The organism is Mycobacterium sp. IS-3022, from assembly GCF_001500065.1.
Classification (GTDB): Bacteria; Actinomycetota; Actinomycetes; order Mycobacteriales; family Mycobacteriaceae; genus Mycobacterium.
Genome location: NZ_LQIN01000012.1, coordinates 284,549 through 342,219, shown reverse-complemented (window position 1 = coordinate 342,219; position 57,671 = coordinate 284,549). Strand labels below are relative to the sequence as shown.

The 57,671-nt window shown below is 65.1% G+C and carries 44 protein-coding genes, 2 tRNA genes and 6 pseudogenes (1 of these 52 cut by a window edge); 10 read left to right on the top strand and 42 right to left on the bottom strand.

Translation table 11 applies throughout. The features are described 5' to 3' along the window. Positions 1-184 precede the first annotated feature (184 nt). Positions 185-2,214 (bottom strand): annotated as a pseudogene (locus AU188_RS10950) (S9 family peptidase). 74 nt (positions 2,215-2,288) lie between these two features. Between AU188_RS10950 and AU188_RS10945 the strand changes: the two are divergent. Further along, positions 2,289-3,455, top strand: a complete 1,167-nt coding sequence (locus AU188_RS10945; RefSeq protein ID WP_059163704.1) for an FAD-dependent oxidoreductase — start codon at positions 2,289-2,291, stop codon at positions 3,453-3,455. A 174-nt stretch (positions 3,456-3,629) separates the two neighbouring features. Here AU188_RS10945 and AU188_RS25745 read toward each other — a convergent pair. The 6 genes and pseudogenes from AU188_RS25745 to AU188_RS25285 all read right to left on the bottom strand — a co-directional run. Further along, positions 3,630-3,860 (bottom strand): annotated as a pseudogene (locus AU188_RS25745) (transglycosylase family protein); the annotation flags it as partial. A 324-nt stretch (positions 3,861-4,184) separates the two neighbouring features. Continuing rightward, a pseudogene (locus AU188_RS10935) lies at positions 4,185-4,409 on the bottom strand (transglycosylase family protein); the annotation flags it as partial. 1,106 nt (positions 4,410-5,515) lie between these two features. Continuing rightward, a complete protein-coding gene (gene mobA, locus AU188_RS10930) occupies positions 5,516-6,106 on the bottom strand; it encodes a molybdenum cofactor guanylyltransferase (protein ID WP_082686580.1) in 591 nt (196 codons plus the stop codon). 10 nt (positions 6,107-6,116) lie between these two features. Continuing rightward, positions 6,117-7,187: a 2-oxoacid:ferredoxin oxidoreductase subunit beta gene (locus AU188_RS10925; RefSeq protein WP_059163702.1), complete on the bottom strand. Its 1,071-nt coding sequence runs from the start codon at positions 7,185-7,187 to the stop codon at positions 6,117-6,119. Next, positions 7,184-9,169 (bottom strand): 2-oxoacid:acceptor oxidoreductase subunit alpha, encoded by a 1,986-nt coding sequence (locus tag AU188_RS10920; RefSeq protein WP_502687606.1) that lies wholly within the window; start codon positions 9,167-9,169, stop codon positions 7,184-7,186. The genes AU188_RS10925 and AU188_RS10920 overlap by 4 nt, the downstream gene beginning before the upstream one ends. 271 nt (positions 9,170-9,440) lie before the next feature. After that, positions 9,441-9,590 (bottom strand): hypothetical protein, encoded by a 150-nt coding sequence (locus tag AU188_RS25285; RefSeq protein WP_156426631.1) that lies wholly within the window; start codon positions 9,588-9,590, stop codon positions 9,441-9,443. 108 nt (positions 9,591-9,698) lie between these two features. On the opposite strand from AU188_RS25285, the gene fdhD reads away from it, so the two are divergent. After that, positions 9,699-10,523, top strand: coding sequence for a formate dehydrogenase accessory sulfurtransferase FdhD (gene fdhD / locus AU188_RS10915; protein WP_059163700.1), 825 nt, complete (start codon positions 9,699-9,701; stop codon positions 10,521-10,523). 306 nt (positions 10,524-10,829) lie between these two features. Here fdhD and AU188_RS10910 read toward each other — a convergent pair. The 13 genes and pseudogenes from AU188_RS10910 to AU188_RS10850 all read right to left on the bottom strand — a co-directional run bounded on the left by AU188_RS10910 (position 10,830) and on the right by AU188_RS10850 (position 24,386). Continuing rightward, positions 10,830-11,606, bottom strand: a pseudogene (locus tag AU188_RS10910) (mammalian cell entry protein). Continuing rightward, positions 11,573-12,124, bottom strand: a complete 552-nt coding sequence (locus tag AU188_RS10905) for an Rv1363c family protein (RefSeq protein ID WP_059163699.1) — start codon at positions 12,122-12,124, stop codon at positions 11,573-11,575. The pseudogene AU188_RS10910 and the gene AU188_RS10905 overlap by 34 nt, the downstream one beginning before the upstream one ends. Then, positions 12,121-13,093: pseudogene (locus AU188_RS26045) on the bottom strand (RDD family protein). The gene AU188_RS10905 and the pseudogene AU188_RS26045 overlap by 4 nt, the downstream one beginning before the upstream one ends. Further along, a complete protein-coding gene (locus AU188_RS25955; protein WP_353612114.1) occupies positions 13,090-13,269 on the bottom strand; it encodes a hypothetical protein in 180 nt (59 codons plus the stop codon). Before AU188_RS25955 ends, AU188_RS26045 begins: the two are co-directional and overlap by 4 nt. Positions 13,270-13,650: 381 nt before the next feature. Continuing rightward, positions 13,651-15,177, bottom strand: a complete 1,527-nt coding sequence (locus tag AU188_RS10890) for an MCE family protein (RefSeq protein ID WP_059163846.1) — start codon at positions 15,175-15,177, stop codon at positions 13,651-13,653. A 27-nt stretch (positions 15,178-15,204) separates the two neighbouring features. Further along, on the bottom strand, positions 15,205-16,293 hold the full coding sequence (locus tag AU188_RS10885; RefSeq protein WP_286137407.1) for a virulence factor Mce family protein: 1,089 nt from the start codon (positions 16,291-16,293) through the stop codon (positions 15,205-15,207). Positions 16,294-16,373: 80 nt separating this feature from the next. Then, entirely contained in the window at positions 16,374-17,996 is a 1,623-nt protein-coding gene (locus tag AU188_RS10880) for a virulence factor Mce family protein (protein WP_059163697.1), read from the bottom strand. 8 nt (positions 17,997-18,004) lie between these two features. After that, positions 18,005-19,486, bottom strand: a complete 1,482-nt coding sequence (locus AU188_RS10875; protein WP_059163696.1) for an MCE family protein — start codon at positions 19,484-19,486, stop codon at positions 18,005-18,007. After that, positions 19,483-20,514, bottom strand: coding sequence for an MCE family protein (locus AU188_RS10870; protein WP_059163695.1), 1,032 nt, complete (start codon positions 20,512-20,514; stop codon positions 19,483-19,485). The genes AU188_RS10875 and AU188_RS10870 overlap by 4 nt, the downstream gene beginning before the upstream one ends. Continuing rightward, positions 20,511-21,728 (bottom strand): MCE family protein, encoded by a 1,218-nt coding sequence (locus AU188_RS10865; protein ID WP_059163694.1) that lies wholly within the window; start codon positions 21,726-21,728, stop codon positions 20,511-20,513. Before AU188_RS10865 ends, AU188_RS10870 begins: the two co-directional genes overlap by 4 nt. A gap of 5 nt (positions 21,729-21,733) precedes the next feature. Beyond that, on the bottom strand, positions 21,734-22,603 hold the full coding sequence (locus AU188_RS10860; RefSeq protein ID WP_059163693.1) for an ABC transporter permease: 870 nt from the start codon (positions 22,601-22,603) through the stop codon (positions 21,734-21,736). Between the two features lies 1 nt (position 22,604). Beyond that, on the bottom strand, positions 22,605-23,444 hold the full coding sequence (locus AU188_RS10855; protein ID WP_156426646.1) for an MlaE family ABC transporter permease: 840 nt from the start codon (positions 23,442-23,444) through the stop codon (positions 22,605-22,607). Positions 23,445-23,702: 258 nt separating this feature from the next. Then, positions 23,703-24,386, bottom strand: coding sequence for a TetR/AcrR family transcriptional regulator (locus tag AU188_RS10850; RefSeq protein WP_286137386.1), 684 nt, complete (start codon positions 24,384-24,386; stop codon positions 23,703-23,705). Between the two features lie 202 nt (positions 24,387-24,588). Here AU188_RS10850 and AU188_RS25280 point away from each other — a divergent pair, with 202 nt between their 5' ends. Further along, positions 24,589-24,987 (top strand): hypothetical protein, encoded by a 399-nt coding sequence (locus AU188_RS25280; RefSeq protein WP_156426630.1) that lies wholly within the window; start codon positions 24,589-24,591, stop codon positions 24,985-24,987. Beyond that, positions 24,971-26,470 carry an aldehyde dehydrogenase gene (locus AU188_RS10845; RefSeq protein WP_059163691.1) on the top strand — a complete coding sequence of 500 codons (1,500 nt, stop codon included), beginning with the start codon at positions 24,971-24,973 and terminating at the stop codon, positions 26,468-26,470. Before AU188_RS25280 ends, AU188_RS10845 begins: the two co-directional genes overlap by 17 nt. 383 nt (positions 26,471-26,853) lie before the next feature. Here the strand turns inward: AU188_RS10845 and AU188_RS10840 are convergent. The 9 genes and pseudogenes from AU188_RS10840 to AU188_RS10800 form a co-directional block, all read right to left on the bottom strand. Further along, positions 26,854-27,611: pseudogene (locus AU188_RS10840) on the bottom strand (SCO6745 family protein). Positions 27,612-27,794: 183 nt separating this feature from the next. Further along, complete coding sequence (locus tag AU188_RS10835; protein WP_059163690.1) at positions 27,795-29,141, bottom strand: carotenoid oxygenase family protein; 1,347 nt, start codon at positions 29,139-29,141, stop codon at positions 27,795-27,797. Positions 29,142-29,307: 166 nt separating this feature from the next. Further along, the gene (locus AU188_RS10830) at positions 29,308-30,975 is read right to left on the bottom strand and encodes a flavin-containing monooxygenase (RefSeq protein WP_156426629.1); all 1,668 of its coding nucleotides are present in this window, start codon (positions 30,973-30,975) and stop codon (positions 29,308-29,310) included. Positions 30,976-31,131: 156 nt separating this feature from the next. After that, positions 31,132-32,706, bottom strand: coding sequence for a class I adenylate-forming enzyme family protein (locus tag AU188_RS10825; RefSeq protein ID WP_156426628.1), 1,575 nt, complete (start codon positions 32,704-32,706; stop codon positions 31,132-31,134). After that, positions 32,703-33,671, bottom strand: a complete 969-nt coding sequence (locus AU188_RS10820) for an amidohydrolase family protein (protein ID WP_156426627.1) — start codon at positions 33,669-33,671, stop codon at positions 32,703-32,705. Before AU188_RS10820 ends, AU188_RS10825 begins: the two co-directional genes overlap by 4 nt. Positions 33,672-33,680: 9 nt before the next feature. After that, positions 33,681-34,835, bottom strand: a complete 1,155-nt coding sequence (locus AU188_RS10815) for a thiolase family protein (protein WP_059163687.1) — start codon at positions 34,833-34,835, stop codon at positions 33,681-33,683. A 39-nt stretch (positions 34,836-34,874) separates the two neighbouring features. Then, the gene (locus AU188_RS10810; RefSeq protein WP_082686579.1) at positions 34,875-35,678 is read right to left on the bottom strand and encodes an SDR family NAD(P)-dependent oxidoreductase; all 804 of its coding nucleotides are present in this window, start codon (positions 35,676-35,678) and stop codon (positions 34,875-34,877) included. A 1-nt stretch (position 35,679) separates the two neighbouring features. After that, the gene (locus tag AU188_RS10805; protein WP_059163685.1) at positions 35,680-36,849 is read right to left on the bottom strand and encodes an acyl-CoA dehydrogenase family protein; all 1,170 of its coding nucleotides are present in this window, start codon (positions 36,847-36,849) and stop codon (positions 35,680-35,682) included. Between the two features lie 377 nt (positions 36,850-37,226). Then, entirely contained in the window at positions 37,227-38,219 is a 993-nt protein-coding gene (locus AU188_RS10800) for an SDR family NAD(P)-dependent oxidoreductase (protein WP_156426626.1), read from the bottom strand. Positions 38,220-38,457: 238 nt separating this feature from the next. On the opposite strand from AU188_RS10800, the gene AU188_RS10795 reads away from it, so the two are divergent. Continuing rightward, on the top strand, positions 38,458-38,946 hold the full coding sequence (locus AU188_RS10795) for a MaoC family dehydratase (RefSeq protein ID WP_059163683.1): 489 nt from the start codon (positions 38,458-38,460) through the stop codon (positions 38,944-38,946). A gap of 68 nt (positions 38,947-39,014) precedes the next feature. On the opposite strand, the gene AU188_RS10790 is transcribed toward AU188_RS10795, so the two are convergent. The 4 genes from AU188_RS10790 to AU188_RS10775 form a co-directional block, all read right to left on the bottom strand. After that, entirely contained in the window at positions 39,015-40,100 is a 1,086-nt protein-coding gene (locus AU188_RS10790) for an acyl-CoA dehydrogenase family protein (RefSeq protein ID WP_059163682.1), read from the bottom strand. Positions 40,101-40,158: 58 nt separating this feature from the next. Further along, on the bottom strand, positions 40,159-40,797 hold the full coding sequence (locus AU188_RS10785; protein ID WP_082686578.1) for a TetR/AcrR family transcriptional regulator: 639 nt from the start codon (positions 40,795-40,797) through the stop codon (positions 40,159-40,161). A gap of 67 nt (positions 40,798-40,864) precedes the next feature. Next, positions 40,865-42,058, bottom strand: a complete 1,194-nt coding sequence (locus AU188_RS10780; RefSeq protein WP_059163680.1) for an acetyl-CoA acetyltransferase — start codon at positions 42,056-42,058, stop codon at positions 40,865-40,867. After that, positions 42,058-43,443, bottom strand: coding sequence for a hydroxymethylglutaryl-CoA synthase family protein (locus AU188_RS10775; protein WP_059163679.1), 1,386 nt, complete (start codon positions 43,441-43,443; stop codon positions 42,058-42,060). The genes AU188_RS10780 and AU188_RS10775 overlap by 1 nt, the downstream gene beginning before the upstream one ends. Before the next feature lie 146 nt (positions 43,444-43,589). Here AU188_RS10775 and AU188_RS10770 point away from each other — a divergent pair, with 146 nt between their 5' ends. From AU188_RS10770 to AU188_RS10760, 3 genes are all read left to right on the top strand, one after another. Then, positions 43,590-44,795 carry an acyl-CoA dehydrogenase family protein gene (locus tag AU188_RS10770; protein ID WP_059163678.1) on the top strand — a complete coding sequence of 402 codons (1,206 nt, stop codon included), beginning with the start codon at positions 43,590-43,592 and terminating at the stop codon, positions 44,793-44,795. Next, positions 44,792-45,820 (top strand): TIGR03617 family F420-dependent LLM class oxidoreductase, encoded by a 1,029-nt coding sequence (locus tag AU188_RS10765; protein WP_172799455.1) that lies wholly within the window; start codon positions 44,792-44,794, stop codon positions 45,818-45,820. The genes AU188_RS10770 and AU188_RS10765 overlap by 4 nt, the downstream gene beginning before the upstream one ends. 62 nt (positions 45,821-45,882) lie before the next feature. Further along, the gene (locus AU188_RS10760; RefSeq protein WP_059163676.1) at positions 45,883-47,457 is read left to right on the top strand and encodes a long-chain-fatty-acid--CoA ligase; all 1,575 of its coding nucleotides are present in this window, start codon (positions 45,883-45,885) and stop codon (positions 47,455-47,457) included. 241 nt (positions 47,458-47,698) lie between these two features. Here AU188_RS10760 and AU188_RS24940 read toward each other — a convergent pair whose 3' ends face one another. From AU188_RS24940 to AU188_RS10725, 7 genes are all read right to left on the bottom strand, one after another. After that, positions 47,699-48,001, bottom strand: coding sequence for a hypothetical protein (locus AU188_RS24940; protein ID WP_082686591.1), 303 nt, complete (start codon positions 47,999-48,001; stop codon positions 47,699-47,701). A gap of 313 nt (positions 48,002-48,314) precedes the next feature. Further along, entirely contained in the window at positions 48,315-49,670 is a 1,356-nt protein-coding gene (locus AU188_RS10750; protein WP_059163674.1) for a carotenoid oxygenase family protein, read from the bottom strand. Positions 49,671-50,065: 395 nt separating this feature from the next. Then, positions 50,066-51,346 carry an ATP-dependent Clp protease ATP-binding subunit ClpX gene (gene clpX, locus AU188_RS10745; protein WP_059102370.1) on the bottom strand — a complete coding sequence of 427 codons (1,281 nt, stop codon included), beginning with the start codon at positions 51,344-51,346 and terminating at the stop codon, positions 50,066-50,068. Between the two features lie 277 nt (positions 51,347-51,623). After that, entirely contained in the window at positions 51,624-52,271 is a 648-nt protein-coding gene (locus AU188_RS10740) for an ATP-dependent Clp protease proteolytic subunit (RefSeq protein ID WP_059102369.1), read from the bottom strand. Then, positions 52,268-52,930, bottom strand: coding sequence for an ATP-dependent Clp protease proteolytic subunit (locus tag AU188_RS10735; protein WP_082683763.1), 663 nt, complete (start codon positions 52,928-52,930; stop codon positions 52,268-52,270). The genes AU188_RS10740 and AU188_RS10735 overlap by 4 nt, the downstream gene beginning before the upstream one ends. Positions 52,931-52,977: 47 nt before the next feature. Next, on the bottom strand, positions 52,978-54,387 hold the full coding sequence (gene tig / locus AU188_RS10730) for a trigger factor (RefSeq protein WP_059163673.1): 1,410 nt from the start codon (positions 54,385-54,387) through the stop codon (positions 52,978-52,980). 41 nt (positions 54,388-54,428) lie between these two features. Continuing rightward, positions 54,429-54,502: transfer RNA gene (locus AU188_RS10725), tRNA-Pro, on the bottom strand. Positions 54,503-54,623: 121 nt separating this feature from the next. Here AU188_RS10725 and AU188_RS10720 point away from each other — a divergent pair. Further along, positions 54,624-54,697: transfer RNA gene (locus AU188_RS10720), tRNA-Gly, on the top strand. Positions 54,698-54,718: 21 nt separating this feature from the next. On the opposite strand, the gene AU188_RS10715 is transcribed toward AU188_RS10720, so the two are convergent. Continuing rightward, entirely contained in the window at positions 54,719-56,611 is a 1,893-nt protein-coding gene (locus AU188_RS10715; RefSeq protein ID WP_059163672.1) for an acyl-CoA dehydrogenase family protein, read from the bottom strand. Positions 56,612-56,814: 203 nt separating this feature from the next. Between AU188_RS10715 and AU188_RS25740 the strand changes: the two genes are divergently transcribed. Continuing rightward, positions 56,815-57,579 carry a hypothetical protein gene (locus tag AU188_RS25740; RefSeq protein WP_059163843.1) on the top strand — a complete coding sequence of 255 codons (765 nt, stop codon included), beginning with the start codon at positions 56,815-56,817 and terminating at the stop codon, positions 57,577-57,579. 8 nt (positions 57,580-57,587) lie between these two features. On the opposite strand, the gene AU188_RS10705 is transcribed toward AU188_RS25740, so the two are convergent. Further along, positions 57,588-57,671, bottom strand: partial view of an Fpg/Nei family DNA glycosylase gene (locus AU188_RS10705; protein ID WP_059163671.1) — the final stretch only. It continues 711 nt past the right edge of the window; 84 of the gene's 795 nt are visible here — the last part of the coding sequence; the start codon falls outside the window, past its right edge; its stop codon occupies positions 57,588-57,590.

Below are 57,671 nucleotides of genomic sequence, written 5' to 3'. Positions count from 1 at the left end.
TGCGGTGCTGCTCGGTAACGACGTAGTGGAACGACGGCGTACCGCTACAGTGCACAGATCGGCCCGAAGTGTCATCTTTGCAGGTCGAACCCGTTGCGCAAGCACAATATTGACGCGCGGACAGCCGCAACTCGTTGCCAACCACGATCTTCGGGCTGGACAGAAAACGAACCTCGAAGACGGGCTATCCGAGTGTCTCGGGCACCTCAACGTCCTCACCCAGCACATGGCGGGCCAGGAACCCGGTCACCACCTGATACCAGATCTTGGCGTGTTGCGGGCTGAGCACCCAGTGGTTCTCCGACGGGAAGTACAGGAATCGGTGCGGGCTGTCGCCGTCGTCGTCGGCCGGCAGCGCGGAGTGGGTCAGCAACTCGTACCACAGCCGCAGCGCTTCACCGATCGGTACGCGATAGTCCTTGTCGCCGTGGATTACCAGCATCGGCGTGCGAATTTCTGCGACATGGTGGTGCGGCGAGTTCTTCTGCGCCATCTCCCGGGTCATCTCGCGCAGCCAGTAGTACGACGAGTCGGTGGTGGCGCCGAACTGATCCAGCGCCCAGAGGCTGGCGTGGGTGACGATCGCGTCGAACCTGTCGGTGTGACCGGCCACCCAGTTGGCCATGTAGCCGCCGAAGGATCCGCCCATCGCCGCCGTGCGGTCGGCGTCGATGCGCGGATGCGCGCACGCCGCGTCGGTCGCCGCCATCAGGTCGTCGAACGGGGCGCCGCCCCATGCTCCCCAGCCGCGTTGGATGAACCGCTGGCCGTACCCGGTGGACAGCCCGGGATCGGGCAGCAGCACCGCGTATCCCCGAGCGGCGAGCAGCCACGGGTTCCATCGCCATGACCACGCGTTCCAGCTGCTCAGCGGGCCGCCGTGAATCCACAGCAGCAACGGCGCCTTGCCGTCGCCGGGGGCAGCACCAGCCACGAGCGCAGCCGGGTGCCGTCGTCGGCCGTCGCCTCGAGCTCGCTCAGCGTGCCCGGCAGCGACGGCAACGTCACGCAGGGCAGTTCGGTGACCGCACCGTCGGGATCGATACGCACGGGGTGCGGCGGCGCGGCGTAGGAGCTTCGCAACGCGAACAGCACGCCATCCGGCGCGGTCACCACGTCGGAGTAGCAATAGTCGTCGAACGTCAGCTGCGTCACCGCACCGTCGGCGACGTCGACGCGAAACACCGGCGAGCGCCCGTCCTGATCGGCGGTCACGATCACCGTCGAGCCATCACGCGACCATGTCACCGACGCCGGCCACCGGTCCCAATCGGCCGCGAGCACGCCGGGTTCACCGCCGAAGCGCAGGCAGCCCAACGTGATTCGCGGTGCTGTCTCGGGTGTGGAAAACGTCTCGCGAAGATAGACGACCGTCGAACCGTCCGGTGACACCGCAGGGCGCCACGCGTCTGCGTCGGGCTCGTCCACCAGCACAGTGCGCTCACCACTGTCCAGGTCGATACGCACGAGCACCGAGTGCCGAGACGCTCCCGGCGCCGGCCGCTGCCACGTCGTGACCAGGAAGCGGCCGTCGGAACTGACGTCGAAGTCCGAGTCCCGCAGCGCGCCACCCGGGGCGGCGGTCAGATCGCGCACGTGATCACCCGCGGGGTCGCCGGCCAGCTCGACGCCGAGCAGGTGCGGTTCTGCCGGCCCGAGATCGGAGTCCCAGTGCCGGATCGGATAACCGGTGTGCAGGATCGCGGTGATCTTGTTGTCCTTGCGTAGATCCCGCAACCGGCGGTCGTCGCCGACGGTACGCGCGGAGGGCATCAGCGGTGACCGCACCACGGCGACGTCGGCCTCACGGGCGGGGCGCACCGCCTCGACACCACCGGGCAGCGACAGCGCCTCCACCGCCTCGCCGCCGGCGGCCGGTAGCCGCCACAGTGCGGCAGGCGGCTTGTCGTCGTCGGCCGTCGGGCGCACGGCGACGAACAGCAGATCGCCGTCGGCGGTGAAGGCCGGCGCCGATTCGCCCTTGGTCCCGCGCGTCAACCGGCGCGCCGGTTGCACACCCGCCGGGTCGATCTCCCATACGGCGCTTACGTATTCGGTTCTCTTGTCGTTGAGTTCCGCGACGGTGGTCACGAGCCGAGACCCGTCGGGTGAGAGCGCCAGCCCCGACACCCGCGGCAGGCCGACGTACTCGTCGAGGTCGTCGAAGGGGGTGGAGAACGGGGAGGCCGTGGCGCCGACGGTCGTCGCGGTCATTCACCGTTCGTAGCACACCGGCTGGGGGCAGTCGTCGCAGCGGCCACGACCGCGGCACAGGTTACGTTCGACGAATGCCGAAGCGAATCGTGGTGATCGGGGCGGGCATCGCCGGACTGGCGACCGCCGTCGCGCTGCAACAGCGCGGGCACGACGTCACGTTGATCGAGGAGCGCACCGACACGTCGTCGGGTGCCGGGATCAGCATCTGGCCGAATGCGTTGGCGGCACTCGACGACCTCGGCCTCGGCGACCCGGTGCGTGAGGCCGGTGGCAGCGTGACCGCGGGCGCAGCGCGCTGGCGGGACGGCACCTGGCTGCGACGGCCCGCGCCGGCCCGCATCGTCACAGCGCTCGGCGAGCCGCTGGTGGTGATCCGGCGGTCGGCGTTGACCTCGATCCTCGCGGCCGCGCTGACCGAGGGCACGCTGCGCGCCGGACTGGCTGCGGACGCGCTGGCGGTGACCGCCGCCGGGGTCCGGGTGACCCTGGCGGACAACACGGTGCTGGAGGCCGACGCGGTCGTCGGGGCGGACGGGACCCATTCGATGGTGGCCCGCCACCTCAACGGCCCTCTGCACAACAGGTACATCGGCTACACGGCGTGGCGCGGCGTGGCACAGTGCCGGATCGACCCCGACCTCGCCGGCGAGACGCTCGGCGCCGCGGTCGAGTTCGGTCACGTGCCCCTCGGCGCGCAGAACACGTACTGGTTCGCCACCGAACGTCTGCCCGAGGGACACACCGCGCCACAGGGTGAGTTGGCTCATCTTCGGGAGCGGTTCGCCTCCTGGGCTCAGCCGATCCCCGAGATTCTGGCCACCACGGAGCCCGCCGCCGTGTTGCGCAATGACCTGTATGACCGCGACGAGGCACGACAGTGGGCACGGGGTCCGATCGTGGCGGTCGGTGACGCCGCGCATCCCATGCGGCCGCATCTCGGACAGGGCGGCTGCCAAGGCCTGGAGGACGCCGCGATCCTCGCGAGGTTCCTCGACGGCGACGACGACACCGCGTCGGCATTCGCACGGTTCGTGGCGTTCCGCCGTCCGCGGGTCCGGTCGCTGGTGCGCGAGTCGCGATTCATCGGCCGTGTGATGAACCTGCCGCCGTTGTTCAGCGAGCTGGCCGCCCGCGCGACGGTGCTGGGACCCGAGGCGCTGGTGGCCCGGCATCTGGCCGCCGTGGCGGCGCGGTCGGCGTTCACGCTGCCGACCGACCGCGATCTGGCTGGGGCCTGACCCCCCGGTTCAGCGGGCGAACGCGCCGATCGGGTTGAGCAGCGCCGAGCACATCTGACGCGGGTTGACGAACCCGAACAGGCCACTGGACGGCATCGACGCGCAGCCGGTCGACGCGGCCGGCGTGGTCCGTGCGGTCGGCGCCGACGGGCCGGTCCAGACCGCGGGTGTCGCGCCGCGAGGGCCGCACTTGGGCCACGCCTTGAGCCCCTGGGTCCGCAGGACGTTCTCCGCGACGCGGATCTGCTCGGCCCGCGACGCGCGCGCCGGGTTGCCGACGCCACCGTTGGCATTCCACGTCGCCTGCTTGAACTGCAGGCCGCCGTAGTGACCGTTACCGGTGTTGATCGCCCAGTTCCCGCCGGATTCGCACTGGGCGATCGCGTCCCAGTTCACCGAATCCGCGCCGGCGGTGGCCAGAGAAGCCTCTGACAGCGCCATCGGCACGACCGCGAGGGCACCCGAGATCGCGGTGGCCCACAGGCCCTTGATTGCTGCGGTACGAATGTTCATCACTGCGGTCCTTCCCCGACCGTTTGACACAAGGCCCGCATCTGAGAACCCCTCGATCTCCGCTGCGGTCATCCGGTCTGTCGGGTGATGAACGTCACGTGTTACGGAAGGGTCGAAAGTTTTAATCGTTACTTATCTGGTGTAAGAGCCCTCTGAGAAAGAAGAGGCGGTGCCGGGAGGTCCCGGCACCGCCTGTTCTTGTCGACGATCGGCTGGTCAGCCGTTGCCGCCGCAGGACGGCCAAGCGCCGATCCCCTGCGACTGCAGCACGTTCTCGGCGACGCGAATCTGCTCCTCACGGCTCGCGTTGTGAGGAGAGCCGCTGCCGCCGTTGGCCCGCCAGGTCCCCATGGTGAACTGCAGGCCGCCGTAGTAGCCATTACCGGTGTTGATGGACCAATTGCCACCCGACTCGCACGCCGCGATGGCGTCCCAGTCCACACCGCTGTCCGCATTGGCAGTGCCCGTGGCCAGAGCCATCGGCGCCAACGCGAGCGCACCGGCAAAGGTCGCCAGGCCAAATGTCTTGCGGATGTTCTTCAACGTCAATCCTTTCGCCACGCGCGCACCAACACACCCGCGCAAAGCGCACGGGTGGACATGCCTGGCAGCCAGGCAGGGAGTTGGGCCGCACCGTCTCGGTCAGGTGCGACAGTGGGAGGCCAGAAGAGCCTCGCCGGGCCTCAGCGCCGGCGGCTGCTGGAGGTCACGACGCCTCCGACAGCCCCACTCACACGCAGGTTCGTGGTTTTGAAATTATTTGCTCCGGGTAGAGCCGTTTGGGACCGTACAAACCGATCCGGCGAAAGTCATATTGGCGGCGATCGTGTCGCGGGCAGATCACGGACTGATCACGACGACGCCAACTTTTCGTTATCCCAGGTCATACAGGGCTTTGCCGACGCTGCCGAGCACCGCTCACTGCAACTGCGCGTGAGCCATCTCACGGGTTAATTGTGAGCTGGACCACCTTCACGACGGTGCTGGAGTAGCCGAAACGCTCAGTGCGAACGCACAAATCGTGCTGACCTGCTGTTGAATGGCGGTGTTGGCGGACCGGTTCGCTGGCCGGCCCAGCGCCGAGGTCACCGAAAAGCCATGTACTCCATGTGCTCTCGATGCCGCTCGTTTGCAACCACCCAGTCGCTAGATGTCGCGCATCCGTTCGGGTCGTTCCTGATTAGGCTGTGCCGCTTAGCTTTTCGCTTACATACGCGCGAGGGTACCGCCTCGGTGCGGTGCACCTGTTCGCCACGGCGCCATATGTGGAACCATGGCCAGCGCCTACATGCGGGGCGTCGAATCCCCTTATGGGCTATCGGCGCGGCACAACGGCCCTTAAGTCGCTTCAAATTGGGCGTCAATGCCCATAGCCCTGCATGAAAGTACTTCCCGGACACAGCTATTCGTAACGCACCTGGCTGGGTTCTTCGCCCCGGGTATCCGTGCGTAACGCGCCGTATATCACGGCCGAATCCCGAGTAATTCACTGCCAGGAATTCCGCCCGTGAATTTCGAAATCATGCGCAATTAATATTTTGAATTTGCTAAGCAATTTTCGGGCTGCGCATGGCGGCGAGGTCGGCGGCCGTGTTGACGTTGGTCAGCGCCGCTTGTTCGGGCATCACGATCCGCTGCGTGTCGACCGTCTCGACCAGTGCACGCATGCTGCGCTCACCCGCGGCCACCAACTCCGCGACGCGGCCGGCCAGCGCAGTCCGGTAGACGCCGGCCAGGTAGTGGTCGCGACCGTCCCACGGCAGCACCACGTCCGCGCCGAGACGCTCCGCCGGTCCGGCGAGTTCGTCGATCAACTCGACGGTCAACAGCGGCATGTCGACTGCGGCGACGAACGCCAGCGCCGAACCTGCCTCGGCGGCTGCCCGCAGCCCTCGCCCGGTGGCCAACAGTGGCCCCACCCCACGCACCTCGTCGCGCAGAACCTCGGCATCGAGCGCGGGCAGTGCCTGCCCGGGCGCCGCGATGACGAAGACCGGCGCACAGCGCGGCTTGAGAATGTCGACCATCCGCTCGACGAGCGTGCTTCCTTCGTACGGCAGCGTGGCTTTGTCGCGGCCCATGCGGCGGGAAGCCCCGCCCGCCAGGATCACCGCGGCCAACGGAACGTCGGTCGTCATGACCGTGACGTTAGTCGACAGTCCAGGTGTCTTTGCCGCGAAGCAGTGACTGAAGCGCGGTCGTGTCGTGCGCCTTCTCGTTACGCGCCGCGGCAACCTGCTGGCGCGCGGCGTCGTCGTAGGTCGGCTTGCTCACCTGGCGGAAGATGCCCATCACCATGTGCTCGAGGTTCTGCTCGCTCAACCGCGACAGCGCGAACGCGTACGCCGGGTCCTCGAGATTGGCGTCGTGAACCACGATCTCCTCGGCCGACACATCGGCGGTCTTGGCGATTTCCAGGCCGTAGCCGGACTTCACCACGCAGTACTCGCCGTCGGCGCCGAAGGTGATCGGCTCGCCGTGCGTGAGGCTGATCAGCCGCTCCTCGGCGCCTTCCTTGCGCAGCGCGTCGAAGGAGCCGTCGTTGAAGATCGGGCAGTCCTGCAGGATCTCGACGAGCGCGGCGCCGCGGTGCGCGGCCGCCGCGCGCAACACCTCGGACAGGCCCTTGCGGTCGGAGTCCAGCGCCCGGCCGACGAACGTCGCGTCGGCGCCGAGCGCCAGCGACACCGGGTTGAACGGGTAGTCCAGTGAGCCCATCGGGGTCGACTTGGTGACCTTGCCGACCTCGGAGGTCGGTGAGTACTGACCCTTGGTCAGCCCGTAGATCCGGTTGTTGAACAGCAGGATCGTGATGTTGATGTTGCGGCGCAGCGCGTGGATCAGGTGGTTGCCGCCGATCGAGAGCGCGTCGCCGTCACCGGTGACGACCCACACCGACAGGTCCTCACGCGCCAGCGCCAGACCGGTGGCGATCGTCGGGGCCCGACCGTGGATGGAGTGAAACCCGTAGGTCTCCAGGTAGTAGGGGAAACGGCTCGAGCACCCGATGCCGCTGACGAACGCGATGTTCTCGCGCCGCAGCCCCAGTTCGGGCAGGAAGTTACGGATGGTGTTGAGGATGACGTAGTCGCCGCAGCCCGGGCACCACCGGACCTCCTGGTCGCTGGTGAAGTCCTTGGACTTCTGCGGCTGGTCGGTGGTCGGCACCCGGCTGGTGCCTGCCGTCAACCCGAGATCACTACCGATCAGGTCAGTCATGCGCTTGCTCCCACACCAGTCGCACCGATCTCGACGGTCGCCGCCGCCAACCGTGCGAACTTGGCCTTGTCACTTTCCTTCTCACCCAACGTCCCGTCCAACGCGGCGTCGATGATGCCTTCGACCTCGTCGGCCAGGAACGCCATACCTTCCACTTTGGTCACTGACTGCACGTCGACCAGGTACCGGCCGCGCAGCAGCAGCGCGAGCTGGCCGAGGTTCATCTCCGGACACACGACGTTCGGATAGCGCCGCAGCACCTCGCCGAGGTTCGCCGGGAACGGGTTGAGGTTGCGCAGATGCGCCTGGGCGACCTTGATGCCCTTGCGCCGCGCGCGCCGGCACGCCTCGCCGATCGGCCCGAAGCTGCTGCCCCAGCCGATCATCAGCAACTCCGCGTCACCGGTCGGGTCGTCGACTTCGAGGTCGGGAACCGCGACGCCGTCGATCTTGGCCTGCCGCAACCGGACCATCAGATCGTGGTTCTTCGGCTCGTAGGAGATGTTGCCCGAACCGTTGGCCGCTTCGAGCCCGCCGATTCGGTGCTCCAGGCCGGGCGTGCCGGGGATGGCGAACTGCCGGGCCAGGGTCTCCGGGTCGCGGGCGTAGGGCTGGAAGGGCTCGTCGGGGCTGGCGAAGGTGTGCTCGATGGGCTCATAGCCGCTGACGTCCGGAATGCGCCATGGCTCAGAGCCGTTGGCGATCGCGCCGTCGGACAGGATGACCACCGGCGTGTGGTAGTTCACCGCAATGCGGGCAGCCTCGACAGCCACGTCGAAGCAGTCCGAAGGCGACCGGGGCGCGACCACCGCAACCGGCGACTCGCCGTTGCGGCCGTACATCACTTGAAGCAGGTCGGCCTGCTCGGTCTTGGTGGGCAGGCCCGTCGACGGGCCGCCGCGCTGGACGTCGATGATGATCAGCGGCAGCTCGGTCATCACGGCCAGCCCGATCGCCTCGGACTTCAGCGAGATACCGGGGCCAGAGGTGCTGGTGACGCCCAGTGCCCCACCGTAGGAGGCGCCGATGGCCGCGCCGATGCCGGCGATCTCGTCCTCGGCCTGGAAGGTCAGCACGTTGAAGTTCTTGTGCTTGGACAGCTCGTGCAGGATGTCCGACGCGGGGGTGATCGGGTAGGTCCCGAGCACGACCTGCAGATCAGCCAGCTGCCCGGCGGTGACGATGCCGTAGGCCAGCGCGGTGTTGCCGGAAATCTGGCGGTACTCACCGGTTTTCAGTTTGGCGGGCGCGACCTCGTAGGTGCTGGCGAACGCCTCGGTGGTTTCGCCGTAGTTCCAGCCGGCCTTGAGTGCCAGCACGTTCGCCTCGGCGACGTCAGGTTTGCGGGCGAACTTCTCCCGGATGAACGCCTCGCTGTGCCGCAGTTCGCGGCCGTACATCCACGACAGCAGACCGAGCGCGAACATGTTCTTCGCGCGCTGACCGTCCTTCTTCGAGGCGCCGATCGACTCGACCGCGCCCAGCGTCAACGTGGTCATCGGGACGGCCTGTACGACGTAGTCGGACAGCTCGTCGCTCTCCAGCGGGTTGCCCTCGTACCCGACCTTGGCGAGGTTGCGCTTGGTGAACTCGTCGGAGTTGGCGATGATCAGGCCGCCTCGGGGCAGATCCGAGACGTTTGCCTTCAGCGCGGCGGGATTCATCGCAACGAGCACGTCGGGCCGGTCCCCGGCGGTGAGGATGTCGTAGTCGGCGATCTGGATCTGGAACGACGACACCCCGGGCAGCGTGCCCTGCGGCGCGCGGATCTCGGCGGGGTAGTTGGGCTGTGTGGCCAGGTCGTTGCCGAACAACGCGGCCTCGGACGTGAACCGGTCACCGGTGAGCTGCATGCCGTCGCCCGAGTCGCCGGCGAAGCGGATGACGACCTTCTCGAGCTTCTGCCGGGGTCCCGCAGTCCCGGGGCTGACGGCGTTGTCTTTCGCTGCCACGAAGCCTGCCTCCCACGCTGTCTTGGCGATGCCCTCCGAGTCGCAGTCGGGCCGACGCGCCGCCGGAAAACGCCACCAAAGTTTTTATGTCACTGCCAGTACCGATTATTGCACTTCTCTTAGGCAGCCCTTCATCGGACTCGCGGATGGCGCGTCGCTTCCGTGGAGGTGAACACACAGCTCATGCGGTGTGTTGACGGTACCGATGAGACAGAACTGTGTTGTTCGTCACGTTCACGAGACAACGTTTTCTAAGGAAATGGTTACCGATCAGTAGCTGACAGCTAGCAGGATCGACGCGTCAGCTGTCGGCGGGGCCGGCCGGGGGTTCCGCTCGGCGTTCGTGCCAGCGCAGCTTCAACAACAGCAGATGCTGGTGCGCGCGGAATCCAGCCGACAGCGGATCACGCCAGGCCGGCGAATGGCGCTTCGGTTCGAGATCGTTGTGCACGCCTGACATTGTGCCGTCTCTTCGGCGATACCGCCGCCCGGCGCGCGTGCCAGAGGGGTGAACGGCAATGGAACGCTCGCCCGCACCCGCAGGTCATAGGGTGGGCCTATGGGTCGGGTCACAGCCAGGCGTCGGGCACAGCACATGACCGCTGACACCGCGGTCGCGCGGCCCGAAACCCTGGTGGTCGAGGAGCCGATGGAGATCCGCGTCAACGGTGCGCCGATCACCGTGACGATGCGCACCCCGGGTTCGGATGTCGAACTCGCGCAGGGCTTTCTGCTCACCGAAGGGGTCATCGGTGGCCGCGACGACGTGCTCGCGGCGCGCTACTGCAAGGGGGCCGGCCCCGACAATCTCAACACGTACAACGTGCTCGATGTGCGGCTGGCGGAGCATGTTCCGGCACCCGACGTCGATGTGACGCGCAACTTCTACACCACCTCGTCCTGCGGGGTCTGCGGCAAGGCGTCGCTGGAGGCGGTGCGGTTGAGCAGCCGCCACGGTCCTGGTGACGATCCGACCACGGTCACCGCCGACACGCTCTCGGCACTGCCGGCACGATTGCGCAAGGCGCAGAAGGTGTTCGCCAGTACCGGCGGCCTGCACGGCGCCGCCGTGTTCGCGGCCGACGGCACCATGCTCGCTGTACGCGAAGACGTCGGCCGGCACAACGCCGTCGACAAGGTCATCGGATGGGCGGTGGAACACGGCCGAGTTCCACTGGCCGGCACGGTGCTGCTGGTCAGCGGACGAGCGTCGTTCGAATTGACCCAGAAGGCAGTGATGGCGGGCGTTCCGGTGCTGGCGGCGGTGTCGGCGCCGTCCTCGCTGGCGGTGGACTTGGCCAGCCAGTCCGGGCTGACGCTGGTCGCATTTCTGCGCGGCGAGTCGATGAACGTCTACACCCGGCCCGACCGCATCGTGCGCTGAAACCGCTTCACGTGGCCAATTATACGCGTCAACACCGCGTTTCGTGTCTGATAAGTGGCCACTGGATCGAGGATCAGGCGCTCGACCTATACCGCGCCGGCGCCCACAGGTAGCAATCCCGGCGAGAGGATACGGCGGAGATGCACATGGTTCCCATTACAGCCAGCGTGCGCTACTCGATGCGGTTCTTGCAAGCCAGCGAGCGCGTGAGGCCAGGGAGTCTAGGCAATCGGAAGCACAAAGGCACGCCGGTGACCCGCCGACACGGGCGCCCGGTCGCGGGACCCTGCCACGCTACCCAGGTGTCTAAAGCTGCGGCGTCAAATCGATCTTTGTGATGGCGTTCATTGTGGTGATCAACCAGTCGACGTCGTGGCGTTTCATCGTCAATCGGTATGACAGGTACGTTTACGAAGGTATGTTCCTGGACACCGGACTTGTCGAGACTGAGTTGGTGTAGACGATCACGGTCGCTTCCGATGAAGTGACTGATTCCACCGCAGTCCCCATCACCTGCGTGTTGTTGGAGACTTGCGCTTGCTTGTTGGCGGCGGCGATGACGTCGATGTAGCCTCGGTATTCGCTGGCGAAATCGCCGGCAAGGAACTCGGCTGACCGCTTCGCCAGCGATTCCATGTTCTCGGGACTGTAGGTCCACAACGTGGTGATGGCGTTCGCGGCGGTTTGGGCGATGACGAGTTTGGTATCGACGAGTGCGCGGCCGGCCAGATAGGGCTGCAGTGTCGTACCGGCCCAAGCGCCGGCGGCGACAAACGAGGCCGCCACGGCGGCCGCCGTGATCTGCAGTCGCTTACACGCTGGCTTCTGCAGTCGCTTACACGCTGGCTGATGCGGAACCAACTCCACCGGTTCCTGTTCAGTGGCTATCGTCGTATCGGATGCCCTTGCGTGACCGCCAGATTCATCCTCGGCGACTTCGATAGCCTCCAATGCACTGGTAGCCCGATGTGCTTTCCCAAGAGGGACCCGCGGCGCAGGCTTCACATTCACAGTTGGCTCGGCCGTGGCGCTGTCGGAGGTGTCTGTGGTCAAACCACCTGAATCAGGTTGCTGATTTTCCACTGCTGTCCTTCCTGAATAGCCGTTGCGATCCAACGGTTTCCGCGCTCGATCGTCGACTTTCCGTCCGCAGACTTGGTGATGATCTTGGTCGCGATCAGAACCTCGGCGCCACCATTGTCGAGCCACCGTTGCACACCGGCCTCCAGAACGTATCCCTTGGTGGGTTCGGCCCGGGCGACCTCGACAACGATCGCATTCATCTGTCCTTTGAACGTCTTGGCGAAGGTACCGGTACCCTGCCCCAGGATGCGGTCGGCGTAGGCGTTGGCATTAAACGGGTCCAGCGTGGTGTAGGCGGTCATGAAGTCCCGCACATACCCCAACGCCGCCGCGTTACGGATCTCGGTGCGCCGATCGGTTTCGTGGCGGACCACCATAAGCGTGCTCGCCGCGATCGCCGCAGCGATCAACAGCGTTGCCATACCAGCGAGCACCGGCAGGCCCCAGCGCCGCGGCGGTTTGGATTCCACCTTGTAGAAGTCACACTCGTCGCCTTCGACGCGCCTCCTCGGGCTCATTGACCGACCGCGTGCATCTGCGGCTTCTTCAGCACCGCCAGGTTTGCGACTAGCCACCGCCCGTCCGAGCACTTCTGGAAGTCCACTCGCACCGTCGCGGTGATGAACTTCAGATCCTTCTCATCGGTGCCGCGTTGGCCCTGCATGGCCAGCAACATCGACGCCTGATCCTCCGACGCTGACAGCACCGCACTGCCGACCGCCCAATACTCGTTGTTGGCCGGACTTGCCTTCCGCACGGCCTTCTGCTGAGCAGTCAACTGTAGGAGGTAACCATCGGTGGTCAGCGACTGGCCACGCAAAAGATCTTGCGCCAGAGTATCTTTGCTGTAGCTCAGCATCTGCTCGACGATCCGTGGTCCCTGCTCGGCGATCTCTGCGTGCGCCGCGTCGACGCGTTCATGCCGGTACACAGCCAAATAACCCAGCCCGGCCGCGGCCGTACTCAACACAGCCGCGGTCACCAGCACGACCGCGGTCGGCCGCTTCACGTCTCGCTGCGGCCCCTCGACCGATCGCGCCTCAGTACGCAGTAGCAGGTCGGCGAAGGTCCGACGGCACCTGTCCCCACAATGGCCACAGCCACCCGACGAACAGCGCTGCGGTGTCAAGAAGATGCAGAATGTCCCGGATCAGCAGCTGCGACACTCCTGCGTCGGCACCGTCGCGTCGAACCACCCGGACACCGAACAGAGCCCGCCCGATGCTCCACCTGGCCATGGTCGGCAACAACCACCGATTGATCGCCATCGCCACCACGGTGAGCGCCGCGGCGGCGGTGCAAAGCCACCACAACCATCCCCGAGGCGGGCTTGTCAAACCGACTAAGGCGAACGTCGCGACCACTGCGACGCCCAAGAGCACGTCGATCGCGAAGGCGCCGAGGCGTCCAAGCCGCGACGCGAATACCTCTGTCGCCCGCACGTCGGGGACCGAGGCGTCCGGAATGGGATCCGGTACGGCCGTCACGAGCCGACCTGGTCGAGGCTGGCGACCATATAGGTTCCGTCGACGGGCACCATCTGAACCCGGAGCCGGTAGCCCTGTTCCTGATCGGCGGCCTGCGAGTTCGTGACCGTAACCCGCATTGCGACCAATAGATCCATCGACCCGTCGTCGTTGTGCTTCTCCACAACCGCGCGCATTTCCGACACTTCAACCTTGGCGTCGGCAGCCCTGTACGCGTCAACCAGCACACTGCTGAACAAGGTCGCCTACACACCGAAGTCACCGGTCGAACACTCGATAATCTTGGTCTGACTGATGGCTATTGCGTCGATGTTCGGTGCCTGAGTCGCCGTCACACAGTCCATGACGGAACGCGAACCAACCGCCCAATACAGCCGCGATGGCCGCCACCATCAACGTCGTGCAGACCCCGATCGCCCAGCTTCGCCCCAGCCGTGACTGCCGACGCCGAGGTTTCTCATTCGCGGGCGTCTCAACTACGTCTTCGACCTGCTTCGGTAGTTGTTCGGCGGGTCCAGCGACCGAAGTGTCCGGCATTCCATCAGCATCGGCAGGGTTCAGCCGGCCGGGACCAGCATCTCCTTCCATCCGTTGTCCCCTAGCTCGCTCGAATTGCTGACGGAGTACTTCACGCCGTCGGGTCCGACCACCTCGCCGCTGGACGGGCTGTAAATGGCGGAAGCACCTGCTTCCGGGGTAAAGCCGCACGGGTTGGGTTGTTGTCCGTTGCACCTGACGGTTCCCTGGCCGGGCGCGGTCAATGGATCACTTGTGGGTGCCGGAGACGACGTCTGCGGCAGCTGGTCGGCCGGCAGCGGGTTCAACCCGTTGTTGACCGACGGCGCTGGGATCACCCGACCCGGCAGGACCGGCTGATCGCAGCGGGCGCCCGGCGCTGGGCAACTGCGGATCTGGTTCGGGTCGCCGTACCACGGGTTGGTGCCCATCGGGGTGTACGGCTCGTCGCTGCGGCACTCCTGTGGTGTCGCCGCCCGCTTCCCCGGTACGTCCATGCACGGGTTGTTGCGTGCGCCACGGACCGCGTTGCCCTGAAAATCCTTTGGGATCTTGCAGTACTGACCCGCCGGTATGTCCCTCGGGGAGGTGTCCGCCGGCGACCGCCACTCGGAAGCCGGCAGGAAGCCGGTGAGGCAGATCGGTGGCATACCGAAGTTGGCCCCGAAGTGAAACAACGACGTGTCGTCGAAAATCGTTGCGCTCTGCGCAATCGAGGCGGACTGCGGAAGGAGGACCAACACCTGCTCGAGCCCCTTGTTGTAGCGCTTCAACAGGTCGGTGATGATCGCCATGTTCGCCAGCGTCTGTGGCAGCGAGTCACCCACATCGCTGAACATGGTGTTGATCTGAGCGGTGGTAGGGGCGGCCTGTTGCAGCATGCTGCGCAGCGCCGCGTCTTGCTGCGAGGCCTGGGTGGTCATGGTGTTGAGGTTTCGCGACCACTGTTCGATCGCGTCACGCGATTGCACCTGGCTGCCCAGTATTGGCGTCACGTTTGTGATGATGTCGTTGACTGGAGCCAGGTTTGCCTTGAAGTCACTGACCATGTTCGTGGTGGAGTCGACCAGCCGCTGCAGCGGTGGGCCCAATCCGGCAACGCCCTGCGCGGTTTCGTTGAGCAGCGTGTCGATCTTCTCGGCCGGAACCACCTCCAACGCCCGGTATGTGGCGTCGAGAACCGGAGCGATCTCGGTGGGCACTGTGCTCTGGGCGATCGTCTGTCCTGGCTGTAGATACTCGCCCGGGTTCCCGGTCGATACCAGGTTCACGTACTGCTCACCGACCGCCGACACGGAGCGCACATTTGCGGCGGCGTCGATCGGAATTCGGTACCGGCTGTCGATCCTCATAGTGGCGAGCGCGCCCTGTTCGGTCGGTTCCACGGCGGTGACTTTGCCGATCTCGATGCCTCGGTAGGTGACGTTGGACGTCTCGTACAGACCGCCGGAGCGCGGCAGTTCGACGTGCAGCGTGTACTGTCCGACGCCGAGCAGTGACGGAATCCTCAGGTAGTACCAACCCAACCCGATCAATGCGATCAGGGTAATGATCACGAACGCGATCATCTGCAATTTGACGGTGCGGGCCACGGCTCACTCCCCCCTTTCGACCAGCGGGCCGCCCGGCGCGCTGTGCGGGTTCGGGGTGAACCGCACATCCGGGATCATGGTGGCTGGATCGCGGCCCCAGGACTGTTCGAGTGCGCGCAGTGCACCCGATAGACCGGTGCCGGACAAATTCCCGTTGTCGATCGCGCTGAGCGTGAGATCCATGACGAGAGAGGAATTGGCGTAGTCGCCCCGGAAAACTTTGGGGATGTTCTCGATAGGCATCCCTCCCATCACGATGAACTTTCCTGCGTCGACCAAATATGGCGAGGATCTGGCCAGTTCCTTGAGCGGGCTCTGCAGGTGATCCAGGTTGGTGTGGAGGTTGTCCTTCGACTGCGACAACGTCTCGTCAGCCACCTCGCTGAGCCGGCCCAGGGCCACCACCGCGTCGGCGAACAGATCCTTCGATTCCGCGAAATGTTGTGCGAGCGGGGGAAACTCGGTGAACACTCGGTCCAGCGTGCTGTTGCGATTCGCGACGATCTTCAGCAGGTCGTTGGTGGAATCGATCGCCCGGGTGATGTCCTGGCTCTGTTGATTCATTTCGTCGGTGAACACGTCGAGCTTGCCCAGGAGATCCCGTATCTGAGGCGCGCGACCGGTCAGCAAATTGTCGACCTCGGTCTGGATCACCTCGAGATTCGAAATACCACCACCCGTCAGGATGGCCCCCACGCTGGCCAGCACCCGTTCGACGGTGGGATACGCCGACGAGTTGGCCAGCGGAATGGTGTCGCCATTTCGTAGCGACTCCGGCGACGGATCCGGCGGCGAAATCAGCTCTAGATGCTGCGACCCGAGAAGGCTGGTTTGTCCGATCTTGGCCCGAGTATTCGCCGACAGCTTCAACCCAGGTTCCAGCTCCACAGTGAGCGTCGGGATCCAGTTCTTCAGCTCGATGGAACGCACTTGGCCCACCCACAGGTCGGCCACTCGCACGCGACTATTGACGTTGAGCGCCAAAGTATCTGGCATCTGCACATAAACGGTGACCTTTCCGGCACCGGAGCCCGGACCGCCCGGCAAGGGCAGATTGGCGACACCCCGCCAGCCGCACGACGTGAGCACCATCGCGGCCACGCCGAGCGCCGTGATCCGGCGTGCAATCCGATAGCGCACGCGGGCTGCGCCGAAGATCCTGAACTTGCGCATTACGGTGCTCCCGCTTCAGCGGGCAACGGCGGTGCAGCCGGAGCGGCCGGGGCGATGACCCCGAGCGGATCGGCAGCGTGCACCCCCGGTGCGGGTAGGGGCGGGGGCCCGGGCTGGGGATACCACGGCGGCGGCAGAGGGTTGCGCTCGTCGTAGGCATTCGGCGGTCCTGGTAGGTTCCCGCCGCTGGGCACACCGGCCGCGGGCGGGGCAACCGGCGGCGCTATATCCGGTCCCCCCATCAGCTCCGCGAGGGACTCGGGGGTCAGCATGTTCGCGGTCAATGGCTGCACGTCCACGCCCTGCATACCGGGCGCGACGACCCAGCCGGGCTCGTGGTTCCCGTGGGAGAACAGCGTGTCCCGCGCCCAAATCCCGGGCACCGTGGTGTCTTTGTAGCCGGGTGGGGGCCGAAGCCGCGGATCCGAATAAGCAACCATCTTGGGCAGCACCATGGCGGTGCTCATCGGATTCATGCCGAACGGCATGTAATTGAACTTGACTGCATCCAGGATCGGCGCCAGGTATTGCGCACATAGTTCGGCGGAATCCTGGTAGCCCAGTCGGCTGCCGGCCTGGACCATGCTGCAGAGGACTTGCAGCGGGTTGGCGAAGTTGGTGATCGGCGCGAGGGCCGACGGAGCCATCAAGGGACCACCGCCGACCGGAGAATAGAAATTGGTGGCGTTCGCGGCGACGTTCGGGAACGTGTGGAGGCCGGTTTCCAGACCGTCACGGGCCTCTTGTTGGAGTATCGCTGTGGTCGCATCGGCGAAGTTGTCGATATCGTGTGCCAGCACCTCGGCGTTGTCGTCGAGGAACGTCCGGGTGACCGCGAGCACGTCGTCGAGATCCTTGACCGCGTTGGCGAGCTCCTGATCGGTGTTGGTGAACGAATTGGTCAACTGAGCGATCTCATCGTTGAGCGCAACGAACTGCTGATCGCTCTGGTGCAGCGCGTTGACGAATAACGCCAAGCTCTTCACCGTGCCGAAGAAGTCACCGCGACTGCGGTTCAGCACGGTCAATGCATCCGACAGACCGTTCAAGGTTTTGTTGAGCTGCTGTCCCTTTCCCTCCAGACCGTCGGCGACCGATTCGATGACGTCGCCGAGTGGCCCTTTGGGTTGCTCTGGCGTTGGGCCCAACTCACCAAGGATCCGATGGACCGAATCGATGAAGTCGTTGTACTCCACCGGCGCCTGGGTGCGTTCGAGCGGGATCACCGCGCCGTCGCGCATGACCGGTCCGCCCGTGTAAGGCGGCGACAACTGGATATTGCGCGACGCCACCAGGCCCGGATTGATAATCGACGCGGTGGCGTCCGCCGGCACCCGATGTTTGTTGGCGAAGTGGAAGGTCACCTTCATCTTGTCGCCGGCCGGCTCGATCGAATCGATGGCACCGACCTGGACGCCCATGATCTGCACCTTGTCGCCCGGATACAGTGCGAGCGTCTGCGCGAAGTAGGCGACAACGCTGGTGTTGGTCAGCTTCTCGTAGAGCTGCCAACCGGCGTAGCCGCCCACCAGCGCCAGAATCACGAGAAGCGTCCCGGCGGTCACCGCAGCCCGAGACATGATCGGCAACTTGATGTTTCGGATGTCGAAGATCGTTGACATGATTGGGCCTACCGCTCTTGTGACTCGGGCTGGAGGAAAGGCGGGTTGTCCGGCGGCGTCGCCACGGGGAACGGTCCCGGAGGGTCACGACGGGCGCCCGGCGGGTCAGGCGCGATCGGCACCGGGGCGCCGGGGGCAACCGGCGCGACCTGACCCGGGATAGCGGAACTCGAGACGCCGGGGGCCGGTGGCGGCCCGCCCGGGTTGGGTGCCGATGTCGCCACGTCCGGCGGTCCGTAGTTTGTGCCGTGCGGGTTGTCACCGAACGGACCCACGGTGGCATGGGCGCACGGCAGCGGGTTCTCGGGCGTCGGAAGTGCGTCGGGGCCCGGCACGTACGAGCACGGTGACCCCGGGGGTACCGCGGGTCCGGGATGTTCCGGGGTGCCCTCCAACGGTGTTGGCGCGGGCGGCGGTGCCCCGTTGGCGAAGCGCGAACCGTTTGGGTCGGGGAACTGGAACGCCGGCAAGCCGGCATCGCTCCAGAACTTCTGTGGGTCGATACCGCGGTCCTTGAATGCCGCATCGATGAACGGCTGCAAGATCTGCGGCGGCACCAGGTTGGAAATGACCCCCTTGAGGTACGGTCCGGAAGCGCCGACTTCCCCTAGCGCGGGCTGATACTTGCCGATTAGTACCAGGGTCTCATTGAGTTCATGCTTGCGCTCGACCAGGATGTCGCTGACGATGCGTAGCTGCTCGAGCACCTTGTTGAGGTTCGGGTTGTCGTTGATGAAACCCTTTATCTGTTCCGATACCGCCGACACCCGTTCCAGCAACAGGCTGATTGCCTTACCGCGTTCGTTGACCGCGGCGAGCAGCGTCCGCGCGTTGACGAGCAGCGCGTTGACCTGCTCGCTGCGATCCCCGAGGACACCCGCAATCGCGTTGGCATTGGCCAGCAGCTGGTTGATCTGCTCGTCGCGCTTGCCGATGATGTCCGAGAACCGGCCCATACCCTTCAACGCCGCACTGAGATGAGGAGAGATCTGATCGACGGTTTCCGACAAGACATTCATCGACCGCTTGACCATCTGGGTGTCCCAACCCGAGACCGCCGTCGTTGCATCGGAGAACACGTCATAGATCTGATACGGCGTGGTGGTCTGGCCCACTGGCAGCACGCCGCCGGGCCGTAACACCTCCGAGCCGTTCGGCGTGATCTCGATGTTCCTACGGCCAAGCAAGGTGTCCGTACGAATGGCGGCGGTGCTGTCTCTACCGATTCGGGTGCCGCCGAGCGTGTAGCCGATCGAAACGCTGTCGCCGTCGATCTGGATCGAGCGCACCCGGCCGACGTCCACACCGGCAATGCGCACCTTGTCACCTGTGCTCAGCCCGGCGGTATCTGCGAACTGTGCGTAATAGATCGGCTGCGCATTCAACATGGGCACGCTTGCGAAGCTCTGCCCCACCCCGACGACGAGTAAAACGACAAGGATCCCCATCAACCCGACGCGGATCCGGCTGGTTTCGGTCAAGGTTCTCATTGGGGCGTGCACCGGCCTGACGGTTGACCCGTGATCTTGACCGTGCGGACAGGGCCGCCAGGCTGCAAGCCGTTGAGCTTCAACGACAAATCGCAGATGTAGAAGTTCATGCCATCGGCATAGGAGCCGACCACTCGGCTGACAGCGCGGTAAGCGCCCGGCACCTCTTTGAGGAACGAATCGAGCTCGGCCTGCTGGTCGACCAGCGGTGCTTGGATGGCTTCGAAATAGCCGACGGTGTCCTTCAACAGCGGCCGGTTATCGGACAGCAGATCCGCCAGCGTACCGACCGCGTCACTGATCGAGACCGCGGAACCTGCGATCGAATCGGCCCGGTTCTTCAGGCCGGTGATGAGCACCTCGAAGTTGTTCACTGTCTCGTCGAACTGCTTCTGATGCTTGACCGTGGTGTCCAACACCGTGTTGAGGTTCGTAATCACCTCACCTATTACCTGATCCCGTTCGGCCAGTGTCGAGGTGAGCGACGCCGTCTGATCGAGGATGTCGTTGATGGTGCCCCCCTGCCCCTGAAAAACCGTCACGATCGACTGGGCAATGTTGTTGACCTTGTCCGGATCAAGCGCCTGGAACACCGGCCGGAACCCGCCGATCAATGCGTCGAGGTCCAGCGCCGGCTCGGTTTGCTCGATCGGGATGACGCCGCCAGCCGGCAACCGCTCATCGCTGTCGCCGCGCTCGAGATCCACATAGCGGTCGCCCGTCAGGTTCAGGTAACGGATCGAGGCGGTGGTGCTGTCGAACAACGGCAGCGAACGGTCGACGCTGAAGTCGACCCTCACCTGATTTCCGGCGCCCATCAATTCCACGTTGGAGACCTTGCCGACCTCGACCCCGGATGCGCGAACGAACTGGCCGGAGCGTAAACCGCTGGCGCTACTGAAGATAGCCGTATATCCGGTCGTGCGGTCGAACCGAACCTGACCGAACACCACGACGATCATCACGGCGAACGACATCAGTACCAGCGAGAATGCGACGAGCTTGATGACGGTGCCGGTGATCTTCATGGGTTGATCGTGTACTCCCCCACCTGGCGACCCCAGATGTGTTCGATAGCGAACGGTTGACCGAGTTCGAAGTGGTTATAGGGCGCGTTGGAGGCCCCGGTGTCCACCACTAGGTACGGCGCCGGCCACAGGTCCTTGGTGATCGGTTGCCAGCAACCGGGCCGGCCTTCCGGACCACCCGAGGCATTCAGTCGCGGCAAGTTGTCCGGGTACACGTATGGATTGCCCGCACCCACCATCTCGTTGGTGGTGTGGATCGAGTAGCCGTTGCCGCCCCATGCCCTCGCGTACCTGGGTGCCACATCGTGATAGTTGCGGATGGCGCAGAAGAGTGAAGGGCTGTACTCGTCCAGCAGGGCCGAGGTGGGAATCAGATCCTCGATGGTGCGCACCATGAAAGGGCCGCCGCGCTCGAACACGTCGGCTCCGGTGTGGCCGAACCCGATGGCGGCCATCAACGCCTCATCTAGACTGCCGCGCAGCTCATTCAGGGTGGCGACGGTGGTCGTCGCGTGGTCCAATCCGTCGAACAAGTCCGGCGCCGCAGCGGCGTATACCTCACCCATATCGGCGAGCAAGCCGATGTCCTCGCGGATGCGCGGCATCTGCGGATTCAGATCATCGAGGATCGCGTTGCCGTGTTCGATCGAGTCGCCCAATCGATTCCCGAAACCATCCAGCGCCTGGGCGGTGGCGGTGAGCGTCTGGTTCAACTTGACCGGATCCACGTGTTCGGTCAGGTTCATCACCGTCTCAAACAACGTGTTCATCTCGGTGGTGACATGCGTTGCATCGATTACGTCGTCGCTGGAAACGCGTTGAGGTAGTGGGTCTTCCGGTGAGGAGAACGACACATACTTGTTGCCGAACGCCGTGGTCGTCTTGATCTCCGCGTCCACATTGGCCGGGATCAGACGGATGTATTTCGGGTCGACATTCAAAGTGAACTTCGCCGCCTGCTCGCCGTCGCGTTGTGCCTGCTCGATGGTCGCCACCCGGCCGATGTGCACCCCGTTGAAGGTCACCGGCGAACCGGGATCCATCACCAACCCGGCACGGCCGGACAGCATCGTCAACTGCACCTTCGGTACGAAATGACCACGGAAGTGCAGGAACACCAGCGCAGTGATCAGTGCGACGACCAACCACAGGACTATCCCCGCGATCATGTGCGGCGGTGTGCGCAGCGCGTTGTGCTTCATCGGCGTGTTCATGGCACTCACATCGTCAGGTTGAAGTTCGGGTCGACGCCGTAGAGCGCCAACGCCGCGAACAAGACAACGACCTGCACAGATACCAGCGAAAAACGCATGGATCGGCCGACGGCGTCCCCGACGCCGACGGGGCCGCCGCTGGCGTTGTAGCCGTAGTAGCAGTGCGTGACCAACACGATCACCGCGATGATGATGGCTTGGCCGAACGACCAGAAGACGTCATCCACACGCAGGAACGTGCGGAAGTAGTGGTCGTACGTGCCCGACGGCTGCCCGTACAGCACGGTGGTGACAACTTGCGGTGACACGAATGACACGAGCATCGCCAGCGCGTACAGCGGGATGATCACCACCAGCCCGGCCAAGACGCGGGTGGACACCAGGTACGCGATCGACTTGATGCCCATCACCTCCAGCGCGTCAACCTCCTCGTTGATGCGCATGGCGCCCAACTCGGCGGTGGCGCCCGCGCCGACCGTGGCGGCCAATGCGATACCGGTGACAACTGCGGCCGTCATGCGCACATTGATCAGCGCGGCGAAGAACCCGGTGAACGCCTCGATGCCGACCTGGCCCAGCGATGCCACACCCTGGATGGCGATCAGCGAGGTGCCCGACAGCGTCACGAATCCAACGATCGCGGCGGTGCCGCCCACGACCGCCATCGCACCGGTGCCCATGCCGATCTCGGCGATGAGCCGGATCGCCTCTTTGCGATAGCGCGTGGCTGCCCACGCCAGCCCGCCGGTGGCGTTCGCGGTGAAGCAGGCGAGGCGTCCGCTCTCGGTGAGCCCGCGACCAATGGCCCCGACATAACGGCTCAAGTTGGCGGCTGCCCGCGGGTAACGGGATCGAAGAACGACGGCGGTCGACATGTCAGCTCCCCGTCCCGAACCGCACGCCGATCGTCGTCAGCACCACGTTGACCGCGAAGAGCGCGAGCACACACAACACAACGGTCTCGTTCACCGCGACGCCCAAGCCCTTCGAGCCGCCCTTGACCATCAGCCCGCGGTAGCACCCGACCAGGCCGGCGAGGAGACCGAACGTCGCGGCCTTTATAGTCGCGATGATCACCTCGGGGAGGCCGGTGATCAGGGTCAGGCTGGCTATGTACGCGCCACCCGACACGTTCTGCAGGTACACACCGAAAATAAAGCCGCCCACCAGGGCGACGACGACTACCAAGCCGTTGAGCAGGGTGGCCACCACGGTGGCGGCAAGTACCCGGGGCGCCACCAGCCGTTGGATCGGATCGATACCGAGCACCTCCATCGCCGCGATCTCTTCCCGCATGGTGCGGGCGCCCAGATCGGCGCAAATGGCCGTCGAGCCCGCGCCTGCCACCACAAGCACCGTCACCAGCGGACCCAGTTGGGTGACCCCGCCGAGAGCCGCGCCCGCACCCGAGATATCGGCGGCGCCGATCTGCACAAGCAATACGTTCAGCGTGAACGCCAACAGCACCGTCAACGGAATGGCGACCGCGATGGTCGGCAGGATCGCGACCCGCATGACGAACCAGCACATCAAGATGAACTCGCGCCACTGAAACGGCCGCCGGAACAGCGCTTTGGCGGTCAGCAAGGACATCCGGAAGAAGCCGCCGACCGCTTCGAGACCAGGCGCGGTCTGGTCACGGACGTAATCGGTCAAGCGAGCCTGCGTCGTCACCGGTTCACCTTGGGCACTTGGCGTCCGTAGACATCGGCCCATGCTCCTCGGCCACACCTCGGCAACCGTCGCCGCCTGCTGTCTTGCTGCACGCCATCACTATCGCTATGACTGTACGTACAGTCAATAGTTGCGTCGAAAATAACCCGAGCTCAGTCAGTAGATGACGATTGATGCAGTCCCGGCGCCTTACAAACCGTCCGTACGGTCAGTATCTGACCGCCGCCAACGGCTAGTGCTTACTCATTGGCAAGGAAGCGTTCGGGAAAACTGGACAACGCGGACGCGGCGTTGTCCGCGTTAGCCTTGGATCGGATCATCCACGGCAGCAAGGCATTCCCGCACCACCGTAACAATAGGACCGGTCGGATCAGCCCACCGGCCCATTCCTAGACGGTCCAGCAACAAGCCGCCAAGAAAAACATCGACGAAGGCGCCGCCAACTTCTTCAGGCGTTCGTGGGCCGGCCGGGTCGAACCACACCCACATCCACTGGGTCGATCCCCACAGTTGCAGCCCTGCAATTTCGGCATCCACGTCGCGGAACACGCCAGCGTCGATTCCGTTGCGGATCTCGTCGATGGCGAAATCGCGCAACTCACGACGGAGGCTGCGCACTTCCTCCATGGCAGGGTCCTCGGTCAGCTGGACGACCTCGCGCTGGCTGGCAATTGCCGCGTCGCGGGCCAGAACCTGCAGCAGCGCTGAGATGAAGATGAATGCCGCGACGCGTTCTTGAGGCGTGACCAGGCGATTCCACACCATCTGCACGGCTGCACGGTGGCGATGCAAGTGACTTTCTTCGGTCTCGCGCAACATCTGCGCCTTGGTGCCGAAGTGATGAACGATGGTGCCCTTCGAGATGCCGAGTTCGTCCGCGATGTCGCCCATGTTGGTTCGGTCGTAGCCCCGATCAGCGACATAACGGACGAAGGCGTCGAGGATCTCAGTACGCCGCCCTGATTTAGGCACCCTCACCTCCATGCGGCCGCATTAACCGTACGAACGGTCTTCTATAGTGGCACATCGGCGCGTCATCGCGCGTGAGAGGACTCTATCAGCGTCTTGACACTGACCGTACGTACAGTCATCATTCTGGCGTGGAAACGCCGTCGAAATTGCTCGAGCACCTCGGTGCACAAGGCATCGAGCCTCGGGCATCCGCATTTGAACCTGGTGAGCGCCGATGAGCTGTGCAACGGCGGACGACGTGAAATCGCCGATCGGCCTCGGTCAGTTGCGCGGCCACACTTGTGGTTATCTCGAGCGGGTCGTGACCGGCGAGACGATCGAAGTGATTCGTCGGGGCAAGGTGGTGGCGCTCATCCAGCCAGCCGCCGGCGGCGCGCGTGGCTGCCCAGTCTTGGGCTCAGTCGATGTGGCGGTGCGAGGGGTTGGCCACCGAATCCGGCTCGACGATCTCAGAAGGCGCGCGGGTCAATGCTTCGATCGCGTTGCGGCGGGCGAAAAGGTTGAGGTCGTCTGGAACGGCAGAGTGGTCGCGCAGCTGGTCGCTCACAAAGACTCGAGAGTGCACTCCGAACAAGCGACGAGAGGAAAAAGCGGCCATGACAACAGCGGGTGAGAACCGCCGGACCGATGTTTCGCTGCGCCATGCGGGACAATTCTTCGTCGGCGGCGAGTGGGTCGATCCGTCCTCGCGGGCCACGTTCGATGTCCTCGACTCGGCGACGGAGGAGCTGTTCCTCCGAGTTGCTGAAGCGCGCGAGGAGGATGTCTCGCGAGCGATTGCCGCTGCCCGCAACACATTCGACAACGGCCCATGGCCCTCACTGTCGCATCGGGAGCGGGCGCAGTACTTGCGCGCCATCGCCGGCGGGCTGCGCAACCGGATCGATGAGGCAGCGCAGATCTGGAGCCGTGAATCCGGAATTGTGCACGACGTCGCCGCGACGGTGGCAAGCACCATCCCAGGCGTGTACGACTACTACGCCGATCTCGCGGATAGCTTTCCGTTCGAGGAGCCGAGGACACCGACCGCCGGCGGCGAGTTCGGCCTGCTCGTGCGCGAGCCGGTGGGCGTCGTCGCCGCGATCGTTCCATGGAACGCGCCGATTACGTTGATGGCCTACAAGATCGCTCCCGCACTTCTCGCGGGGTGCACGGTGATACTCAAGGCCTCGCCCGAGGCGCCGGGCAGCGCCTACCTCATAGCGGAGATCGCGGAGTCCGTCGGCCTGCCGGCCGGCGTCTTGAATGTGGTGACGGCCGACCGCGCGGCGTCCGAAGCGCTGGTGCGTGACTCACGGGTCGACAAGATCACCTTCACCGGATCCACCGCAGCGGGACGGCGAATCGCCTCCCTGTGCGGTGAGCGGATAGCCCGCTACACATTGGAACTCGGCGGTAAATCGGCCGCGGTCGTCCTGGATGACGCCGACACCGCCGCGACCGCGACGAAGCTCGTCGACGCCCAATGCCTACTCTCCGGCCAGATCTGTGCGGCACTGACCAGGATCGTGGTGAGCCGCAAACGACACGACGAGCTGGTAGACGCGATCTCGGCCTCCTTCTCGAATGTTCGGGTCGGCGACCCATTCGATGCGGCCACCCAGATGGGCCCGTTGGCCACTGAACGGCAACGCGACCGGGTGCTGGGCTACATCGCCAAAGGCAAGGACCAAGGCGCGCTGCTAGCGGCAGGCGGTGGCCGGCCGGCGGACCTCGACCGCGGTTGGTACGTGGAACCGACGGTGTTCAGCCGCGTCGACAACTCCTCGACCATCGCCCGCGAGGAGATATTCGGGCCGGTGCTGTGTGTGATACCGGCCGAAAACGAAACCGACGCAGTGCGTATCGCCAATGACACGATATTCGGCCTCAATGCCTCGGTCTTCACCGAAGATGTCGACAAGGCCACCGCCGTTGCACGCAAGCTGCGATCGGGGACGGTGGGTCACAACGATATCCGAATGGACCTCGGCATCGCTTTCGGCGGCTTCAAGCAGTCCGGGATCGGTCGGGAAGGCGGCCGGGAAGGTTTGCTTCCCTACCTCGAAACCAAGACCGTGATCCTCGAAGACACGCCGACCCGGTACGCGAACTGACGCCGTACAGGCGGCAAGGCGCGCGGCTGGTCTTGCGAACTGATGCACGACATCAGACTTGTGCGCCGATGTTGCACGGCTGCATCCGAATTCGACGTTCAGCCGTTCGAGGATTCCCAGGGCTTCGCGACTACTCCTTCGCGCCGGCGCCAGCGTGGCAAAGACGAGTCGATTCCACCCTCGGCGTGCGACCACGCCAGTCTATTTGCCGCACGCGTTTGGATGATCCTGGCCCGAACGTGACGACGCACCGCCGTTGGCGCTCTAGCGCGTCTGGTTCGCTCAGACCCTGGTGCAACAACATTTCGACGAGTTCGCTGGATCCACCGGTCGAGAAGTTGGTTTACGGGTGTGGGGCAGGATCTCGTAGGCCGGCGCCCTGTTCAGCTCGGGACGTTGGCTCCCAACGCTGCCAGCGCAGCGGTGCTCAGCCGGGCAAGCTCCTCGGCTTCGGCGGAAACAAGTGCGGCCGCGAAGATTTCGGCCATCCGCCGGTTGGTGGCCAGCTCGACCTCGGCGTAGCGGTCCTTTTTGTCTGCGCCGTCGGCGAACGGTTCGGGCCAGCCGAACATCGTCGCGTACTGATGTCCCTTGTTGAGCATGTGCGCCTCGATCGGGTGATCCCGGAGATGGTGAGCGCGTTGAAGTGCACGCCCGCGCGCAGCTCCCGCAGCACGAACATCACCTGCAGCGCCCGGGCCGGCGCATCGTCGGCCAACGGCATCTCACGCCAGCCGGCGAACAGCGGCAACCCCGCGATCGGTGTTGCGGCGATCAGTTTCTCCCCCAGCGAAGCAATACGATCGAGTCCCTGGGCATCCGCGAGATACTTGCGCCCGAAGTCGGCGGTCTGGCCCCAATACTGGTGCGCCGCACCGGCAGCACCGCGTATCGCGATGCCTCCGTCCCACGTCGCCGATAACCCGAAGGGTTCGAACACGACGAACACCGCGCCGACTGTGGCGCCGCTGGCTTCGCTCAGCACTCCGCCGCATCCGGCGACAGACCCTGCCAACGGGTTCTGGTACCCAGCGGCGACGCTCTCCTCGAAGGTCTCCGGATGCAGCATGAAGATCGCGACGGCTTGCTGCATCGCCGCTCCTGTGGCGGCTGCGGCGTCCAGCATTACGGTCTCGATCATGGCGATGAATTCCTTCTCGGTAGAGGTGTGCGCGCCCTGAATTGCTGACAGGCCGCCGATGGCCGCAGCTTGCTCACCCGTGATCGCGACCACCGGTGGGCCGGCGGCGGCCACCCCGGGAACGGATGCTTCGGGGTTCGGACCGTGGGGTCCGAACCCCGAACCATCGCGATGGTGTGCGGGTCAGCGGGTCAAGGCTGCGTCGCTGACCCAGCTGCCGTGGAAGCCGTGCGGTACGCGGCTGGGCAGGTGCACCCGGGCCACCGGCTCAGCGCGCGGGTCGGTGGCGTCGAGGATCACCAGATCCGAGCGGTCGATGGTCGCGTCGTAGACGAAACCCATTGCGTATCCGTCGTCCTCGGCTCCGGACGATCCGCCGGGCACGAACACGAACTCGTCAGGATAGGCGGTCGGCCCGAGGTCGAAGCGATCAGAACGTCCCGTCTCGAGGTCGTACTTGACGACGACACCCGGACCGCCGAGCTGTCCAGCGGCGTCACGCGGTCCGTTTGCCCAGCCATAGCGGTTGGGCAGCCCGACGACGTCGTCGGCAACGCGGGGAAAACCGTGCCACACATCGTCGAGCTGTTGCTCCTGCACCTCCCCCGTGGTGAGGTTGAACCTCCACCGATGCAGGTACGACGGGGAGAACTGGTCCATCGAGTCGCGCCACATCGACTCATGGCGCCCGACATCGCACACCACGGTGTCGCCGTCGATGAAAGCGTTCAACGGGTGGAAGACGAAGCACGGCTCGACCTCGAACCAGCGCACGTCGGCATCGGTCCCGAAGCGGGGCACGATCCCGACACGTGCGCCGTAGCCGTCGCTCCACGCAATCGAGGGTTCGCCCCGCATGGCCCCCTCGAGGTTGAACAGGACGGGCAGGTCCATGAAGATGGCGTGCTCTCGGGTGATCATGAAGTCGTGCATCCACGCCGGCCCAGGCAACGTAATCGGCGCGGAGTGAACGAGCTGGCCGCCGGCGTCGAGGACGTGGTAGGTCAGGTACGGCGGGAACGGACTGCTGCCGAAGAAGTGCAGCTCGCCGGTCTGCGGGCACAGCCTCGGGTGCGCGGTGAACGGCGTGGTGAGCCGCCCGCCGAAATCATAGAGGCCGATCGTGTCGAGCTCCGGTGTCAGCTCATAGGGCAGGTGGGCCTCCTCCAACGCCCAGATGCGGCCGGCGTGGGCGATCACATGGGTGTTGGCCGCGCTCGCTGTTGGGTCGGGCATCATCTGCATCGGATCGGCCGGCATGCCACGTTCGAGCTTTGCGGTGCGCACGAAACGGTTCCGGTACCACTCGGCACGACCGCCGTCGAGCCGGACACCGTGGACCATCCCGTCGCCGAAGAACCAGTGCCCCTCCATCCCGCTCGGCGGGTTCGGCCCGTTGTGCAGGTACCGACCGCTGAGCTCGGGCGGGATCGCCCCCGTAACAGGCAGGTCATGGACGGTGAGCTCGTCGGCAACAGGTCCGTAGTTGCCGGCCAGGAAGAACGGGGTCTCGGACTGGGTCTCGGTCATCGACCACCACCACCGACATGCGCCCACAGAACGATTCGATCCACCGCGATCTCCTTCCACTGTCTTTAACCAGAAACCTACGAGCACTCGACCATCAAGTCAAGCAATCGCTTGATTAATATGACGTCGCGCACGTCAGTCCTCGCTTTCACCGCGACCGGATCGACTACGTCACGCTCGGCGAACGCTCAGGCTCCAACCGAAAGCTGGGGTAACCGGCCTCGGCCTCCTCGGTGAGAAACCTGCGGTAACGCGGAGCGCCGCCGAGGTAGACCATGGCCCTGGGTTTGGCGTCGCGGTCCAAATTCGTGTTGTGGCCGTTGAACCACGACTGTGTCCGCGACATCAGCAGCTTCGCGTTCATTTCGCACACGTGCTCGAGCCACCGCGATTCCGCGCTGCGGCGGCCCTCGAACCTGCCGATTCCGTGTTCTTCGATGTAGCGGGCGGTCTCGGTCATCCAGTTCACCACGTCTTCGATCCCGCGCGGGAAGTTCGCCGTCGCCGAGCCCGACTGGGGACCAACGAGAATGAACATGTTGGGAAACGACGACACCTGGACTCCCAGGCACGTCAGTGGACCGTCGGCCCAGCGGTCCCGAAGCCGCACACCATCTGTGCCGATGATCTCGATCCGGTCGAACGGACCGGTCACCGCGTCGAAACCGGTTGCATAAACGATCACGTCAAGCTCGAGGTTGCGGACATCTTCCCCGCCCAGAGCGAGCCGGATGCCGGACTCTGTGATCTCCAGGATCGGATGTGCCCGCAGGTCCACCAGCTCCACGTTCGGCTGGTTGAAGACCTCGTAGAAACCGGACTCCCCACCGACCCGTTTGGTGCCGAAGCCGTGGGTCTTCGGGATCAGCAGCTCCGCAACCTCGGGGTCCTTCACGCGCTCGCGAATCTTGTTCGCAACGAACTCGGATAGCTCCCGGTTGGGCTCCGGCTCCATGATGCAATCGCGGTAGTTGCCCATATACATGCCGGCTCCCTGCCCGTGATAGAGCTTTTCCCAGTGGGCCAGCCGTTCCTCGCGGGACACATCGGTGGACAGCGTCCGATCAGGCCGGTGGATGAAACCGGCCGGCGTTTGGCGGCACCATTCGAAAATCTCCGCGTAGGAAGCCCGGAGTTGCTGCATTTCCTCAGCGGTGATCGGCGCATTGCCCAGGGGCGCGCACCAATTGGCGTCCCGCTGCAGCACGTACAGGGACTCCACCTTGTCCGCGATCGCGGTGATGACCTGCACACCACTGGCACCGGTACCGATGACCGCAACCCGCTTGTCCGTGACATCGAATCCGTCCGGCCAGTCGAAGGTGTGGGTCTCCAGACCACTGAAGGTCCCGCGGCCCGGGAAGCGCGGATAGGTCGGGACGGACAACAATCCCATCGCACAGAGCACGAACTTGGCCCGGAGCTGCTGACCGTCCTCGAACGTCAGCAGCCAGTGCCAATTCTCCTCGGACCACTCGGCACGGACGACGCGTGCGTTGAAGGTGATGTGGCGCCGCAGGTCGAACTTGTCGGCCACGTACTCGAGGTAGGCCAGAGTCTCCGGCTGCGCGGCGAACTTCTCCTGCCAATCCCACTCGTCGAGGAGCTCCTGCGAGAACGAGTACTGGTAGGTGTAGGACTCCGAATCGAATCGGCACCCGGGGTACCGGTTCATGTACCAGGTACCGCCGAGACCTGCGTTCGCGTCGACCACCCGCACGTCTGCACCGAGTTCCAGCAGTTCATGGAGCTGATAGAGACCGCACACACCGGCACCGATGATCAGATAGTCGACATCGACCCCCAACCGTTCCTGGTCGGCTGATGTTTTCACTACCACTCCAATCAGATCAAGCGCTTGCTTTGAGAAACGCCGTTTGCACCCCGAAGTCACGCGAGGTGATCGCCGCTCAGACCCAGATGCTCTCGGCGCCCGCCTGGGATGGACTCCGGGCGCGGCGCCACCTCACTCGAGGGCAGCCGAGTTTCGTCATCGCGAGGCTCCATTCGCACCCGCATGCGTGAGCTGTCCGAACCGCTTCTCGAGGACGTGCTTCATCACTTTCATGCTTGCGTTGAGCGGCAACTCATCGACGAAGAACACGTTCACCGGCTTCTTGTAGCCGGCAAGCCACCGACAGGCGAAGTCGCGCACGGCGTCGGCGTCGATGTCGGCGCCCGGGGAACGCACCACCGCCGCCGAAACCGCTTCGCCCCAACGGTCGTCGGTCAGGCCGAAGACAGCGACATCGGCTATTTCATCCATCAGTAGCAAGATGCGTTCGACCTCGGCCGGGTAGACGTTGGCGCCGCCGCTGATGATGAGGTCCTGGGCGCGGCCGGTCACGTAGAAGTAGCCGGCTTCGTCGCGGTATCCCAGATCGCCCGTGTAGTACTCGCCGTCACGCAGAACACTCGCGGTCTTCTCCGGCTGGTTGTGATAACCCGAGAACATCGTGTCGGCCTCTATGACGAGTTCGCCCACATGTCCGTCTGGCACAGGCGATCCGCCGCTGTCGACGACGCGTACCGAGGCAGTCGGCAACGGTCGCCCCACCGAGGCCAAGATGTCGCGCGCATCGGACCGCCCGGTCCAGTCACTGCGGTTGGCGATGGTTATCGGCGCTACCACCTCGGTCATGCCCCACGTCTCCACGAATCGGTCCCCGACCGCGCCGACCAACCGCTCCGCGAGTTCACGCGGAAGTGGACCGCCGGAGTGCAGCACCGTCTGGAGGAACCTCAGCGCCTCGGGATGCGCCTTCAGGGCCGCGAGCAGCCGCGGGATCAGCTGGGTCAGCGCGAGCGTGAAGGTGGACTCATGCTCGACCATGTGCCTGCCCCACTCGTCGGCAGTGGCGCCCGGCATGAAGGCGACGGTTCCACCGGTGTAGAAGTGCGGGAAGATCACGCCCCACAAGCACGAGACGAAAGACCAGCCGCCCGGGTAGGCGGCGTGGCCCTGGAGCGGCAACTGGTAGGCGTACGGAACGAGTCTGATGCAATTGACCACGGCGCGATGGCTGACCAGCACTCCTTTTGGGAATCCGGTGGTTCCGCTGGTGTATCCGATCAGTGCGATGTCCCCTGAGGACCGGTCGATCGCCATCGGAGTCGCGTCGGCTGCAGCCAGCGCTTCGTCGTAGGCCGTCGCACCATCGGGTGGCGACGCATCGATGGCGAACCAGGCGGCAAGTCCTTCGACGGAAGAGAGTTCGGCGGCGACGGAACTCAATCCGTCGGTGTGGATCATGGCCGAGGCGCCGGAGTCACTCAGCACGTAGTCCACCTCGGGCGCGGCGAGCCGGTCGTTGACGTGGACGGCGATGTAACCGCCGAGCGCCAGCCCGACGTAGACCTCCAGCGACTCGACCCTGTTGCCCAGCATCGCGGCGACCGTAGCGCCGGGTTCCAGACCGCGGTCGCGCAGCGCGCGTGCCAGACGCCAGCCGTTGTCGACCACCTCGGCGAACGTGCGCTCTTTCCCCACGGCGGTGACGGCGATGTTACCGGCGAATCGTCGACCCGCCCTACCGAAGAGATCTCCCAGCGTCTCCTGGGTCATCTGCACTCCCCCAGGTCGTACAGCCGAACGGCATTCGCCGCCAGGAAGAGTCCGAGTTCCTCGTCGCTCAGCACGGCAGGGGCACCGGCATACGACGACGCGAGGTCACGCACCATCGAGATCCATTTCGCGAGGTGATCTCCGCGCGGATCCTCGCGTGGACCGCGGATGATGTCGGAGCCGAAGATGAGCCGGTGCGCACCGATCTGCCTGCACATCGTGCGCATTCGCCGCCGGAACTCAGGGTAGTCCGTCTCGGCACAGCGGTGCCAAAGGGACAGGTCGAGATAGGCATGCTGCCATCCGGTCGCGCAGTCAAGCGCTTCTGCCCACCAGGCTTCAAATCCTGCGTGCGCGAAGACCATACGCAACCGCGGATACCCGGCGAGCAGCGACGCGACCTCGGATGGACGGCTGCGGGAGACTTGCAGCGGGTCTCCGCCCAGCGGGCTGGTGTGGATCATGACCGGCAGCTCGCGGGCTTCGAGCTCCGCGAACAACCATGCGTGCGCCGGATCACGTAGATCCCACCCCGCGGCCGGGTAGAGCTTGATCCCTTTGCAGTGCGGGTGCTCGACTGCCGCGAAAAACAGCTCCTGCGCGTCTGCATGGCGGGGATCCAGGCCGGCACAAAAGTAGAGCCTGCCCTCGTGCCGGGCGGCCAGCTGTTCATATCGGGCGTTGAGCTGGCGGATGGGCAGGTGCTGTCCCGCAGGCGCCCCCACGATCGTCCAGTCGACGACCGGCACCAAGCCCGCCGCAACCCCGGCCCGGTCGAACGCAGCCACGGTCAGGGCGGCATCGGGATCGCTCCGCCCGACCGCCACGTGCCCCATCAGCATCTCGGGGTCCCGCTCCGGCAGGCGCCGTCCGGCACCCTGGCGCGCCCAGGCCCGACGCAACCCCTCCGGCAGCCATTTGGCGTCCCAGACATGCAGGTGCGCGTCGATCACGATGTCGGACATCCCCGCCACTCAACCCCTTCCCAGCACATGCACGGTCGAGGCAGCGGTCAGCCAATCCACCACACCGCCGCCGATTTGAACGACGGCGCGGCGCGGCGCGGTGTCGAGCTGCAGCTCGCCCGCCTCGCCGCGGAGCTGGGCCACCACGTCGTGCACCTGCGCCAGCCCGCTGGCACCCAGCGCATGGCCGCGTCCGACAAGACCACCGGAGCGGTTGACCGGCATCCTGCCGTCCGCCTCGGTCACTCCGTCGGCGATCCATCCTTCTTCCTCGCCGAATGAGCACAGCCCGAGGTCGGTCCATGCCATCAACTCGTATGCGACAGAGGCGTCGTGCACCTCGGCGAGGTCCATCTCGGCCGGCCCCAGCCCCGCCTGTTCGAAGGCCGCACGCGCGGACGCCGCAACCGCGTTGGACGCATCCGCTCGATCCTGCGGTGGGCGCGTCGCCAGCTGGGAAGCCAGGATCCGCACCGCCCGGTCCGAAGCAGCCGCCTCGGGTCTGCTGGTGACCACCACGGCGGCCGCGCCGTCGCTGACAGGTGAGCTCATCAATACGGTGAGCGGTTCCACCACGGTGCGTGCAGCCAACACGTCCGCGGGGGTCGCTCCGAACCTGCGGTGCGCAAACGGGTTCAACCGGGCGCTCTGCAGTGAGCGCGAGCCGATGCGGGCGAGGCCATCGACCGTCACGCCGCGCTCTTCGATGAGCGCGTTGGCAAGCTTGGCCTGCCGATCGATGAACGGGCTGCGGTCTTCTCCGGCCCCGGCGCCGGTGGAGAACATCTGCTCGACATCCGCAGCTGCGGCATATGCGCTGAAAGTTCGTCGGCGATCGGGATGGTTCGCCTTTTCCACGCCTAGCGCCAGCACGGTGTCGTACATCCCGGACGCGACGGCCATCCACGCCAGATGAAGGGCATTGCCGCCGGAAGCGCAGGCGTTCTCGACATTGTGGATCGGGATGCCCGCAAGTCCCAGCGGGTAGCCGATCACCTCACCCCGGATGCATTCCTGGCCGGTGATCAGACCGGCGAACGCATTGGCAAAGAACATCGCCTGGATGTCCTGCACGCCGATGCCCGCGTCGCCAAGGGCAGCCTCCACGGCCACCTTGCCCAATACCTTCATCGAGGTGTTCAGGAACTTACCGAAGGGGCTCATCCCCACTCCGCTGATTGCCGGCGTCTCCGCCACGTTTCCTCAGTCCTTTCCGACAGTTGGTGTCGGCCAGGCGGCGCTGACACCGCCGTCGACGAGCAGGCTCTGGCCGGTCACATAGCCCGCGTCGTCGCTGGCGAGGAAGGCGGTCACAGCGGCCACTTCCTCTGGGGTGCCCTCACGTCCCATCGGCGTCACGGCCGCCCGTGCCGTGCCGGCACCGCCGAACTCGCGCCGCACGAGAGCGGAATCGATGTTGCCGGGAAGGACCGCGTTGGAACGGATGCCGCGTCCCGCGTACCGCACCGCGACGTGGCGCATCACGCCCAGCAGTGCGGCCTTCGTCGCCTCGTAGGACAGCGAGCGCCGGCTGCTCAGCACGCCGGCAGCCGAGCCGACGAAGACGAAGACGCCGCGCTCGTTGGCGAGCATCGTCTGGAGCGCTGCTTGCGCCGTCACCCAGTGCGAACGCACGTTCACCGCACTGGCCAAGTCCCAGTCCGCCAGGGACTGCACCTTGACCGGCTCACGTCCCGAGATGCCGACGTTGCACACCACGACGTCGAGACGACCGTCACCGTACTGCGCCGCGTCCGCGACCCCCGCCACACAGGCCTCCGGATCGGTTGCATCAACCTGGACTGCGACGCCGGGGGTGGCCAGGTGTACGACGGTCTCCCGTGCACGGTCTAGGTCCTTGTCCGCGACAACGACTCGAGCACCTTCTGCAGAGAGCCTCATTGCGATGGCCCGGCCGTTGCCCATCGGTAGCTCTTCGCCTCGCCGGACCGGCCCGTCACTTCCGCCGCCTAGTACGTAGGCGACTTGACCTTCGAACCTGCGCATGTCAGTAGCTCCGGGGAAGGCCGAGAACCTGCTGGGCGATGAAATTCAGCGTCATTTCCTGGCTCACCGGCGCCAGCCGCATGATGCGCGATTCCCGCCAATAACGCTCCACGTGGTACTCCTGGGCGTAGCCCAGACCACCGTGGGTTTGTACCGCTCGGTCCGCTGCCTCGTAGCCAGCATCGGCGGCAAGATACTTGGCGATATTGGCCTCGGCGCCACACGACAGTCCAGCGTCATATCGGGCGGCGGCGATCAACGTCATCTCCCAGGCGGCTTCGAGCCGGCCGTAGGAATCAGCGAGGGGATGACTCAGAGCTTGGTTGCTGCCGATCGCACGGTCGAAGACCCGGCGCACCTTGGCGTAGTCGACCGCCCTGCGCAGTGCCGCCTGCCCGATGCCGACTGCCTCCGCCGCGATGAGCACCCGCTCGGGGTTGAGCCCGGAGAGCAGGTGCTTGAAGCCTTTACCCTGCTCCCCCACCAACCGCCACCCCTCGACCGGTAGGTCGTCGTAGAAGGTCTCACACGTTGCGACCGCGTTGCGGCCGGCCTTCGGGATGGGGCGGATGTCGACATGGCTGCGATCGAGGTCGACGAGGAAAAGACTCAGCCCATCGAACCGCCCCGCTTCGTCGTCCGGCGCAGGCGAGGTACGCGCCAGCAGGAGCGCCACCGAGGACTCCAGCGCTTTGCTCGTCCAGATCTTCTGCCCCGAGATGCGCCAGTTATCCCCGTCACGGACAGCCTTGGTGCTGATCCGCGAGGTGTCCGTACCAGCATCGGGTTCGGTGACCGCGAAGGCAACGTGCAACTCACCGGATGCCGCCCGCGGCAGGAAGGTCTCCTTGAGGCGATGGTTGCCGAATTTGATCACCGGTTGGAGGCCGAACACGTTCATGTGCAGCGCCGTACACCCGTTCAAGGCTGCCCCGGACGCCGCGACCTCACGCAACAGGATGGCTGCCTCGGCGATACCACGACCGCCCCCGCCGTACTCCTCGGGCACCGCGATACCTACCCAGCCGTCCTTCGCCATCGCGGCGAAGAACTCCTCGGGGAAGCGGTGGTCGCGATCGCAGGCCAGCCAGTAGTCGTCGCCGAAATCAGCCAGCCGCCGTCTGATCGTCGCGGCGATCAGATGATGATCCGGGTCGCGGTGCTCAGCCACCGGCGACCTCCGATCCTTGATCGCCCCCGGCGTCAGGCGCCGGGGGGAACACGATGGATGCCATAGCCGTCCTTGGTATCGGGGTGAGGAACTGTTACCAATGTAAAGCAAATGCTTGATTCATACAAGCCAAGTGCCCCGTGGCATGCTCACGCGTTGAGCCTCGATTTTTCGACGGGGTTTGGGTGATCGGCTGCGACAGATGTCAATGTGCACCATCGCCCGGCAGCGGAAGCGACGCCGGCGGCGCATCGCCAGAGACTTTTCACCCGCGAAGCGACCGCAATATCCGTCACGTGCGAGGCACCGTCCCGTGGGAACAATCTGAACCTTAGATAAGTCCGATTATTCCCTGCAGGACAGGCACTTTCGCGTATTTACATGCCACCCCAAGCGACAAACCGCGAAGAATCCGGGTTGAGCAGCTCGGCCAGCAGATCGAGCTCGTCGGCGAAATCGTCGATGACGACTGCCCTAGCAGGATTAGTTATCTCGGCCCATTCGTCTCGGATCTGCTCCGCGGACAGGTCGGGGGCGAAGTAGCCCGGCGCCTGTGCGACGAACACTTTTGCGACGCGCCCACCCCCGACGTTGTAGACGTCCCCCGTCGCCGGGCACTCCTCCGCACTCAACCACAGCACGAGGGGCGCGACCAATGCCGGATCCAAGCTCGCGACCAGGCTTCCGGGCAAGTTCTCCGTCATGCGCGTGCGGGCTGCGGGCTCGATAGCGTTGACCTTGATCCCGTCGCGCGCCCCCTCGAGCGCCAGCGTCTTGGTGACACCCACGATGCCGGCCTTCGCCGCAGCGTAGTTCGTCTGCCCGAAGTTGCCGAACAGCCCCGCCGCCGACGTCGTATTGATGATCCGCCCGTAGCCCTGCGCAGTCATCACCGGCCAGACCGCTTTGGACATCCAAATCGTTCCGCCGAGGTGTACCGCCAGGACCGCGTCGACCTCATCCGGGGAGATTTTCTTGAGCGTACGATCCCGCAGAATCCCCGCGTTGTTCACGAGGACGTCGAGCCTGCCATACGTCGAGACGGCAAGGTCGGCGATCCTCGATGCTCCTTCGAGCGTGCTGACATCGGTCCCGTCGGCGACCGCGGTGCCGCCCGCAGCACGGATATCTTCGACCACCTGGTGCGCGGGAGAGCCGTCGGTGTCCTCTGCACCACCGAAATCGTTGACCACGACCTGGGCGCCCCGCGCGGCCAGCAGCAGCGCGTGCGTTCGACCCAGGCCGCGCCCGGCACCCGTCACGACTGCCACCCGGCCGTCGAGCCTGATTTCGCTCATGATGCTCCTGTCAATAAGGGCCGGCAGTTCGCCAGCCAGTTCGAACGGCGCATTCGGCCGCGAAGCACTCACCGATGTCGCCAGCGCTCAGCACGCCGCCACACAGACAGGCGCTGCACGACGAGGCTCCGTGTTAGCCCGGAAACCAGCCAAAACCGGTCGCGCCCAATGGACTTCACGCTAGCCACCCGCACGGCGGTGGTCAATAGTTAAATCAAACATTTGCTTTATTATTTGAGCATCGCTACTTTCCCACCCTGACCCCCGGGCTGCGTTGCTCGCGCCGGCCCCGACAACGATCGGAGAACTCATGACCATCCACACCAGCCGCGGCCGTTTCTACGAGGAGATGATCACCGGCGACGTGTTCGAGCACGAGCCGGGACGGACCATTACCGAAGCCGACAACCTGTTGTTCTGCAGCATCACGATGAACAGTCAGACTTTGCATCTCGACGCGGCGAAATCAGCAAACACCGAATTCGGCGAGCGGCTGGTTAACAGTCTGCTTACGCTCGGAATCGTCTGCGGCATAGGCGTTCCGGATCTCACCCAGAAGACCACAATCGCCAATCTGGGCTTCCAGCAGATCTCCTTTCCTGCCCCCGTCTTCATCGGCGACACGCTCTACTGCGAGACCGAGATCGGGCAGAAGCGCCCCTCTGCGAGCCGCGCAGGCCAGGGGATCGTGACGTTGGAGCACCGCGCGCTCAACCAGGATGGGGTGCTGGTCTGCAAAGCGGTGCGCGCCGCACTGGTGCGCTTCGCCCCCGAGGATGCCGCCAAAGCACGGAAATGACACCGCGTTTCGACGCGCCGCACGCCGCCGGGCCTGATCGGCCCGTCGCTATCCCTGCGCGATAGCGCTCAGGCCAACCCCCGATCCGCAGCCACCAGGCGCCGGTGTAGCACCGGCGCACCGTACAACGCCCGACATGCCATTACCCGCCGGAAGTGGTGCGAAAGCTCATGCTCCCAGGTGAAACCGATTCCACCGTGCACATGGATGGCCTCGCGGAGGATCCACGTCGTCGCGTCACCCGCCACCGACTTCGCGGCCGATGATGCTGTCTGCCAGCCCGGCTCGGCGGTAGCGGCGAGCCGCAGGGCCTCCCGTATCGCGCTGCGCGCCATCTCCAACTCTGCGTACATGTCCACGAGTTTGTGCTTGACGGCCTGGAAAGAGCCGATCGTCCGGCCGAATTGCCTTCGGGTGATCGCGTATTCGCAGGCAAGCTCGAAAGCACGGCCGGCGGCACCGACCGCGTCGGTGGCGATCAGGAGTGCCCCGATCGTCCAGGCATCGCGCACGGCCCGTGGCACCGCGGCGCCACGGGCGATCTCGCGCGCCGGAACCCCGGCCAGGCTCGCCGCCGCGACACCACGGCCCGGATCGACCGCGTCCTGCGTGCGCACGGTAAGGCCTTCGGCATCGGCCGCGACCATGACAAGCGCAGGTTCTTCCCCATCGTGGGCTACCAGGAGGAGATCCGTAGCGTGCATGCCACTGTCGACGAACAGGCGACGGCCCGTGACACAGCCCTCTCGGAGGACCGCGGTGCTCGCAACACTCTCCCCCACCGAATCCTCATGAAAGGCCGGTACCACGACCCGTCCGACTTCGGCGATGTCGCGCTGGAGCCCACTGCTGTCCTCGGGGTCGAGGACCCGCAGCAACGCCACGGCAACGCCAGAGACGGCGACCACTGGTCCCGACCACCCGTGTGCACCAGCCTCATGGACCGCGGCGCCGAGCTCGAGAAGCCCAGCTCCCTGCCCGCCGTACGCATCGGGGACAGTAAGGCCCGCCACGCCGATCTCCGACACCAGGCCCGGCCACAGCTCGGGCAGCCACGGGCCGTTGCCCCTGCTGTCCTCGACCGAACTCTTCTGATCCAGATACCGCGCGATAACTGGGCCGAACTCGGCACTCAGCACGAACGGCTCAAGCACGACTTCCCCTTCGATCGAGCGAACTGGCCAGCCTTATAAACGCATGCCGCCCGCGTGCTCAAGGTGCGGCACGCAATCCGTCGAGCAAAATCGAGGACTGCACCGAAATCAGATCGTCCACGCTGAGCTTGCCGAGCGTGTCGAACCAGCGGACGGCCGACTGGATCGCCCCCATGATCGTGCGGTAGGCCATCCGGACGTCGATGTCGGCGCGGAACGCTCCCTCCGCTACACCTCGATCGATCGTTGCCAGCCAAATCTTTTCGATTTCGTCCATATACTTCGCAACGCGTTCCATCGGCCCGACATAGTGCCAGTCGTTCTGCAGGATCATCAGCTCATAGCGGTGGTGCGCAAGGCCGCGTAGCGCAACGGACATCAAGCCGGTGAGAGCGGTGACCGCATCCTCCGGTTCCTCGGCGGCGCGCCGGTACCCGGTTACAGTCAGATCGAGGTAGCCGCACAGCACCTCTTCGACGATCGCCTCCTTGGACTCGAAGTAGTAATACAAGTTGCCCGAGAGCACTTCTGCCTCGTCCGCGACGTCACGCACAGTCGCGCTTGAGAAACCTTTCTCCGCAAACACCTTGGCGGCCGCGCGCATCATGATTTCCTTGCGCGCTAGCCCGGTCGGCGATCCGGTCGAACGACGTCGTGACGTACTCACTTGTTCCTCACCTCCGGCATGGTCCGACATGGTGACACAGCGGCGTCCTGACGCCAGCGAGGGTAAGACGGCTGCGCCGCGGCCCAGCGACGACCACTCACCGCCCGGGCGCCCGCGACGAGACGATCGTTACCGCGCTGACGAGGTCACCAGGGCTTCCCCCCTGATTCTGCACCAACCCGAACCTCGGACCCGGGATCTGCCTCTCCCCGGCCTCGCCACGGAACTGCAACCACATCTCGAAGAGCATCCGCAAACCGCTGGCACCGATGGGATGGCCGAAGCTCTTCAGACCACCGTCCACATTGACCGGGAGTGCACCGGCGCGGTCGTAGCGGCCGTCTTGGATGTCGCGCCACGCCTTGCCTGATTGCGAGAAGCCGAGCTCTTCCATGAGCACGAGCTCCGTCGGAGTGAAACAGTCATGGACCTCTGCAAGGGAGATCTCGGTGGCCGGATTGCTGATCCCTGCCTGTGCGTACGCCGTGCGCGCTGACGCCCCAGCCTCGGAGAGGGTGGAGTAGTCATAGCGGCTGTCGTGACGTCCGGTGCCCGCACCGGCCTCCAACGCGAGCCCGTGTACGTAGAGCGGCGTATCGGTGTATTTCAGGGCATCGTCGGCCCGCACGATCACTGCGGCCGCAGCACCATCGGCGACGCCGGAGCAATCGAAGACGCTGAGATTGCCAGCCAGCGCAGGAGCGGACGCGATGGCGTCCTTTGTGATCACGGTGCGGAACTGCGCTCGAGGATTCAGCGCGCCGTTTGCGTGGTTCTTCCAGGCGATGTGCGTCATCGCGTCCTTGATCTCGTCAGTCGAGACGCCGTGTCGGCGCGCGTAGGCGGGCACGATCATCGAATACATCGCCGGCGCGCTGAGTACCGGCGGCGTCCCGTCGTTGGGCATGCTCGGCAGTTCCAATCCGGAATAGCCCGCGTCCTTGAGTTTTTCCCCGCCGACGGCCATCACCACGTCGTAGGCCCCGGAGGCGACCGCGAAACAAGCATTTCGGAAGGCGTCGGATCCGGTCGCGCACATGTTCTCGACCCGCGTGACCGGCTTATGGGCCATCCCCAACGGGCGGGTCAGCGTGAGACCGGAGACCCCCGACATCATGGTCCCCAGCACGAACGCGTCGACGAGATCCAGCTCGAGCCCGGGCACACTGGCCACAGCCTCGTAGGTAGCCTCGATGAGAAGGTCGTCCACCGATCGGTCCCACAGCTCGCCGAAGCGTGTGCAGGCCATTCCCACGATGGCGACCGGGTTTCTCAGTGCATGCACGCCCATCAGCTGTTCTCCTCCCAATATGGCCGCACCTTCCAGACGTAATTGCGCACCCCGTTGGACGCGACGCCTGCGAGCCGGAAGGTGGGCATGACCCGGTCGCCGATGCCCACGGCGTTGCTGGCGGCATCAGCGATCTCGCACTCGAATCGGCCGCCGCCTTCGAAGTCGACCGCCACGACCCTTGCCGGGAGCTGAACGGACTCCGAGAGCCAGTCGTCGGTGAACGTCGTAACAGTGGCCGGGACATCGGCCATCGGCACCGGATCGAAGGAATCGCGCGCGTTGCATTGCACGCAAGTCCGTCGCGGTGGCAGGTTGCGGTAGCCGCATTTTCGGCATCCGGCGGCGACGAAGCCGAACTTCCACTGGCTGGTACGCCTGGAGGCGGGCGGCACCGGCGGCTTCATCTCAGGACGTCGCGCCGGCTCGCGCGGCAGCATGCCCCGCCATGTGAGGAAATCAGCGTAGGCGACCTCGATCGCCGGTTCGCGGAACGTCGCCAGCCCACCGGCGCCTGGCCGGTGCCGTTCGGTCATCCGAAAAACGAACGCGTCCGCACCGTCGGCGAGGCCGACTGCGAGAACTAGCGCACCCGGTCCTGCGGTTTCGAACGCAGCAGCGAGGCCGACCCCGAAGTCGGCCGCGCCGGCATATCCCATCCCCGCTGCCAAGCCCAGGTCGCATTGCTCGGCGGTGAATCCCTTGGCCAGCGAGGCGCGTGCCCGCGAGTGCGGCGTGCTGATCACAACCCGTTCCAGATCCGACCGCTCGAGCCGACAACGCTCGAGGACGTCTGCGATGACCTGTTCCCCGAGGGGCACGTATTCCTCTACCCCGAACCGGTCCTCCCACGTGTGGATTCGCACCTCACCGGGCGCACACCAGCGCTCGAGGAATTCCCTGGTCAGCGAAGCGCTGCCGACCAGTTCGGCGACCGCATCCGGCCCGACCATGAACGCCGCCGACGCATCCGCTCCTTCTGCCTCATCGGCTGAGCCCGGCAGCGCGAAGCGCAGATCGGCCGACACCACGACCGCACTGCGCTCGGCCAGTCCGGCCCGCAACGCGCCGGTACCGCCACGCAACGCACCCCCGATGTCATAGGCCGCGCAAACAGGAGGAAGCCCGCTTGCCGCGGCGACCGTGGCCGCGTTGGACTTCTCCAGGTAGACGGGCCTGGAGGTAGCGAACCACAGCGAGCCGTGAAACGTGTGTGACCCGAGCGCTTGCCGTACCGCCGCTACGGCCAGCGTCGTGCTGTCTTCGTCGTGGGAAGCGACGGGGCGCACGCCCTGGCGCCGGCCGGAAGCGAGCGTTTTGGCGATGGCCGCCTTGTCCAGACGACCCCTCGGGACGTAGACGGCATAGGACTGGATGCCGACCACCCAACCTCCGTTCCGCTCGGCGGGATCGCAGAGCTTTTGATCAAGCGTTTGATTTGATAATATAGGCACCGCCATCCGGCAACGCAACTGTCGCGGAATTCGCTCACGCCGACGCGGGCCGCCGTCGAGCCCACCCAGGAGAGTTCATGACCAACGACGCCGACTCACCCGGACTCGACGAGTTTCGGCGGGAGGCGGCCGCAGTCCTTGCGGCCTTTGCGCCCCGTCGTGGCCCCGGGGCTACCCGATGGGGCGAAGGTGACGACCGCGTCTCCGTGATCGGCGAGCCCTCGGACCGCGAGTCGGAGCGGCTGGCCGAACTGCGCCGCTACCGCAGGCACCTCGCCGAGCATGGGCTGAGCTGGGTGGACGGCCCCCGCGCCTTCGGCGGGCGGGGACTCACCTCGACCTACGCCGACATATTCCGAGAGGTGGAGTCGCAATACGACCTGCCCGACAACGCATACCTTCGCTTCAGCATCTCGACCCTCACCCCGACGCTGCTGTCGCATGGCACCGACGCTCAGAAAGAAGCGTGGCTGCGCCGCCTGAATTCTGCGGACCTGATCGCCTGCCAGCTCTACTCCGAACCGGGCGCGGGCTCCGACCTCGCCGGACTCTCCACCCGGGCGGTGCAGGACGGCGACGGCTGGCGAATCACCGGACAGAAGGTCTGGAGCTCGGGAGCGCACTACAGCGACGTGGCCCTATGCATCGCGCGAACCTCACCCGACAAGCCCAAGCACGCCGGTCTGACGACCTTCCTGATCGACCTCGACAGCCCCGGGGTCGAGATCCGGCCGATCAGGCAGTTGACCGGCGGAGCGTCGTTCGATGAGGTCTTCCTCACCGACGTCTACGTCGGCGACGACCGACGGATCGGCGCCGTCGACGAGGGATGGTCGGTCGTGGTGACCTCGCTGCTCACCGAGAGGTCGGTGATCGGCACAGAGGCCGGAGTCGACGAGGCCTTGGTCGAACGCCTTCTGGACCTCGCGCGGCACGTGGGCGCGCCGCTGGACGACCGAGCCCGGGACGCGGTCGCCCAAGTAGTCGTCCGCGCGTGGGCGGCACGCCTCACCACTGCACGCCTCCTGGAGGGCGGACGGACGCCCGGTCCGGAGCTTGCCATCTGCAAGCTACTCGCAACTGATGTGCTGGGCAGCATGAGCGATACCGCCGCCGACCTGCTCGGTGCAGCCCACGTTGCCGATACAGGCGACTGGGGCACGTACTCATGGTCGGAATTGACACTGGGGCTTCCCGGCTTGCGGGTGGGCGGCGGCACCGACGAAATTCTCAAGAACACCGTGGGAGAACGGGTTCTCCACCTACCAAAGGACACGCGATGAAGATCGATATTGGAATGATCGGTGCATCGGCGGCGAACTGCGGGCCGATCGCCGCTGATGCCGAATCGCTTGGCTTCGACGGCGTCTGGGCGAGCGAAAGCGTCACCGACGCCTTCCTGCAATCCCAGGCTGCACTGCTCTCCACGAAGGCGGCGACCGTGGGTACGGCCGTCGCGGTAGCGTTCGCGCGCAATCCCATGTCCGTCGCCTACCTGGCCTGGGACCTCGCCGCGATGTCGGGTGGGCGGTTCGTACTCGGCCTCGGCAGCCAAATCCAGGCACACATCGAACGCCGGTTCTCGATGCCGTGGAGTTCACCCGTTGCGCGAATGCGCGACTACCTGCAAGCGATCGACGCGATCTTCACCGCCTGGCGGGAGGGCGCCCGGCTCGATTACCGGGGCCCGCACTATCAGCACACACTCATGTCGCCGGTCTTCACCCCGCATCACCATGAGCACAAGATCCCGACGATGATCGCTGCGGTCGGCGCTAAAATGACCCAACTCGGCGGCGAATTATGCGACGGCCTCGTGCTGCACAGCATGATCACGCCGGCCTACCTGGACCAGGTGACCCTGCCCGCCCTTGACCGCGGGTTGGCGGCGTCTGGCCGAACCCGCGCGGACATCCAGCTGTATGCGCCGCTTTTGATGGCGATGGGCGACACCGAGGAGGAACTCGCCGAAAACTGCCGCAAGGCCCGCGAACATATCGCCTTCTACGCGTCGACCCCGGCCTACCGGGCAGTGCTGGAGAGCGTCGGATACGGCGAACTGCAACCGGAACTGCAGGCGCTGTCGCGCGAGGGCAGGTGGGCGGAGATGGGCGACCGGATCGACGACACTCTGCTGAACGAAGTCGCTCTGGTCGGGGCCCCCGAGGACATGCCGCACCTGTGCCACGAGCGGTACTCCGGCAGGCTGGACAGGGTCTCCTCCTATTTCTCCTGGTCTGATCGGGATTCCGACCGCATACGCGCAATCCTGTCGACCTTCGCCGATGCGAAGGGCAGTACCCGATGACACCCGAATCAACGTTGGGCGGAACCCCAATCGGCGCGCATGCAAAGGAGAGAGCCGTGACAATGTCGCGGTCCCTGGCGACCGTCCTGGAATCGACTGCGGAGAAGTTCCCCGACCGGGTCGCGTTGATCGACGGGGACCTCCGGCTGAGCTACGCGGAGGTCAATGCCGCCGCGAACCGGATGGCCAACCTCTTGGTGACACTCGGCCTGGGAAAGGGTGACACCCTCGCGCTCTCCTGCCCCAACATGCATCAGTTTCCCACCGTCTACTTCGGCGCGCTGAAAGCCGGGCTCACCGTTGTTCCGCTCAACGTCCTGCTCACCAAAAGGGAGATCGCTTACCAGCTGCAGGACTCCGGCGCCAAGGCGTATGTGGCCTTCGAAGGGGCACCGGAGTTGCCGATCGGCGATGCCTCCCTCGGCGGCTTTCGAGAGGCTGGCACCTGCGCGCACTTCATCCGCATCGCAGCCGACGGTCCACGCGATACCCAAGCGGACGACGTCCTAGACCTCGCGACGGAACTGGAGCGGCAGCCCTCGCATTTCAACACGGTCGACGTGGAAGACCGCGACGTCGCATTGGTCCTCTACACCTCCGGCACGAGCGGACAGCCGAAAGGGGCCGAGCTGACGCACGAGGGCATGCGCCTCAGCGCTCTCGTTGGCCGCGAGACGATCGGCGCAGACCCCAATGAACCGGACGTTTTCCTGTGCGCTCTTCCGCTCTCCCACGTCTTCGCCCAGACCGGTATTCTCAACACGGCCTTCACATTTGGCGGAACGATCGTCCTGACACCGCGGTTCGACGAGCAGGTCGTGTTGGACTTGCTTTCACGCCATGGCGTAACGGTCTTCCACGGGGTGCCCACCATGTACGTGCGCATCCTCGAAGCCCTGCAGGCGGGGCCTTCGACCGGGAGCACGGCGGTGAGCACTAAATTGCGGAAAGCGCTGTCCGGCGGCGCTTCTCTGCCTGCAGCCGTCCAACGCCGGCTTCACGAACAGTTCGGAATCGAGGTACTGGAGGGGTACGGCATCTCGGAGACGTGCGGGGTGGTGTGTTGCATGCCCGCCGGTGCCGGTCTGCGGCCAGGTTCGGTGGGCCTGCCGCTGCCTTGTCTCGAGGTACGCCTGATCGATGTTGACGGATCGGCCATCGAGAAACCGGACGTGGTCGGCGAGGTCGCTGCCCGCGGCCCAGTTGTCTTCAACGGCTACCGCGGACGCCGGGCAGAGACGGCGGAGGCCCTGGTGGACGGCTGGTTCCGCACCGGAGACCTCGCACGTCGTGACGAGGACGGCTTGTACTATCTGATCGACCGGAAGAAAGACCTAATCCTGCGCGGTGGCTACAACGTCTATCCGCGAGAGGTCGAAGAAGTTCTGGCCGATCATCCCGCGGTGGCGCTGGCCGCCGTGATCGGGATCCCCGACGATGACCACGGTGAGGAAATCAAAGCATTCGTCGTCCGCAGCGGCGCGCTGACGGAGGATGAACTGCGAGGATGGGCCCGGGAACGGCTCGCGGCGTACAAATACCCGCGGACTATCGAGTTCGTCGACTCACTGCCCCTGACGAACACCGGGAAAATCCTCAAGCGCGCTCTCCCACGAGATAGGCCCGCCACCTCCTGATACCGAAGATGTCGCAGGGTGGGCGCGCACACAATTGCATACAGTGTGCGGTCAGAACAATACTGAACCTATTGCCGCTCAACATGATCGGGTAAGCTGGCGTTTACAGCGTGCCCAAAGCTGGTATTCGGCGCAACAATGGGCCTGGACCTTACGCAGAGAAGAACTGTCGACAGTGGCCCAGTTACTCTCCGTGGCCGTCGATCGTCGCAACGAATGCGCGGGCTGCGATTTTGGGAGATTAATTGGGACGGAACCCATTTGATGTGCCGTGAGCGTGAGCTTGCGCTGTGACGGTGTAACGATTCGTCCCAGGAACTGCCGTGACATTTCCGTCGGTGAACAGCGTTATGAGCTCGCCGTCGACACGGTCGGCGACGCACACATAAGTGTCGGTCTGCTGATCGTAGCCAAAGCTGGCCCAAGCGAGCAGATACGCCAAGCAGCGGCCATCGCTGTCTGTTATGACCAGCTTGTGGACTCCAGACTCCCGCAATACTTCAGCGTCGGTGGCCTTAAGGTGAGCGCCTTCATCCACATTCACGGTAGTACCCTTCCTTTGTTGCGCAGATGATTCAAGAAGCACGACAAGGTGCGGATGGCGGTGGCTTGAGTATCGGTGTGGTCGTGCCCAATCCACCTGTGTCGTCAAGCCACCGCCGCGCGCGCTTGCCTGTCTCGAGTAGGTCGTCAACAGCTTTCGCGACCAGGTCAGTCAGCGCAGCCCCGCCGGCAACGCATAGACCAACCATCGATAAGACTCCCGCACAATCATCAGCCACCCGGTAGGTGGCCCAGTTCGTTGCGAAGTTCTCTCCGAACTCGAAGCTTGCTACCGCGATCGATGCACACTCACGTCACGATTCCTCGTCGGGGATCCACACACCATGGAAGCCCGCTGGGACACCCCTGGGCAAAGTGACCGTTGCGACTGGCTCCCCTCCGACGTCGGTCGCGTCGAGCACCAGCATTTGTGACGCGCTTCCGTCGCGCCGGGTGGTTATCGAGATCAACCACCCGTCGTCCTCGGCCCGGTCTGGAGATTCGTCGGGCACGAACACCGCCTCGCCCGCCACGACGTCATCCCCGAGCTCATGGGTTACAGTCTTGCCGTCGTGCAAGTCGTGCCGCATGATGGCGCCGTCCTTATAGAAGTTCGCGACGGTGTAGACGTACCGGCTGGGCCGGCCGACCTTGACATCGTCAACCGTCGGGAACTCGATGCCACGATCATCGAGTTGCTCCTCGTGGACGGCGCCGGTCGCGAGATCCAGCGTGATGCGGTGCATCCGGGCGGTCCCCGAAGCAGCCCCAGTGGCTGCGGATAGCGGAGTACCCCCTGAGTTGTCCCACAGCGCCATCATGTCGGCTGGCGCATAGTGGGCGTTGTCGACCACGATGCGCCCGGCCTCGTCTTCGTAGGCGTTACCGACGTGGAATATGTAGCAGGGGTCGATTTCGAACCAGCGCACCTCGCCCGGCCGGTCCATCGGCATCACGCCGAGGCGGGATCCGTACTCGTCGCTCCAGCGATACGGCACATGGAGGTCGGGCTGGAAAACCATCGGCAGGTCAAGGAAGATCACGTACCGTTCGGTGATCGCGATGTCGTGCATCATCGTGGGTCCGGGCACCTCGATCGGCATACTCGTCACCAATTCCCCCTCCGCAGAGACCCGGTAATAGGTCACGAACGGGGGCACGGCCCCATACCCGAAGGCATGCAGGTCGCCGGTCACCGGGTCGGTCTTGGGGTGGGCGGTCATGGCCATCTGGAGCTTGCCGCCATAATCGTGTGGGCCGACCGTGTCCAACTCGTCGGTGATCTCGTACGGAAACCCGTTCTCAGCCAGCGCAAGCAGCTTGCCACCGTGGTTGAGCACGTGCGTGTTGGCCGGGACCGCAGTGTAATCGAGAGTTCCGTCGCGCCGGACGAAAGGATGGCCTTCGAGCGCGCGCGTGCGCACCCAGCGGTTGCGGTACCACTCCGCCCGCCCGTCGCGCAGCCGCACGCCATGAACCATGCCGTGGCCCATGAACAAGTTGCCGGGATCTTCGCCGGGCCGGGGGTTGGAGCCGTTGCGGAAGTACCGGCCGGAGAGCTGCGGCGGCAAGGCACCGGTCACCGGCAGGTCGCGAGCCTCGATTTCGTCGGGGACGGGGGCCCATATGCCGGTTAGATAATCCGGGATAGCACTAGTGCTACTGGTCATCTTGTCTTCCTCTCATCCGATGCCGTCTCATCGTGCCCGCCGACTCCCCAAATGTCAATCAATCGATTGATTTATCGAGCGAGGCTTTCGCCAACGTCAACTGCGGAGTTGAAGTGGCCACGCACGCGGCATTTTCCGTCGCGCGCCGCTGTCAGCGACGTGCTGAAATCGCCGCGTTCATGATGAAGTCAAGAGCGAGCGCGAGGGTGCGTGCGCGGATCCGTCGGCCTCTTACAAAATGACGAATCGGCGGCCAAGCGGCAAGTGTCGCCAAATCCAGTCTTCGCCTAGTCGCGCGGCGCTCCCCGTCAAGAGCACCTCGGCTCCAGACGCGGCACCTGGCGCTGACGCAAACGGCGACGCCGAACCAAAGGCGCCGCTTGGCGACCGCGGCGCTATGCGCTCTTGTCGCGGCGTTCCGGTCGAGACGGCTTGCGCGGCACGATGGTCGGCAGCACGTTGTCCTGGACCGTCTCTTTGGTGACGACCACCTTGGCGACGTCGTCGCGGCTGGGGATGTCGTACATCACCGGCAGCAGGACTTCTTCCATGATGGCGCGCAGGCCGCGGGCACCGGTGCCGCGGTGGATGGCCTGATCGGCGATCGCTTCCAGGGCCTCATCGGTGAACTCCAACTCGACGCCGTCCATCTCGAACAGGCGGGTGTACTGCTTCACCAACGCGTTCTTCGGCGTGGACAGGATCTGCACGAGCGAGTCCTTGTCGAGGTTCGTCACCGACGCGACGATCGGCAGCCGGCCGATGAACTCCGGAATCAGCCCGAACTTGATCAGGTCTTCGGGCATGACCTCGGCGAAATGGTCCTGGGTGTCGATCTCGGCCTTGGAGTGCACCTCGGCGCCGAAGCCCAGCCCGCGCTTGCCGACGCGGTCGGAGACGATCTTCTCCAAACCCGCGAAAGCGCCTGCGACGATGAACAACACGTTGGTGGTGTCGATCTGGATGAACTCCTGGTGCGGATGCTTGCGACCGCCCTGCGGCGGCACCGACGCCTGGGTGCCTTCGAGGATCTTCAGCAGCGCCTGCTGGACGCCCTCGCCGGACACGTCGCGGGTGATCGACGGGTTCTCGCTCTTGCGGGCGATCTTGTCGACCTCGTCGATGTAGATGATCCCCGTCTCGGCGCGCTTGACGTCATAGTCGGCGGCCTGGATCAGCTTGAGCAGAATGTTCTCCACGTCCTCGCCGACGTAGCCGGCTTCGGTCAGCGCGGTGGCGTCGGCGATGGCAAACGGAACGTTGAGCATCTTGGCCAGCGTTTGCGCGAGATACGTCTTGCCGCAGCCGGTCGGGCCCAGCATCAAGATGTTGGACTTGGTGAGCTCGACCGGTTCGGACCGCGAATCGCGGGTCTTCTCCCCCGCCTGGATTCGCTTGTAGTGGTTGTAGACCGCGACCGCCAGCGTGCGCTTCGCAGTGTCCTGTCCGATGACATAGCCCTCGAGGAAGTCGCGGATCTCGGCCGGCTTGGGCAGCTCGTCGAGCTTGACGTCGTCGGCGTCCGCCAGTTCCTCTTCGATGATCTCGTTGCAGAGGTCGATGCACTCGTCACAGATGTATACGCCGGGGCCGGCGATGAGTTTCTTGACCTGCTTCTGACTCTTTCCGCAGAACGAGCACTTCAGCAGGTCACCGCCGTCTCCAATGCGCGCCATGGTGGTGGGGTCCCTACTTCCTGTTCGTCATCCGTCTCGGTCCGTGTCGAACGTCTGCTTCGACGCTACCCGTTCGGTTACCTGGGGGGCGACCGATAAACCCGAATCGCGTCGGTGGTATTTAACTGTGTTCGCAGAACATATCGTTTGAATCCGCCGTAGGGCCTTCCAAACCGCGACCGTGTCCTTGGCGTGTCGCCGACGTTACTCGACCGAGAGCGCACTGTCCTCGACGCCGATCGCGACGCCCAAGGTGAAAGTGAGGGTCAGCCCAAGGTCAGGCGGACTGCGCCGACAGCTTGCGGTACTCCAGAACCGTGTCGATGACGCCGTATTCCTTGGCCTCTTCGGCGGTGAGGATCTTGTCGCGGTCGGTGTCCTTGCGGATCTGCTCGGGGGACTTGCCGGTGTGGTTGGCCAGCGTCACCTCCATCAGCGTGCGCATCCGCTCGATCTCGGCCGCCTGGATCTCCAGGTCGGAGAACTGGCCCTGGATGACACCGGCCAGCGCGGGCTGATGGATCAGGACGCGGGCGTTCGGCAGCGCCATGCGCTTACCCGGGGTGCCGGCCGCGAGCAGCACCGCGGCCGCCGAGGCGGCCTGGCCCAGACACACGGTTTGAATGTCGGCCCGCACGTACTGCATGGTGTCGTAGATCGCCATCAGCGAGGTGAACGAGCCGCCGGGCGAGTTGATGTACATCGTGATGTCACGGTCCGGATCCAACGACTCCAACACCAGCAGCTGCGCCATGATGTCGTTCGCCGACGCGTCGTCGACCTGCACGCCGAGGAAGATGATGCGTTCCTCGAACAGCTTGTTGTACGGATTGGACTCCTTGACGCCGAAGCTCGAGTGCTCGATGAACGACGGCAGGATGTAGCGCGCCTGCGGCGCCAGACGCGGATCAGTGTGGTCGGTCATTTGTCTAGTCCTGCTCCTGGTCCCGAGCCGTTGATGCTCGCGCTGGTGATGATGTGGTCGACGAAGCCGTACTCGAGGGCTTCCTGCGCGGTGAACCAGCGGTCGCGGTCGGAGTCCGCCTCGATCCGCTCGATGGGTTGCCCGGTGAACTCGGCGTTCAACCGGAACATCTCCTTTTTGATCACAGCGAACTGCTCGGCCTGGATCGCGATGTCCGCCGCGCCGCCGGTGATGCCGCCCAGCGGCTGGTGCATCAGGATCCGCGCGTGCGGCAACGCGTACCGCTTACCCTTCGTGCCGGCGGCGAGCAGGAACTCACCCATCGAGGCGGCCATGCCCATCGCATAGGTGGCGACATCGCACGGCGCCAACACCATAGTGTCGTACACGGCCATGCCGGCGCTGATGGAGCCGCCGGGCGAGTTGATGTAGAGGTGAATGTCCTTGGTGGGGTCCTCGGCGGACAGCAGCAGAATCTGCGCGCACAGCTTGTTCGCGATGTCGTCATCGACCTGTGAGCCCAGGAAGATGATCCGCTCCGCCAGCAACCGCTCATAGACCGAGTCGACAAGGTTTAGGCCTTGCGAGGCGCCACGCATGTGGGTCACGACTGGATACCTGCTTTCTTCAAGAGCTTGATACTCACCGACACTAACCAACCCGCGAGCGCACGCACTCCCGAGACGGGCTGCGTTCGCTCACAGCGTCACTTCGCGTCGGCCGATTCCTCGTCGGCTGCGGCTTCGGTCGTCTCTTCGGCGGTCCCCGAAGCCTGTTCGGCCTCGTCCTCGGTCTGCGCGCGCCCGAAGAACTCCGAGGTGTCGATCACGGTGCCGTCGGAGTCGGTGACGGTCGCGGCCTCGACGATGGCGGCGAGCGTCAGCCCACGGCGCACGTCGGCGAACAACGCCGTCATCTGGTTGTTCTGCTGCAGTGCCTGCACCAGCTGCTGGGGCTGCAGGCCGTACTGCTGCGACATCAACATCAGGCGCTCGGTGATGTCGTTCTGGGTGACCTGGACGTCGAGCTTGTCGGCGATCGCGTCGACCAGCAGCTGGGTCTTGACGGCCTTCTCCGCGTTGCTGCGGGTGTCGGCGTCGAACTCCTCGCGGCTGCTGCCCTGAGACTCCAGAAGCTCGGCGAAGCGGGCCTCGTCGTGATCGAGGCTGTGGATCGCGTTGTGCAGCGTGTCGTCGATCTGCGCCTGCACCACCTTCTCCGGCAGCGGCACGTCGACCTGATCGAGCAATGTCTCGAGGGCTTTGTCGCGGATCTGCTCGGCCTGCTGGGCACGCTTGGCCCCACGCACCTGCTCGGTGAGCGAGTTCTTCAGCTCCTCCACGGTGTCGAATTCGCTTGCCAGTTGCGCGAACTCGTCGTCGGGCTCGGGCAGCTCACGCTCCTTGACCGACTTGACGGTGACGGTCACCTGCGCGTCCTCGCCGGCGTGCTCACCCGCCGCCAGCTTGGTGGTGAAAACGCGGGTCTCGCCCTCCTTGAGCCCGATGATCGCTTCGTCGAGGCCCTCCACCAACTGGCCCGAGCCGACCTCATGGGACAGGCCCTCGGTGGTGGCGTCGGGTAGCTCCTGGCCGTCGACCGTGGCGGACAGGTCGATGGAGACGAAGTCGCCGGTCTCGGCGGCACGGTCCACTCCCTTGAGCGTGCCGAAGCGGGCGCGCAGCGTCTGCAGTTCGGCATCGACCTCGTCGTCGGTCACCTCGATGGGGTCGACGCTGACCTTCAGCTCGGACAGGTCGGGGATCTCGATCTCCGGGCGGATGTCGACCTCGGCGGTGAAGGTCAGGTCCTCGCCGTACTCCTTCTTGGTGATCTCGATCTCGGGTTGGCCGAGCGGCTGCACCTCGGAGGTGGTGACCGCTTCGCTGTAGCGGCCGGGCAGGGCGTCGCTGACGACCTGATCGAGCATCGCCTCGCGGCCGACGCGGGCCTCGAGCAGCTTGCGGGGCGCCTTGCCCGGACGGAAGCCGGGCAGCCGGACCTGTTTGGCCAACTGTGCGAACGCGCGGTCGAAGTCCGGTTCGAGCTCGGTGAAGGGCACCTCCACGTTGATGCGAACCCGGGTCGGGCTCAACTTCTCGACGGTGCTCTTCACGATCTGCTCCTTGTTGGTCTGGCGCTGGTTCGGTGTCGCAGTCGGGGTGACAGGATTTGAACCTGCGGCCTTCCGCTCCCAAAGCGGATGCGCTACCAAGCTGCGCTACACCCCGTGCCCGTGTGGTTGCCCGCAAAACACGAAACGACCACGCGAGATACTACGGGCTGGACACGCGAAGCCTTCAATTGGATTTGATTCGGGTGCCGCCGGTACGATCTGCTCTTGCTGTACACGCGGGCGTAGCTCAATGGTAGAGCCCTAGTCTTCCAAACTAGCTACGCGGGTTCGATTCCCGTCGCCCGCTCCAAGCTGGGAGTCCTCGGCGTGATCACCGTATGACGCGGTGGACGTCGGGCTTCTCGTCGCCGCCTTCCTGAGCGATCCACGGCCCGTCGATCGACGGGTCCAGAATCCCTTCTTCGAGCCATGTGAAGCGGTCGTCGAGCACGCCGCGAGCAAGTGCCCGGTCGGAGTCGTCGCAGTTGCGCCACAGCTGGTCGAACAGTTGCTCCGTCCGGATTCGGGCCTGCTCGCAGAACGCCGCGGCGAGTTCGACGGCGCTGTCGTCCTCCCGGTCACGTTGTGCCCGCACACAAACGGCGGTCATCGCGAACAGCTCCGCGCCGATATCCACGATCCGTCCCAGGAACCGCTGCTTTTGCTCCAGCTTGCCCTGCCACCGCGACATCGCGTAGAAGGTGCTGCGCGCCAGTCGGCGGCTGGCCCGCTCGACATAGCGCAGATGGGTGGCCAGCGGCCCGAATTCCCGGAACGACGCGGGCAGCTGGCCCTTGCCGGTGACCAAGGTGGGCAACCACCGGGCGTAGAACTTGCCGGCATTGGCCGCCGCTTTCGCTTTGCGCGACAGATCGGCCTCGGGGTCGATGACGTCGCCGGCCACCGACAAGTGCGCATCCACCGCCTCGCGGGCGATCAGCAGGTGCATGATCTCGGTGGAACCTTCGAAGATCCGGTTGATGCGCATGTCCCGCAGCATCTGCTCGGCGGGCACTCCGCGCTCGCCACGGGCGGCCAACGAATCGGCCGTCTCGAAGCCGCGCCCGCCGCGAATCTGCACCAGTTCGTCGGCGATCAGCCAAGCCATCTCTGAGCCGTAGAGCTTGGCCAGCGCCGCCTCGATCCGAATGTCGTTCTGCTTGGCATCGGCCAATTCACTAGCCAGTTCGACCACAGCTTCCAGGCCGTAGGCGCTGGCCGCGATGAACGCGACCTTGCCGGCCACCGCTTCGTGCTCACCGACCGGCCGGCCCCACTGCACCCGCTCGCGGGACCACTGCCTCGCGATCTTCAGGCACCACTTCGCCGAGCCGGCGCAGATGGCCGGCAATGAGAGCCGTCCCACGTTGAGCGTCGATAGCGCGATCTTCAGCCCGTCACCTTCGCGGCCGATCCGGTTCGCCGCCGGTATCCGCACGTCGGTCAGCCGGGTGAGGCCGTTCTCGATACCGCGCAACCCCATGAAAGCGTTGCGGTTCTCCACGACGATGCCCGGTGTGTCCGCCTCCATGACGAACGCGGTGATCCCACCGCGGTGTCCCTCACTCTTGGGTACTTGAGCCATCACGACGAGCAGGTCGGCGATCACGCCGTTGGTGGTCCACAGCTTGGTCCCGTTCAGGACATAGTCGTCACCGTCCGGAGTAGCGGTGGCATGAAGCCGGGCCGGATCGCTGCCGACGTCCGGTTCGGTGAGCAGAAATGCGCTGATCTCCTGCGCGCACCGGGGCAGCCAGGTTCGCTTCTGCTCGTCGGTCCCGAACATCGAGATCGGCTGCGGCACTCCGATCGACTGGTGCGCCGAGAGCAACGCGGCCAGCGACGGGTGCACAGAACCCACCAGCATGAGGGCCTTGTTGTAGTACACCTGGGACAGACCGAGGCCGCCGTATTCGGTGCCGATCTTCATGCCGAACGCCCCGAGCTCCTTGAGGCCGGCGACCACTTTGTCCGGGATCTGCGCGTCGCGCTCGATCACCGCGGCGTCGATCTGCGACTCGCAGAACTCCCGCAGCTTGGCGAGGAAGGCCTCCCCTTTTTCCGTGGATTCCGCCGAGCCGCTGGGATGCGGATGGACCAGATCCAACCGCAGTCTGCCGAGGAACAGTTCCTTACCGAAACTGGGCTGGCGCCACTGCGCCTCGCGCGCCTGCTCGGCGAACTCCCTGGCCTGTCGCTCGCTGACTTCTTCTGCAACGGTCATCGCAGACCTCCTCACAGATGGCCCTACTCGACAGTAACCGCGGAAACGGTTTCCAAACGAGCGACGCGATTTCGATTCTCGCCGCGATCACGCTCACGTCGGTCTCGCAGACCATGCGTGTCCCCGTGGACTCCGCTCTGGGCGTAATTCCGGTCGAGGTCGGCACCCGTTTTTCGGCCGGTGTGCTCGGTACGCTTGGCGTCATGAACGGCGTTCTGCTCGTGCTCGTTGTCCTGGTCATCGTCGCTCTGGGCGTGGTTGTGTACGCGGCGATGAAGGCTTCGGATCGGCGCAAGGCCGCGTCCCTGGATGACGCCAAGGCCGACGCCCGTCGCGTGATCGAACGCCTCGGCGGCCAAGTCATCAACCTGACCGGCACCGACGACGCATCGAAACAGGCCTTGGCCGACGCGTCCGAGCGTTACACCGCCGCCGGCTCGCAGATCGAGCAGGCCAACACCGCGAAACAGGCGTTGCTCGCCAAGGAGAGCGCGCTCGAGGGCCTCTACTACGTGCGCGCCGCACGCATCGCGATGGGCATGGATCCGGGACCGGAGCTGGAGACGCTGGCCGGTCAGCGGGCCGCGGGCGCGGTGACCGAGGATCGCAAAGTCGACTTCGAAGGGCGCGAGATCGAGGCATCCCCCTCACCGTCCGAACGCACGCCCAACTACTACCCCGGCGGCCGCGTCGCCGGTCGTCCCGTCCCGGCGGGTTGGTACTCCGAGCCGTGGTGGAAGCCCGCGCTCGTGGCCGGCGCCTGGGGTCTCGGCTCGGTGCTGCTGTTCGACGCGTTGTTCTCGGGCATGCACGGAACCGGCTACGAGCAAGGTTTCGCCCAGGGCTACGACCAGGGGTTCGATCAGGGGCAGGACCCCGGCGGTGATCACGGCGGTGACTGGGGCGGCGGTGGTGACGGCGGCGGCGACTGCGGCGGCGGCGGCTTCGGCGATTTCGGCGGCTTCTGAGGTAGCGCCTAACTTTGGTCGGTCGGGCACCAGAACAGGTTGCGGCCCTCCATCACCTCGGTGCGGATCGCGGTTCCGCAGACCCGGCACGG

What these genes read in the sequence shown, in the direction of transcription:
- AU188_RS10945 (WP_059163704.1), top strand. Translation starts at nt 2,289, where the DNA reads ATGCCGAAGCGAATCGTGGTGATCGGGGCGGGCATCGCCGGACTGGCG.
- mobA (WP_082686580.1), bottom strand. Translation starts at nt 6,106, where the DNA reads ATGACGACCGACGTTCCGTTGGCCGCGGTGATCCTGGCGGGCGGGGCT.
- AU188_RS10925 (WP_059163702.1), bottom strand. Translation starts at nt 7,187, where the DNA reads ATGACTGACCTGATCGGTAGTGATCTCGGGTTGACGGCAGGCACCAGC.
- fdhD (WP_059163700.1), top strand. Translation starts at nt 9,699, where the DNA reads ATGGGTCGGGTCACAGCCAGGCGTCGGGCACAGCACATGACCGCTGAC.
- AU188_RS10905 (WP_059163699.1), bottom strand. Translation starts at nt 12,124, where the DNA reads ATGAGCCCGAGGAGGCGCGTCGAAGGCGACGAGTGTGACTTCTACAAG.
- AU188_RS25955 (WP_353612114.1), bottom strand. Translation starts at nt 13,269, where the DNA reads ATGCGCGCGGTTGTGGAGAAGCACAACGACGACGGGTCGATGGATCTA.
- AU188_RS10890 (WP_059163846.1), bottom strand. Translation starts at nt 15,177, where the DNA reads ATGATCGCGTTCGTGATCATTACCCTGATCGCATTGATCGGGTTGGGT.
- AU188_RS10885 (WP_286137407.1), bottom strand. Translation starts at nt 16,293, where the DNA reads ATGGTGCTCACGTCGTGCGGCTGGCGGGGTGTCGCCAATCTGCCCTTG.
- AU188_RS10880 (WP_059163697.1), bottom strand. Translation starts at nt 17,996, where the DNA reads ATGTCAACGATCTTCGACATCCGAAACATCAAGTTGCCGATCATGTCT.
- AU188_RS10875 (WP_059163696.1), bottom strand. Translation starts at nt 19,486, where the DNA reads ATGAGAACCTTGACCGAAACCAGCCGGATCCGCGTCGGGTTGATGGGG.
- AU188_RS10870 (WP_059163695.1), bottom strand. Translation starts at nt 20,514, where the DNA reads ATGAAGATCACCGGCACCGTCATCAAGCTCGTCGCATTCTCGCTGGTA.
- AU188_RS10865 (WP_059163694.1), bottom strand. Translation starts at nt 21,728, where the DNA reads ATGAACACGCCGATGAAGCACAACGCGCTGCGCACACCGCCGCACATG.
- AU188_RS10860 (WP_059163693.1), bottom strand. Translation starts at nt 22,603, where the DNA reads ATGTCGACCGCCGTCGTTCTTCGATCCCGTTACCCGCGGGCAGCCGCC.
- AU188_RS10855 (WP_156426646.1), bottom strand. Translation starts at nt 23,444, where the DNA reads ATGGGCCGATGTCTACGGACGCCAAGTGCCCAAGGTGAACCGGTGACG.
- AU188_RS10850 (WP_286137386.1), bottom strand. Translation starts at nt 24,386, where the DNA reads ATGGAGGTGAGGGTGCCTAAATCAGGGCGGCGTACTGAGATCCTCGAC.
- AU188_RS25280 (WP_156426630.1), top strand. Translation starts at nt 24,589, where the DNA reads ATGAGCTGTGCAACGGCGGACGACGTGAAATCGCCGATCGGCCTCGGT.
- AU188_RS10845 (WP_059163691.1), top strand. Translation starts at nt 24,971, where the DNA reads ATGACAACAGCGGGTGAGAACCGCCGGACCGATGTTTCGCTGCGCCAT.
- AU188_RS10835 (WP_059163690.1), bottom strand. Translation starts at nt 29,141, where the DNA reads ATGACCGAGACCCAGTCCGAGACCCCGTTCTTCCTGGCCGGCAACTAC.
- AU188_RS10825 (WP_156426628.1), bottom strand. Translation starts at nt 32,706, where the DNA reads ATGACCCAGGAGACGCTGGGAGATCTCTTCGGTAGGGCGGGTCGACGA.
- AU188_RS10820 (WP_156426627.1), bottom strand. Translation starts at nt 33,671, where the DNA reads ATGTCCGACATCGTGATCGACGCGCACCTGCATGTCTGGGACGCCAAA.
- AU188_RS10815 (WP_059163687.1), bottom strand. Translation starts at nt 34,835, where the DNA reads ATGAGCCCCTTCGGTAAGTTCCTGAACACCTCGATGAAGGTATTGGGC.
- AU188_RS10810 (WP_082686579.1), bottom strand. Translation starts at nt 35,678, where the DNA reads ATGCGCAGGTTCGAAGGTCAAGTCGCCTACGTACTAGGCGGCGGAAGT.
- AU188_RS10795 (WP_059163683.1), top strand. Translation starts at nt 38,458, where the DNA reads ATGACCATCCACACCAGCCGCGGCCGTTTCTACGAGGAGATGATCACC.
- AU188_RS10785 (WP_082686578.1), bottom strand. Translation starts at nt 40,797, where the DNA reads ATGTCGGACCATGCCGGAGGTGAGGAACAAGTGAGTACGTCACGACGT.
- AU188_RS10780 (WP_059163680.1), bottom strand. Translation starts at nt 42,058, where the DNA reads ATGGGCGTGCATGCACTGAGAAACCCGGTCGCCATCGTGGGAATGGCC.
- AU188_RS10770 (WP_059163678.1), top strand. Translation starts at nt 43,590, where the DNA reads ATGACCAACGACGCCGACTCACCCGGACTCGACGAGTTTCGGCGGGAG.
- AU188_RS10765 (WP_172799455.1), top strand. Translation starts at nt 44,792, where the DNA reads ATGAAGATCGATATTGGAATGATCGGTGCATCGGCGGCGAACTGCGGG.
- AU188_RS10760 (WP_059163676.1), top strand. Translation starts at nt 45,883, where the DNA reads ATGTCGCGGTCCCTGGCGACCGTCCTGGAATCGACTGCGGAGAAGTTC.
- AU188_RS10750 (WP_059163674.1), bottom strand. Translation starts at nt 49,670, where the DNA reads ATGACCAGTAGCACTAGTGCTATCCCGGATTATCTAACCGGCATATGG.
- clpX (WP_059102370.1), bottom strand. Translation starts at nt 51,346, where the DNA reads ATGGCGCGCATTGGAGACGGCGGTGACCTGCTGAAGTGCTCGTTCTGC.
- AU188_RS10740 (WP_059102369.1), bottom strand. Translation starts at nt 52,271, where the DNA reads ATGACCGACCACACTGATCCGCGTCTGGCGCCGCAGGCGCGCTACATC.
- AU188_RS10715 (WP_059163672.1), bottom strand. Translation starts at nt 56,611, where the DNA reads ATGACCGTTGCAGAAGAAGTCAGCGAGCGACAGGCCAGGGAGTTCGCC.
- AU188_RS25740 (WP_059163843.1), top strand. Translation starts at nt 56,815, where the DNA reads ATGAACGGCGTTCTGCTCGTGCTCGTTGTCCTGGTCATCGTCGCTCTG.